This is a genomic window from Micromonospora sp. Utrum1, from assembly GCF_057197805.1.
This window is the reverse complement of sequence record NZ_CM170071.1, coordinates 5,088,057-5,145,727: the sequence shown is the minus strand read 5'-3', so window position 1 is coordinate 5,145,727 and position 57,671 is coordinate 5,088,057. Positions and strand designations below refer to the sequence as shown.

Below are 57,671 nucleotides of genomic sequence, written 5' to 3'. Positions count from 1 at the left end.
CAGCGTTCTATATCGGGTATGAACGCGCCTACCACGAAGGCTGCAGCCTCGGGTCGCTCGCCAGCGAGATCATCAAGACCGACCTCGACGTTCACGATGAGCTTGCGGATGCGTTCGCCCAGTGGCGAGAGATCTTCCGCGACGCGCTCCTCCGCCTGCAGCGGCAGGGCCGTCTGAGCAACGAGGCCGACCCCGAGCAGCTCGCGAGCCTGCTCCTCGCCGCGTTTCAGGGCGGTATGCTCCTCGCACAAGTCGCCCGGGAGATCTCCCCCCTCAGGGACGCCCTGGAAGCCGCTCTCGACTACATCGAGACCTTCGCGATCCCACACGGCACGTAGGCAGTTGGAACCGAATCCGCCGCTCGAGTTCCCTAGATCGGCCGTCCATCATCGGCGCATCCCGACACCGATGCCGAGGGCGACGTGCGGCGTCGGCCCCGACGTCGCCGCCCAACTACTCACCACCGCCGGCGCCAACCACGCCCTGCACACCATCGCGCTCTGCCGCCTGCGCTACGACCAACGAACCCGCGCCTACCTGCGACGACGCACCACCGAAGGCCTCAGCAAGCAAGAAATCCTGCGCCGCCTCAAGCGCTACATCGTCCGCGACGTCTACACCGCGGCTGGTCGCCGACTTCACCGCCCTGACCACTTGACCTCCGTTAGGAGTCTCCGATGCCTCTGTCGTGACGCCCGTGCCGTGCGTGAAAATCTGGGGTGGTCGCCCGCCGACGTCGTTGATGCTTGGCATCTTGATGCCGTATAGGAGTCTGACGCTGGAAGCGTGATCTAGGGGCCCTGCATTGTTGCTTTGAGCACGCGAGTCCGCCTCTGTCCTTCCCCGCAATGCTTCCGCGGGTGACCGCCTGGTGGATGCCCGGCAACGAAGGGTGGTGCCCGTGGAGGAGATCACTGAAGAACCGGTCCAGGTCGTGGCGCGGGTCTGCGCGATCGACATCGGCAAGGCGGGTCTGGTGGCGTGTGTGCGGGTGCCGCATGACACCAGGCCGGATCGACGGGTGCAGGAGATACGCGAGTACGCGACGGTGATGCCGGCGTTGCTGGAGTTAGCGGACTGGCTGCGGGTCGAGCGGGTCGAGCTGGTCGCGATGGAGGCCACGTCGGACTACTGGAAGCCGGTGTTCTACCTGCTCGAGGCAGAAGGCTTCGAGTGCTGGCTGCTCAACGCCAAACACGTCAAGAACGTGCCCGGTCGGCCGAAGACCGATCGGCTCGACGCGGTGTGGCTGGCCAAGGTCGTCGAACGCGGGATGTGCCGGCCCAGCCTGGTGCACCCCAAGCCGATCCGGCAGCTGCGGGACGTGACCCGCTACCGGCGCAGTCTGGTACGCGAGCAGACCAGGGAAAAGCAACGTCTGGAGAAGACCCTCGAAGACGCGCAGATCAAGCTGGACTCCGTCATCAGCGACCTGCACGGGGTTTCTGGTCGGCAGATGCTGCAGGCAATGATCGACGGCCAACGGGACCCGAAGGTCCTCGCGGAGATGGCCCACGGTTCGATGCGCCGCAAGATCCCTCAGCTGCGGGAGGCGTTGACCGGCCACTTCGACGAGCATCACGCGTTCATCTGCGCCACCATGCTGCGCCGCATCGATGCCCTCGCGGCCGACATCGCCGACCTGGACGCCCGGATCGAGGCGATGATCGCCCCTTTCGCAGCGGTGGTGGAGAAGCTGGATGAGGTCACCGGCATCGGCGTGCAATCCGCCCAGGAGATCATCGCCGAGATCGGCGTGGACATGACCGTCTTCCCCACCGCCGCGCATCTGGTGTCCTGGGCGAAGTTCAGCCCCATCGACGCCCAGTCCGCCGGCCGCAAGAAGGCCAACTCCACCGGCAAGGGCAACCCCTGGCTGGCCGCCACCCTCGGCGAGGTCGTCGCCGGGCTGTCCCGCACCAGCACCTTCCTCGGCGAACGCTACCGTCGCCTGGCCCGCCGACGAGGCAAGAAACGGGCGATCGTCGCAGCCGGCAACTCAGTACTGACCATCGTCTGGCACCTGCTCACCGACCCCGACGCCCGTTACCAGGACCTGGGCCCCGGCTTCCACGAGTCGAGGATCAGCAAGCAGCGCCGTCAACGTGATCTCATCCGTCAGCTCGAACAGCTCACCGGCCAGAAAGTCGATCTCCAGCCCCCACCGCAACCAGCCATCGCCTAATCAGAAGCCCTCAACCCGACCCGGCTCCGCTGCGCTCCGCCGGGTGCTGCCGCCTGCCCACCCACTCACCGATTTTCGAGTCAGCATCGGGATGGCGAGTCGTGGTGCCGCGAGCAGGTGGCCGCCCATGGCGGCGCTGTGGACGTGGTCAACCTCGGCGCCGTCGACCACACCGGCCGCCGATGATCCGCATCTGGTTCCTTCAGCTGAAATCCGATCGATAGCACCACCATGGCGGTACCGCCGTCGTACGCGAGCCGCCGGAGCCGCCAGCACCAGATGGGATTCCGTCGTCTCCCGGAGAATTCAGGCGCACAGGTCCAAAATCTCGACCAATGAAGCGCAGTGGTATTACCCAACCGGCGGCCCGTTCACCTGAGGCTTGAGGTGGAAACCGAATCTTCCGTGATACGGGTAGTTCCACCACGCGCCACGTGTTCAGGCGGGCTGTCGCACCATCGTCCCAAGAGCATTGTCGATCAGGTACCGCCAGCGTCCATCCGCGCCGCGGCGCACGACATCACTTGCCGAGCCTTCGAGGTGTACGTGCTCGCCGTCGGGACCTGTGCCATCAATTGACCAGTCCAACACGATCTGGGCGATATCGCCGGCAACGAACACATGACGCGCCTTGGCCTTCAGCGGCAGTCCGAGACTGATATCGCGCTCGAGTTGGGCAGCGATCTCAGTGGGATCAGTGATGGGTCGCCCGTCCCTAGCGACGAACACGACCCCCGGCTCGAACTGGGCCATCATTGCGCTGACCTTGCCGGAGTTAAATCGCTCAATCAGCGACGCGACGACGCCTTCGGGTTCAGTGGCGAGTGGATAGGATTCAGACATTTCGGCCCCCTGTTCCTGTTGGTGGAACGGTCCGGCCACAACTGGACGGCCTCGTCCAGTGGGCTGAACCTTCTTCGCGGTCGGCGCGCATTCAGACGCGACGACGCGTGCTCAACGCCCATGCCCGGCTGTATGCGACCGAGGGAATGCCGGGTCTAGAACGTCGGCATATTCCGGATGAGCATTGACGAATGCTGCCGCGAACGGACACGTGACGGTGGCGGTCTTTCCTTGCATGCGCAGCTCGTCGAGGACGCCGCCGATGAGCCTGGCCGCTACTCCCTTCCCCCGGAACTCGGGGAACACGGATGTCGCCATCAGTACGACGCGGCTCCCGGCCTTACTGTAGACGAGCCCAGCGGCCGTCCGGCCCCCAATCGCGGCCTCGTAGATGCCGAGCTCACTGTTATCGGTGATGACGAGGTCTTCCCCGTCGGGCGCGAGGGCTCCCGACAGGTTCGAGCCTCCCAAATCTTGCTCGGCACTGGTCAACGTGATCATGTCCTCGGCGTTGCCCGCCATGTTGTCTCCTGAATCTCGCGTCTGGTCAGCGACCTGGGAGTGCCCAGTCAGGTCGGATGAAGTGGCAGGAATATCGCGTCTCGGACTATTGCTGACCGATGTCGGACACGTTGGCATCATCCGGGTTCGCCACGATTGACCGGATTCTTTGCGCTTCACATCACCAGGAAGTCGTCCGTGCGGTACTGGCCGGGCGGGAGGTGGTTGTCGTCGCGTCTGCGGCCGTCGAAGTCGCGTGTGATCACTGCCATGCCCCCTCCCCATGTGGCCGGGCGGCCGCGATCCCGCTGCCACCCGTGCTTCCACTCAGCCCGTGGATTCGATGTGGTACCCGCCCATGACGTCATCGTCAGCGAGTGCCCCGGTGATGAGATTCTCCGCGGTGAGGACGTGGTCGCTGCGATCCGGGATATATCAACCGGACCATCACGTCCATAGTAGGCAGGCGTGGCACCGGTCGACAAGTCGAGCTGACCATCGGTGGTTTGGAGCACCAGCAGCGCGCCAGACGGCTGTGGCGGTGCGTCCCTATCCGGCGGATGCCTCCCCCGCGGAAGTATAATGGACGATATAGTCCATAAAGCGCGGCTAGAGATTATTCCGAGTTGGTTGTTCGACATGTCGTAGCCGCTGCGAGATGGCGGCGGCCAGCGTCTTGCACGATGTCAGTAGAGTTCGGTGGACGTTGTTCCCTCCGGTGGGGAACGTTGTCGATGGCCAGCCGGTCGATCCGTTGGACATGATCGCCGCCCTGACCGCTGCACAGCTTGTGTTCCAAGACGGTGTAACTCAGTCATTCACGGCGGGTGGTCGAACGACCTACGTCGACAGGGGCACACCGTCAGAGGCGGAAGCCATGCTGCGGGACATGGGTGACTAAGAGGTCCTAAGAGGGCATCTCGTGTGGATCTGATCTGATACACGCTGGTTGCTGCCTTGCTGGAGTCGAGGATCTTGCGCCCTGATGATCGATGGATGACGACCCCTCGCCGTCCGTATCGCACCGATCTGTCTGATGCCAGGTGGGCGTTGATCGAACCGACCATGACCGCCTGGCGGGCGGCTCAAGGCGGCCTGGGCCTGAAGAAACCGGTGCATGACCTGCGGGAGATCGTGAATGCGATCCTGTACGTCAACCGGACCGGCATTGCGTGGGAGTACCTGCCCCATGACTTCCCGCCGTACAAGACCGTGCACTCGTACTTCACTCGCTGGGCCGCTGACGGCACCACCGAGACGATCCACAACCTGCTGCGCGGCAAGGTCCGGCAGGCAGCCGGCCGTGACCCGGAGCCCAGCGCGGCGATCATCGACTCGCAGAGCGTCAAGACCAGCAGCAACGTGCCCGAAGCCAGCCAGGGCATCGACGCCGGCAAGAGGATCAAGGGCCGCAAGCGGCACCTGGCCACCGACGTCCTCGGTCTGCTGCTGGTGGTGATCGTCACCGCCGCCAGCGTCTCCGACACCGCCGCCGGCCGTGACGTCATCGACCGCCTCGCCGCGACCCACCGTCACATCAGCACAGTGTGGGTTGACGCCGGCTACCGCGCCACTGCCATCGCCCGCGGCGCCGCCCACGGCATCGACGTGCAAGTCGTGCCGAAAACACCAGGCCAGAAGGGCTTCCAACCCTTGCCCAAGCGGTGGGCCATCGAACGCACCAACGGCTGGATCATGCTCCACCGACGACTCGTCCGCGATTACGAGACGTCACCAGAGCACTCCCGAGCCCACATCCACTGGGCCATGATCGACAACATGAGCCGGCGATTGACCCACGAGACGACTCCATCCTGGCGCGACGACCACCCCGAGACGGACACACCGCTACACATCTAAACGGGATGCCCTCTAACAAAGTCGTGCGACGTGTCGGTACGTGATGATGCAGGTGGCGAGGCCGAGGAAGGCTTCGTGGATGTCGTCGCGGCGTTCCCAGCGGATGCGTAGCCGTCGCATGCCGTGGTACCAGGCAATCGTCCGCTCGACCACCCACCGGAACACGCCCAGGCCGGAGCCGTGGGGCTGGCCCCGTCGGGCGATGCGCGGGCGGATGCCCTTGCCGCGTACCGCCTTGCGGTACTTGTCGTGGTCGTAGGCGCGGTCGCCGAAGAGCTGGTCGGGACGCTGGCGTGGGCGTCCGCGCCGATTGGGGACGGGCGGGATCTTGTCGATCAGCGGGAGCAGTTGAGTGACGTCGTGGCGGTTGCCGCCGGTCAGCGACACCGCGAGGGGGATGCCGGCGCCCTCGGTCAGGACGTGGTGCTTCGAGCCCGGGCGGGCGCGGTCGACCGGGCTCGGCCCGCTAATGGGAGTCGAACCGGCCCGTTGTGATAGATGGGTTAGGTCCGAGCCGCCAGGGGTCGAGCACTGGTGTCCGCAGGCCTTCGAGGTCTACCAAAAGATCGTGCCGCCTCTGGTTGGTGAGGGGGCGAGACGACTGGTGGGATGGCGTGCCGTCGGGTCTTGATCGAGCACTGATCCATTAGCGCGTGCGGCATGGGCTCCTGCCGGGCAAACTCCGGGCCGCCGGTCAACTGGACATGTCCCGGGCGGTGATCGACGGCTCCCACATCCGGGCACTCAAAGGCGGCCCAAAACCGGTCCGAGCCCGGTCGACCGCCGCCGCTCGGGCTCGAAACACCACATCATCACCGACGCGGGCGGCATCCCCCTCGCCGCGACCCTGACCGGCGGCAACCGCCATGACGTCACCCAACTCATGCCCCTGGTCGACGAGATCCCCCGGATCAAGGGCATCCGTGGCCGGCCCCGGCAGCGACACGAGCGGATCTACGCAGACCGGGGCTACGACTTCGACATCTACCGCCGCCAACTGCGCGACAGGGGCATCACCCCGGTCATCGCGGCAGCCGCTTCAGCAGTCCAGACGCCGACCGGCTCGAGGTCATCTCGCGTCACGAGGGCGGATCGGCGAAATCGGCCGGATTGAGATTGAGCGTCGCGAGTATGCCTGAGTGCTGGGCGGTGTCGATGCGGCCCGGCAGCTCTCGGTCGACCCAATCGGCCCGGCTGTGTTGGCCCCGGTGGCGCAGGGTCTCAACGACCTTACCCTTATCAATCTTCATCGTCTGTATCGGCTCTCTTCGCGCAGAAATGAATCTGCATGCTGTCGGACTCGTCCATGGCCGCCCAGAGGCGAGCCGTCGGCCGGACGCCTTGCTGAGCGGCACCGGCTGGAGACATGCTGAACGGTCAGTGCGGTGCGCCTATTTCGTCGGCTGTAGAGGGCCGGCGGGACGAAACTCGATCGTCACGATCGGTCTTCGGGGCGTCAGCCACAACATACCCACTGGCCTCCCCGTGCACCTTCTGTAGAGCGGGGCCAGGAGAGTTGTCCCGGCGCGTCACGCCCGCAGCTGCGTGGCCGGGCCCCGCCGGTCGTCCACCTGGTCGCGTCGTGGCTTGAGCACGCTCGTTAGGTGAAGCTGCGCGTCTTCCGGAGCGCTACTCACCGGCACCCTGTAGGTCGCCACCCGCTCCAGCCAGTCATGGGGCACGTGGCCCCGGTCCGGATCGCCGACAACGACCCGACCGCCTCTCGCCGCGACGCGGGCGAGGAACGGCAGCATCCGGGCCGCCACAGACGGTTGGTAGAGGGCGTCACCGGTCAACACCACATCCACGCCGTCACCGTCGCCGTCAAGCAGGTCACTCGACGACAAGGTTAGGTCGACGCCGTTGGCCTGGGCGTTGGCACTGATTGCCGCGATCGAGTACGGGTCAATGTCGTTGGCGGTGACACCGGCGGCGCCCGCCATAGCCGCGGCGATGGCGACCAGTCCGGAGCCGGAGGCGACGTCGAGGACATGACGACCGGCCACCGTGTCCGGGTGATCCAGGATGTAACGCGCGAGAGCCTGTCCGCCGGTCCAGGCCGAGGCCCAGAACGGCGGCGGGAGGGCGTGCCCCGCCTCGGCTTCGAGCCGGGCCCAGAGGACGATCGCGTCCTCGGCCATGACCAGCCGCACCTCTGGCACCAGCGGCACCGGCGCCAGCCGGAGCCGATCGATGCTGGCTGTCCCGGTCACGCGCTCGGGAGCGGACAGCGCGTACAACACCAGCGGTTCGAGGCCGGGCACCGTGGCGTCGGAACGGACCATTATTGGCCGGTTCGTGGTCTCAGCCGCCGCCGTGACGACGGGCGAGGCCTCGCCGCCACGGCTCCGCGGTGTCAACGTCAGACCAGACGGATGTTAGCGGCCTGAAGCCCCTTCTGGCCCTGCTCGACGTCGAACTCGACCCGCTGATTCTCGTCCAGGCTGCGGAACCCGCTCGACGAGATGGCGGAGAAGTGGGCGAAGACGTCAGCGCCGCCGTCATCCTGCGTGATGAAGCCAAAACCCTTGTCCGCGTTGAACCACTTGACTGTACCGAATGCCATGTCTTCTCCTTGAGTACTGGTAGAGCCACTTACGGCCCCGGTTGTCGCCGCCGCTCGTCCGGAAGAAACGCAGAACAAAAAGCGCCTCGCGGGTTGGATACCCACCAGGCGCTGGCAAAGTATGCGACAAACCAAAGCATGCAACTCGCTCACGCTAGCACGGCGCGCCGCCGGCGGTGTCTTGGCGGTCAGCACTGACTGCGCCGGCTACCAACCCCCGTGCCGGAAAAGAACGCCGCCGCTCCCTGTGGCAAGGGACGTGGTTCCAAGGCACTCGTTCGGCGCCACGGCACGCGTCACGAGGCGGGGCGGCGCGGTGCCGTAAAGCTTCCAACGTGGGAGCCGGCCCAAGCCGTACACCGTGGTCATTTCGGGTTAGGATTCGGCGGGCAGGCCGAGCGAAACGGGTCCGACGCTGCCCCGGCGATCGGTCGGATCCGCCCGGATCATCTTCCGCACCCGACCTGTGAGCGGGTGAGTCGCGCGTTAACGCGCAAAAATTTGGAGCAGCTGTTGACTGAGGTAAGTACGCGTGACTCAAGTCCCTTCCGTGAAGCACTGGGAGCAAATGCGCCTTTCGACCACGCACCTGCGGTCGACGTGAGTTCGGCTGCGATGACTCGGCTGCGCACCCCGTTCGATGCCGAGAGTGACGCCGACCGGCAGACGGCGTCCCCGCCCTTCGCTGCTCGGTAGACGGTATGAGCAGCCCGGTTGACCGGGCCGGGGCCTCACTCGCAAGTTGACGTGGATTGCCGGCGAGGGTGGGCCTCGCTGGTAGTGCCGACATTTGCGGGAGGCGCCGGTGTTCATTGAGCGTACGAGTGTCGGGTTGGACGTTGCATGCGCGTTCGATCGTGGGGTGCGGGCTGGACACGGTGACCGGGCAGGTGTCGCAACGGCGGCTGGTGCCGGCGGCGGAGGCGGTGCTGGATTGGCTGCGGCAGCTGCCGGGGCCGGTGGCGGTGGCGTATGAGGCCGGTCCGACCGGGTTCGGCCTGGCCCGGCAGCTTAGGGCGGCTGGGGTGCGTTGTGTGGTGGCGGCGCCGTCAGAGCTGCAGCGTCCGGCCGGGGACCGGGTCAAGACCGACGCTCGGGACGCGTTGCACCTGGCGCGGCTGTTGCGGATGGATCAGGTCGTTGAGGTGAGGGTGCCCAGCGAGAGCCAGGAGGCCGCCCGGGACCTGGTGCGGGCTCGTGAGGACACGCGAAGTGATCTGATGCGCTGTCGCCACCGGTTGTCGAAGCTGTTGCTGCGCCACGGCATCGTCTATTCGAATGGACAGGCCTGGACCGGGGTCCACGAGACGTGGCTACGCGCCCAACGCTTCGCCCACCGCGCCATCCAGCTCACGTTCGAGGCCGAACTGGAAGCCATGCTGCTGGCCCGGGACCGGCGTGATCGACTCGACAAGACGATCACCGAAATGGCTGTCGCCGGCGAGTACGCGGCCGTGGTCCGGACGCCGCTTCCGCTTGCCACTTGACAGGAACCACCTACATACCAGGTGTACTGCCCAGGGAGGTTGGCTGAGGTCGTGTGACGGCACGACGTAGATAGACGTGATGACGAAGGCCTCCGGTTGGAGTGGAGCTCTAGGACCGCTCCGGCAACCAGGAGGCCTTGGTGTCCCACACTAACGCCGCTTTGACTCCTCGTGCGCGTATTCGCCTGGCGCGTCTGGTCGTGGATCAGGGGTGGCCGGTCGCCCGCGCGGCGGAACGTTATGACGTGTCCTGGTCGACGGCGAAACGGTGGCGGTCCGGTATGCCGAGCTCGGCGAGGTCGGGATGGTTGTTCGGTCATCACGGCCTCGCCGTAGCCCGAACCGCACGCCGCAGCCGGTGGTACGCAAGGTCGTGCGCGTGCCGTAACAGCCGCGGCGGCCGGTTGCCGGCGGTGTCGATGAGGACTCTTACCGGGCTGCGCCCGCATGCGGACTCGGCGGTCCGCGCGGCTGATCGATGCCGAGAGGCTCACCGGCTTATCGTCGGTCTCGTCCGCGCTGTGCGCGGGGACTGCCTCGGCGTACACCGGAGGCGGGTGTCTTCGAAAAGATTTTGGCTTGCTTGTCGATTGGGGTTGGTCCTTTTCGTCGTCCTGGTGAGAGCCCGGTACCGAGCCGGTCCATACACCCACTGGAGGGCATGATGACCACCACTGTGAACGCGACCCACGCCACCACTTCGACCTTCGGTGCGATGATCCGGACCGGTGTCATCGCCGCGGTTGCCGCGAGCGCCGCCACCATGGCCGTCGCCGCGGCCGGCCACGCGGCAGGGGTCAGCCTCGATATGGGCGGCGCCCCGATCCCGGTGGCGGGGTTCGGCGTGCTGACCGCTTCGTTTTCGCTGGTCGGCGTGGTCATCGCCGCGCTACTGTCCCGTTTCGCCCGGCGTCCGCGGCGGACGTTTGTCCGCACGACGTTGTTGCTGACGGTCCTGTCGCTGGTGCCGGACGTGATCGCCGAAGCCGGGGTGGCCACCAAGGTGCTGCTGATGCTCACCCACCTGGTCGCGGCTGCGATCGTGATCCCCGCTGTCGCGCGTCGGCTGACCGCCTGACCTGTCACCATCCCACCGTCGAGTTACCGGAGGATCGCGTCATGAAGCAGTACCTGCTGTCTGTGCATTTCGTGGAGGGTGCGCTGGCGCCGTCCGACGCGGAGATGCAGACGATGTTCAGGGAGACCGATCGGATCAACGACGAACTGCAGGCCGCGGGTGCCTGGGTCTTCGCCGGAGGGCTCCTGTCGCCGGACAGCGCCACCGTCGTCCGGATCGAGAACGGCACCACCACCATGAGCGATGGGCCGTTCGCCGAGACGAAGGAGCACATCGCCGGATTCTGGATCATCAAATGCGCGGACCTGGACCAGGCGCTGGCCTGGGCTGAGAAGTGCGCGGCGGCTTGCGGCCCGGTCGAGGTGCGCCCCTTCGACGACCTGTCCCAAGCCTGAACAGGAGCCGGTCACCCGACATGGACCTGGCGAGCATCTACCGCGCGGAGTACGGCCGTTGCGTCGCCACCCTGGCCCGCCTCCTGGGTGACATCAACCTCGCCGAGGAGGCGGTCCAAGACGCCTTCACCACGGCGCTGCAGAAATGGCAGACCCCGCCGGCGAACCCGGGCGCCTGGATCGTGACCACCGCACGCAACCGGGCCGTCGACCGGCTCCGCCGGGAGTCGACCCGCGAAGCCCGGCACGCCCAGGCCCTGCTGCTGCACCAACCCGACGAGCCCCAGGAGGTGGGACCGGTGAAAGACGACCAGCTGCGACTCATCTTCACCTGCTGCCACCCGGCCCTCGCTCCTGACGCGCGTACGGCCCTCACGCTCCGCCTGCTCGGCGGCCTCGAAGTACCGGAGATCGCACGGGCCTACCTGATTCAGGAGGCGACCGTCGCCCAACGGATCGTGCGAGCCAAGAAGAAGATCCGCGACGCCGGCATCCCTTACCGGGTTCCCGCCGAACATGAGCTGCCGGACCGGCTGCCGCCCGTGCTCACCGTGCTCTACCTGATGTTCAACGAGGGCTACACGTCCACCGCCGGACCGCTGATCAGAACGGACCTGTGCACCGAGGCGATCCGGCTCGCCCGCGAGCTCGCCGCGTTGATGCCCGACGAACCGGAGGTCCTCGGCCTGCTCGCCCTGCTGCTGCTGACCGAGGCGCGCCGCCCGGCCCGACTCGACCCGACCGGCGAACTGGTCCTACTGACCGACCAGGACCGGTCATTGTGGAACCCGACACTCATCGCCGAGGGCCACGACCTGGTCCGCCGTTGCCTGCGGCGTAACCGGCCAGGTCCGTACCAGATCCAGGCCGCGATCAGCGCGGTGCACACCGACGGCGCCGCCACCGACTGGCCGCAGGTCCTGGCACTTTACGACCAGCTCCTCGCGCTCGCGCCGACCCCGATCGTCGCGCTCAACCGTGCGGTCGCCGTCGCCGAGGTGCACGGGCCGGCGGTGGCCCTCGCCGCGTTGGAGGACGTCGATATCCCGGGCTACCACCGGCTGCCCGCCACCCGGGCCGAACTGCTGGCCCGGCTCGGACGCGACGCGGAGGCCCGAGCCGCATACGACCAGGCCATGGCGCTGGCCACCAACGAGACCGAGCGTTCCTACCTGCAGACCCGTCGTACGGAACTCACACCCCCAAGGGGAGCATCATGACCGCTACCTACACCTTCGACGTCTTTTCCAGCCTAGATGGCTTCGGCACCAACAGCGGCAACTGGGGCGGCTACTGGGGTAAGCAGGGCCCCGAGTTGCTCGAGCACCGCCTCGCCTTGTACAGCGAGGAGCAGCGCATGGTCTTCGGGGCCGGCACGTACCGGGTGTTCGCGCGGATGCTGGCCGCGAGCACCGAGCAGTCCGAGGTCCGTGACGCCTGGGTCACGCGGATGATGAGCCTCCCGGCGACGGTGGTGTCGAGCACGCTGCAAGGGCCCCTTGACTGGCCGGACGCGACCCTCGTGGGCGGTGACGCCGTCGACGTCGTCGCCCGGCTCAAGGAGGAGTCCGAGGTGCCCTTGCGCTCGCACGGCAGCCTGTCGTTGAACCGGGCGCTGATGGCCGCCGGTCTGGTCGACCGCGTCCAGGTGACGCTCTTCCCGGTGATCAGCGGTCAGACCGGGACGGAACCCGTTTTCCAGGGGGCGGCCGACTTCGACCTGGAGCTGATGGAGAGCCGGACACTCGACGGTCGCACCCAGGAACTCATCTACCGGCCCGCCCTGCACGTGTGAATCCCACCGTGCACCCCTATCCGTCACGCGGCCGCCCGGTGGACTGACACGCCGGGCTCGGGCGAGCCACGGGTCGAGTTGTTCGAGGATGTGGTGGGTCCGACACTCGGGCCGTTGAGTGAACGGCCTCGGCGAGGGCAGCACGATCACCGTCGAGCTCGCGGTAGGTCCGGCCCTGTCCGCGGGCTCGGCCCGGAACATTGATCATGTTCCAGATTGGGCTTGTGCGTCCACCGCACGGGTCGCGGCCCGGATTGTGCGGCAACGCCCCACCTGCTGCTCCGGACGTGGTACGAATCTTGGGCAGGATTGTCCGGAGAAGCGGGGGCGGTGGCGCGGGCGCGGTCGGGGTGGATTCTGCGTGGCCAGGAGATTCCCCGCCAGATCTCCTACCTGGAGCTCCTCTTCGACCTGGGCCTCATCGTCGCACTCATGCGGCTGACCGACCGCCTGACCGGCAACCTCGGCTGGAATCACGCGCTGGAAACCCTGGTCCTGCTCGCCGCGATCTGGTGGGTCTGGACGGTCACCGCGTACACCACCGACTGGTACGACCCCAGACTGCCGATAGTCCAGGTGATCGTCCTCGCCGTGCTGTTCGGCGGACTGCTGATGTCGCTGGCCATCGGCAGCGCATTCGAGGGGGTCAACGGGATCGCCTTCGCCGGGGCGTACGTGGGCCTGCACCTCTGTCGCGGGCTCATCCTCATCACCGCCCTGCGCGGTCACGCCCTGCAGAGGCGGCCCCTGCGGGTGCTCATCTGGTTCTGCCTGACCGGCGTGCTCTGGCTGGTCGGTGCGTTCCTGCCCAGCCCGATCCGGCTGGTGCTCTGGGCGGTGGCGATCACGACGGACTTCGCGGTCGGCCTCCTCGGTTATCCGCTGCCCCGGCTCGGCCGTTCGAACGCCGAGGAACTCCGGGTGGGCGGCGAGCACCTCGCGGAACGCTACCGGCAGATGTTCATCGTGACCCTGGGCGAGATCATCCTGGTCGGGGTGAGGCAATATGGTGACCCCCCGTTCGTGTCCCTGCGGACGGCGGGGGTGATCCTGCTCTTCGTCCTGACCGTGACGATGTGGCGGATCTATACCGTCTACGTCGCCGACTATCTGGCTGCCGGGATCGACAAGGCCAAGAGTCCCGGCCGGATCGCGCTGGTCGCGGCGTACGCGCATCTGGTCATGGTCGCCGGTGTGGTGTTGGTCGCCGCCGGTGGTGACCTGGTCGCCAGGGACCCCGTCGGCGAGATCAACCCCACCGAGCTGGCCATCGTGACCGCCGGTCCGCTGGTGTTCCTCGCCGGCCGCAGCGTGTATGCGCTGGTGGTGTTCCGGGCGATGCTGTGGCGGCTGCCCATCGGCGTGGCCGTCCTGTCGCTGGCGGCGCCGATGATGCGAGGGCTGCCACCGCTCGCGGTCGCGACCGTCATGACCGTGGGAATGATGGCGATCGCCTTCATCCCACACTGGGGGCAACCGGTGTACCGGACCCGCTGGCACATCCGTACCCGCTGGTGATCCGACCGCTCGCGGCCCCGCCGCCCTACGCGGGCTTCCTGCCGCCCGGCTCCCGATGACGAGCGGGTGATCGGCGGCCCGAAGTAGCGGTGGGGGATGCTGGGTCGGTGCACATCACGATCCTCGGCCCGCTCGCCGTCGACGGCCGGCCGGTTCGGGGCGACCGGCTCGCGACGGTGATCCGCGTGCTCGTCGACGCCCGTGGGCGGGCGGTCTCCACCACGCTGCTGGTCGACGCCGTGTGGGGCGGCACGCCGCCCGACGACGCGACCGGCGCCGTCCAGGCGCTCGTGTCCCGGGTACGCCGGCTCGGGCTGCCGGTGATCGCAGGTGCGGGGGGCTATCGCCTGCCCGCCGAGGAGATCACCGTCGACGCTGTCGAAGCGCGGGCGCTCGCCGAGCGGGGACGTGCCGCGCTCCGGACCGGTGACGTCCCTGCCGCCCGCAGCTGGGCCGACCAGGCCCGGGCCCTGTTACCCGAGGTCCCCGAGCTCGTCACCGCCGAGGAGACGCGCCTGTTCGCGGACGTCACCGCGCTCCGGGCAGAGGCGGCACTCACCGGTGCGGGGCCCCTCGACGAGGCTGACCTGCGCCGGCTCGTCGCACGTACGCCCCCGGACGAGCCGTCGGCCGCCCTGCTCGTTCGCGTGCTCGCCGCCGAGGGCCGCGACGCCGAGGCGCTGGAGGTGATCGACGGGCTTCGTGCCGAACTGGCCGACCGGTACGGCACCGACCCGTCGTCCGTGATCACACAGGTCCACCTGGCGCTGCTGCGCGGCGAACTCACCACCCCGGCTGTCGCGACGCCGCCCCGGCAGCCAACGCGGATCGCTCTGCCCGCCGCATGGCGCCGACCGGTGACCGCCCTCGTCGGTCGGGAGCGGGACGTCGAGACCGTGGGCGAGGCGCTCACCGAGGCGGCTCTGGTGACGATCGTGGCAACCGGCGGCGCCGGCAAGACCCGGCTGGCCGCCGAGGTGGCGCGCCGCGCGGCGACGGCCGGGCAGACGGTCCGCGTGATCGAACTCGCCGGTCTGCGCTCACCCGACGAGGTGCTGCCCACGGTGCTCGCGGCGCTCGGCGGAGGGGACACCTCGACGACCGGAGGCAACCTGGGCCTCGAACGGCGGGTCCTCAGCCCTGAGGAACGGTTACGCGCCGTAGCGCCGGACCTCGACGGGCTCGTTGTGCTGGACAACTGCGAGCACGTTCTCGACACGGTGGCCACCGTCGTCGCGGACCTGGTCGCGGTGACCTCGCCGGAGGTCACGGTGCTCGCGACGAGCCGGGCCCCGTTGGGCCTGGCCGGTGAGCGGGTCCACCGGCTGACCGCGTTGCCGGACGCCGACGCGCTCGGGCTGCTCGAATCCCGGGCGCGGGCCGGCGGCGCGGTGCCGACCTGGGACACCGCACGAGCGCTCGCGCTGTGTCACCGGCTCGACAACCTCCCGCTGGCGCTCGAACTGGCCGCCGCTCGACTGCGGCACATGCCGATCGACGACGTACTGGCCGGGCTGACAGACCGGTTCGCGCTCCTCGACGATGCGCTGCGGGGCCTGCCGGATCGGCACGCGAGCCTGTGGGCGATGGTCGACTGGAGCCGGGAACTGCTCGCGCCCGGCGACCGCGAGTTGCTCCAGCGGGTCGCGGTGATCCCCGCGCCGTTCACCGCGGACCTCGCCGCCGCGGTCGCGCAGACCCCGGACGTACGACGCGGTCTGGCGACGCTCGTCGAACAGTCCCTGCTGACCCTGGTCGAGGGAGACGGCCGGCCCCGCTACCGGATGCTCGAGACCGTCCGCGAGTACGGCGAAGCCCGCCTGGGCGCGGCCGGCGACCGAGATCCGGCCATGGCGGGCCTGGTCGGTTGGGCCCGGGAGCAGGCAGTCACCCTCGCCGACCGGTTCATCGGGCCCGGCCAGATCGAGGCGTTCGCCCGCTGTGCCGCCGAGCAGGACAACCTGCTCGCGGGCCTGCGCTGGGCGTTCGGGCTCGACGACGAGCCGGCCACGGTCGACCTCGCCACCGCGTTGTTCCACCTCTGGTCGGTGCGCGGCCTGCACCTCGAGGTCACCGGTTGGGCGCGAAGTCTGCTGCACGTCGAGGACCCGGACCGACGGCGAGCATCGGCGATCCTGCGCGGCCGGGCCGCCCGCCGGCCACTGCCCGACGCCGACCGGCTCGCCTGGACCTGCCTGTTGATCGGCGTCAACGCCGGCATCAGCGGCGAGGTCCGGCTCGCCGTGCTCGCCCGACGGGCGCTACGGACGCTCCTCGCCGAGCGGCCCACCGAGGTGTCGCCCCGGCAGACCGTGCTCGCGTCGGCGGTGCCCGCGTTCGACGCGTCGGACCTGGACGGGAGCATGAAGGGCGCCGCCGAGATGATCGCGCATCCGGACCCGTACGTGCAGGGACTCGGCCTGTTCGCCCGCGCCGCCATACGGGAGAACGGCGGCATGCCCGAGGCGTCGATCGTCGACGCCGAGCAGGCGTATCGCCAGTTCGAGGCCGCCGGTGACCACTGGGGCATGGCGATGGCGGCGGGCGCCGTCGGTCAGTTCTTCATCCCGGGCGGGGACACTCGCTCGGCCGACTGGCTGGCGCGCAGCGTCCACCACATGGATCTGATCGGCGCGACGCAGGACGCCCGCTCGATCCGTGTGCGGTTGGACGTGCAACGTGCCCTGGCCGGCGACCCGGAAGCGGAGCGGCGGCTGGGCGAGACGGCGACCGCGGACCAGGCCGAGGAAGTGGAAGTCGCGCAGGCGCGCCTCGGGCTGGCCCACCTGGCCTGGCAGCGCGAGCGATACGACGACGTACTCGCTCACGCCGACGGGGTGACCCGGACCCTGGCCGGGTGGGCCGGGCCGCCGCCGCAACCGCGCGTCATCCTCCGGGTCGCGGTGGCGGTCCTCCACCTGCGGGTGGCCGAGGTGCGGCGGGCGTCGGGAGACGATGCCGACGCCCACGCGGCCGCGTTGCTGAGGCTCGCCCGGGACGAGGCGCTGTCCTCGAGGGACCTGCCGGTGATCGGGGCGTTGGCGGTGGGCGGTGCCGAACTCGCGGCGTACCGGGGTGACGTCGGAGCCGCCCGCGAACTGTCCGCGCTCGGGATCCGGATCGGGGCCCACGACATGACCTTCTTCCCACCCGGAGACGGCGAACGGCTCGACGCCGCCCTCGGTGACGAGGAGCAGCGTGAGCCGTTGCTGGCCGCGTGGCGTGAGCGGCCCGTCGCCGCGACCACAGCCCGGATCCGCGAGCTGATGGACGACCTGCTCGGCTGAATTCAGATCTTCCGGCGATACGCGCGCAACGCCAGCGGCATGAACACCGCCACGAAGCCGGCACACCAGGCGAGCGTCCACCACACGTGCGAGCCAACCGGGGTGCCGAGGAACAGCCCGCGCACCGCTGCCACCAGGTGGGTCATCGGGTTGACGTCCACGAAGGCCTGCATCCAGCCCGGCAGCGTGTCGGCGCTGACGAACACGTTGGACGCGAAGCTCATCGGCATGATCAGCGCGAACATCAGGCCCTGCACGGCGCCCGCGGTACGCACCTTCATCGCCACGAGGACCGGCAGCCAACTCAGGCAGAGGGCGAACAGCACCGCGAGCAGGCAGCCGGCGAGCGCCCGGAGCGGGTCGGTGTCGATCCGGAAACCGAGCACGTAGCCGATCGCGAGGGTCGAGATCGTGACGATCACGTACCGTACGACGTCGCCCAGGACCGCGCCGACCAGCGGCGCGGAGCGGGGGACCGGCAGCGACCGGAACCGGTCGAAAATGCCCTTGGCGATGTCGGTGTTGAGGTTGACGCCGATCGCTATGGCGCCGGTGGCGATGGTCTGCGCCAGAATTCCGGGCAACAGGAACTGCAGGTAGTCGTGCGTGGATCCGGCGACCGCGCCGCCGAAGATGTAGACGAAGATGATGAGGAACAGCACCGGCTGCAGGGTGACGTCGATGAGTGCCTCGGGCGTACGCCAGGTCTTGATGAGGCTGCGCTTGGCGAGCGCCAACGAGTGCCGGGCGAGCCGGAAGGGTCGTGGTTTCGCCGCGATCGCCGACAGCGGGGAGTTCGTCTTGGGTGGTGCGTCGGCCAGGGTGCTCATGCCGCGACCTCCATGCGGTGGGTGGTCTCGTCGTCGGATGCCGTACGCCCGGTGAGGGTGAAGAACACCTCGTCGAGGCTCGGCAGGTGCAGGGAGAGTTCGGTGACCGCGATGCCGGCGGCGGCGAACCGCGCGACGCTCTCGGTCAGGGCCGCGTCGTCGGCGACCGGCACCGCGAGTACGCCCTTGCGGATCTCGTCGGCCTGCGCACCGGAGCCGACCTCGGTCAGGATCGCCGCGATCCGGGACAGCTGCGCGGGATCGGACGGCCGGACCTCGAGGGTCTGGCCGCCGACCACCCGCTTGAGCCCATCGGGTGTGTCGTGCGCGATGACCCGCCCGTGGTCGATCACCGTGATCGCGTCCGCGAGCGCGTCGGCCTCCTCCAGGTACTGCGTGGTGAGCAGCACGGTCGAGCCGTTGGTGACCAGCAACCGCACCACCTCCCACATGTCCTCACGTTTGGCCGGGTCGAGCCCGGTCGTCGGCTCGTCCAGGAAGATCACGTCGGGCGAGCCGACAAGGCTGGCGGCCAGATCCAGCCGTCGCCGCATGCCGCCGGAGTAGGTCTTGGCCTGCCGGTCAGCGGCGGCGGTCAGGTCGAACCAGTCGAGCAGTTCGGCGGCCCGCCGCCGCGAGCCGGTGCGCCCCAGCTCCAGCAGGGTGCCGAACAGCTCCAGGTTCTGCCGCCCGGTCAGGTCCTCGTCGACCGAGGCGTACTGGCCGGTGAGTCCGATGCTCTGCCGGACCCGCTCGGCATCGCGGACGACGTCGAAGCCGCTGATCCGGGCGGTGCCGCCGTCCGGGGTCAGGAGCGTGGAGAGGATGCGTACGGCGGTGGTCTTGCCGGCGCCGTTGGGGCCGAGCACCCCAAGCACCGTCCCCCGGGGCACCGCGAGGTCCACGCCCTGCAGCGCCCTCGTCTTCCCGAAGGTCTTGACGAGGCCCTCGGCCTCGATCACCAGGTCATCTGTCATGCCTCACAGCGTGCGCCGGCCGCCTGACACGGCACCGACACGGCACCGACACGCCCACCGAGGGCGGGATCGGGCGGGTCGGGCCGCCTCGGTCGCGTGACGGTCGTCCAGGGCGCACCGGCCCAGCCGGTCCATTCCCCGGCCAGTCAGGTGCAGTGCGGTGCCTGATCAGGACGCGGAGCACCGCCGACAGCGGCACTCCGTCGTCCCGGTAGTGCAGGTGCCAGCGTGTTCAGTACTGGAAGGCTGAACGAACTGAGCCGCCCACAATCGCGCACCACGTGTCCACGTCGACCTTCCCATTGGGTACCAGGCCGTGGAGGCGCTGCATGTCCTGGACCGCCTTCATGGTGCTGTGGTCGAATTCGCCGCTCATCGTGACGTCGTCGTACCCCTTGCGGCCGAGCAGGTACTGCAGCGCGTTGACGGGAAGACCGTTGGCGTCCTTGTCGAGGACCGGCACAAGCGCTTCCCAGGTGGCCGCGTCGAAGGTCGCGTCCGGGTCGACCCGGATCCCGTGGTTGGCTTGGAAGTCGGCCACGACGGCATTCATGTCGTAGCCGAATTCGCCGTTCGGGGTCAGCGGGTACCCGAGATCCGCGAGCAGGTACTGCGCGACCGCCACAACCGGGCCGTCGACGAAGCGCCAGATGTCGGGCCACCGGCGTGCGGGGATGTCCGGCTGTTGTGTTGCGAGTGCTGCCGCGACACGCGAGCGCACCATCGGGAACAGCCGGTAGAAGGTGGTGCCCGGGCACTCGGTGGTGTAGAAGTCCCCGTGGCCGAAGATGTCCCAGGGCTGCAGCCGGAACTGCTGGCACACCGCGGCGCACAGCGTCACCAGCGAGTCGAGCAGTGCGTCAGGCGGCGTCTCGGTGATGTACGTGCCCTCGTTCTCGATCCCGATCGCGTTCCCGTTCTCGCCCGGGCAGTGTGCGGAGATGACCTGGTGCGCGCCGGTGTCGAGCGTCTGCAGGCTGCGGTGGCGACCCTCCAGCACGTAGCCGCCACGGCTGACCGTGAAATGCTGTCCGGTGTCCGCCCAGCCGTTGACGTCCATGTGCAGGTTCTGACAGTCCCGCGCCAGTCGTATCGCCTGGTCGCGCGAGTAGTCCGTGACGTTCGGGAACGCCATGTGGTGCAGGATGATCTTGTTGGTGACGTTGCCGGTGATCTGAATCGCTCCCCGTGGCGGGCGCGCACCCCATGTGTCGCAATCGATGATCCAGGGGAACATGGCGCTGGGCGCGGCACCCGCTGGTGCCGCGGCGAACAGTTCAGTGCCGACGACCGCCGCGATCCCGGTACCCAGACCTGCCTTGAACAAGGTGCGCCGACCGACCTCGTGCCGATGAGTTGACATGCGCTGCCTCCATGAGGGGTGCGGAACAACAACGACAACTGTTGTGGGTCGGCGGATGATATCGATCTATGTCAGTGAAGGCTGAATGTGAGCCGGACGTCCGTCGTTCAGATCCACGCCGGGCGAGTGGGCGGACTGACATGATGCCACCTTCATCCGCGAGGATCGGTGGTGAAACATTTCAACCATTCCACCGCAACGCTTGGCAATTTTCAACAGCCAAACGTCAACGGCCGGCTGCGGTGGTGGAACACCGCGGCCCGGGTGGACCCGTTCGCCCGTACCGGTCAGATGTGCTCGGCACGACCGGGGTGTCCACATCCTGGGGAAACCTCACTGGACGGTCATTGGAGACGGGCCCGCAAATCGGCGATCCGATCCGCTGCGGTGATGAAGCCGGGGGAGTCGAGCTGGCCCCCGGTCTGGGCGTTGACCAGGGCGGCGGTGGCGGCTTCGCCCTGGCTGACGTCGCGGGCGGAGCACAGGATGAGGTCCATGCCGGCGGCCGCGGCGGCGACCGCGCGCTGGCCGGTGCTGCCGTAGTGAGCCAGCGCACCGGCTTCCAAAGCGTCGGTGACGGTCACCCCGGTGAACCCGATGCGGCCGCGCAGTTCCTGCCGGACCACGGTTGGCGACAGGCCGGCCGGGCGGTTCGGGTCCAGCGCCGGGTAGATGGCCCAGGACACCATGACGAGGTCGACGCCGCTGGCGACGGCGGCTGAGTACGGGAACTCGTCGGTGCCGCGCAACGTGGCCAGCGACTGGGACAGGGTGATCGGCCGGCTGTCGGTGTTCTGGTCCGTTGCCGCCTGTCCCAGTCCCGGGAAGTGCTTGGCGGTGGCGGCCACGCCGGTGCGCTGCTGGGCGGTGATGAACGCCCGCCCCAGGGGCGCGACGGTGCCGGGGTTCGCGCTGTAGGAGCGCTGGTACTGGTCGATGAAGTTGCCCGCAGTGGAGTAGACGTCGAGAACCGGGGCGAGGTTGACGTTCATGCCCACCGCGGCGAGGGTGCGGCCGGCTCCGGTGCCCGCCGCGGCCGCCGCGGCCATTGGATCGGCGGACTGGCCGATCCGCTTCTCCGACAGCGCGGGCGCCCCCGACAGCCGCCGGATCAGGCCACCCTCCTGGTCGACCATGAGCAGCAGCGGCACGTGGACCGGGCTTTGCGCCTGGGCTCGTCGCAACTGGGCGATCACCGAGCTGATCTGGGCGGTTCCGGCGATGTTCTCCCCGAAGAAGATCACTCCGGCGGCCTCACCGGCGCGGATGATCCTCAACAGGCTCGCCGGTGGTGTCAACCCGGGATAGGAGTAGATGATCCGCTGCCCGGCCAGTTGCCACCTGGTCAGGCCCGCCGACCTGCTCGGCGCCGGCACGGACGGTACCGGCGCGGTCGATGTGGACGGCGGTGCCACTCGTCCGCTACCCGACCCACCGGGCGCGGACCGGATTGAGCGTGCCCCATCAGGGGCGGACGGCCCGGGCGCGGGGGCGTGCGACGACTGGCAGGCGACCATGGCAAGGCCGAGCGTCCCGGCCGCCAGCAAGGTGCGAACCTTCGCCGCTGGGTACATGACCACCTCCGCGTAGCCCGCACCGGTCCCGGTGTGCCTGAACGGACCCGACGATCGGTCGACGGTGACCGGTCTGCGGTGTTCCGATCTCATCCGCCGGCGGCGATGAACGATGCATCCGCTCCGGCGCTGATCGCCGGCGCTGCACTAGACGTGCGTGATCACGTTCTTGCCGTACGCCGTGAGGGTCTTCTCCTTGTCGTCATGCATGAGGTAGAGGGCGAAGTTCTGGACCCCGATCTCCTTGAGCTCCTGCAGCCGGTCGACGTGGGCCGACTCGGGACCGAGCAGGCAGAAGCGGTCGACGATGGCGTCGGGCACGAAGTCGGTGGACGGATTGCCGGCGCGGCCGTGGTGTGAGTAGTCGTAGCCCTCGCGGCCGGTGATGTAGTCGGTCAGCGCCTTCGGCACCACACCGGAGTCGCCGTAGCGGGCGACCAGGTCGGCCACGTGGTTGCCGACCATGCCGCCGAACCAGCGCAGCTGATCCCGTTGGTGTACGACGTTCGTACCCACATAGGCGGGGGCGGCGACGCACATCGTGATCGAGTCCGGATCCCGGCCGGCGGCGCTGGCCGCGTCGCGTACCGTGCCGATCGTCCAGCGGGCGATGTCCGGGTCGGCGGTCTGCAGGATGAAGCCGTCGGCCTGCTCGCCGACCAGCCGCAGCGCCTTCGGGCCGTAGGCGGCCATCCAGATCTCCAGCTTGCCGTCACGCACCCACGGGATGCGCACCGGCGTGCCGTGGTGTTCGACGGCGCGTCCCTCGGCCAGTTCCTTGATCACACGCATGGCGCTTCTGAGGGTGGCCAGGCTCGCCGGCGGTTGGCCGATGACTCGGCGGGCCGAGTCGCCCCGGCCGATTCCGCAGACGGTTCGGTTGCCGAACATGTCATTGAGAGTGGCGAAGAGTGACGCGGTGACCGACCAGTCGCGGGTGCTCGGGTTGGTCACCATCGGTCCGATGATCAGGTGCTTGGTCGCGGCGAGGACCTGCGAGTAAATGACGAACGGTTCCTGCCACAGCACGCAGGAGTCGAACGTCCACCCGTAGCGGAACCCGTTGTCCTCGGCGGCGGCAAGGCCCGCCACCACGTCGCGAGCGGGCGGGTCGGTCTGCAGTACGACACCGAAGTCCACGGTCAACTCCTCGTCAGACCAGGTACTGGCTGAGGTCGCGCTTCAGGAACCTGCCGTGCCCGGCGGCGCCGTGGAAGGCGTTGTCATCGACGACGATCCGGCCGCGGGACAACACGGTGGAGACCTTCCCGGTCAGCCGCATGCCCTCGTACGCGGAATAGTCCACGTTCATGTGGTGGCTGCCGACGGAGATGGTCTGCTCGGCCGTCGGGTCGTACACCGTGATGTCCGCGTCCGCGCCCGGGGCGATGACGCCCTTGCGTGGGTAGAGACCGAACATCCGGGCGGGTGTGGTCGAGCTGATCTCGACCCAGCGCGGCAGGGTGATCTCGCCCTTCACGACGCCCTGGTAGAGCAGGTCCATCCGGTGCTCGACGCCCGGCATCCCGTTGGGGATCTTCGAGAAGTCTGCCCGGCCCAGCTCCTTCTGGTCCTTGAAGCAGAAGGGGCAGTGGTCGGTGGACACCAGCGACAGGTCGTTGGTGCGCAGGCCGCGCCACAGTTCCGCCTGGTGCTCCTTGGGCCGCAGCGGGGGAGAGGCGACGTACTTCGCGCCCTCGAAGTCAGGCCTGGCCAGGTCGTCCAGCGACAGGAACAGGTACTGCGGGCAGGTCTCGGCGAACACGTTCTGCCCGGTGTCGCGGGCCCGGGTGACCGCGTCGAGGGCCTGCGCGGCGGACAGGTGCACGATGTACAGCGGTGCGCCGGTGACCTTCGCCAGGGTGATCGCCCGGGAGGTTGCCTCGCCTTCCAGCTCGGGAGGCCGGGTCAGCCCGTGCTGTACCGGGTCGGTCCGCCCACTCGCCAATGCCTGCGCGACGAGCTGGTCGATGGCGATGCCGTTCTCGGCGTGCATCATGATCATTGATCCGGTGTCCCGCGCCTTCTGCATCGCCCGCAGGATCTCTCCGTCCGTGGCGTAGAAGACACCCGGGTAGGCCATGAACATCTTGAAGGTGTTCACGCCCGCGTCGATGCAGGCCTCCATCTCTTTGAGCGACGTGTCGTTGACGTCCGAGACGATCATGTGGAACCCGTAGTCGATCGCGCAGTTGCCGTCGGCCTTGCTGTGCCACTTGTCCAGCGCGGACAGCAGCGACGTTCCCTTGCCCTGCACGGCGAAGTCGATGATCGTGGTGGTGCCGCCCCAAGCCGCCGCGGTCGTGCCGCTCTCGAAGGTGTCGGCCGAGAAGGTGCCCCCGAACGGCATCTCCATGTGGGTGTGCCCGTCGATGCCGCCCGGCACCACGTACTTCCCGGCGGCGTCGATCACCCGCTCGGCGCCGGACGCCCACTGTTGGGCCAGACCCGAGTCCGGCGCGGCGAGTGCGGCGATCCGCTCGCCCTCCACCAGCACGTCCGCCGGGTACTCCCCGGTGGCGTTGACGACTGTTCCGTTGCGGATGACGATGCTCACGGCGTCACCAGCGATTCGTAGGTCTCCGGCCGGCGGTCGCGGTAGAACGCCCACAGGTCGCGCACCTCGGCCAGCCGGTCCATGTCGAGATCGCGGATGACGACCTCTTCCTCGGTGTCCGACGCGGCGTCGCCGACCAGTTGCCCCCGAGGGTCCACGAAGTAGGACTGGCCGTAGAAGTCGTTGTCGCCCAACGGTTCCACGCCGACGCGGTTGATCGTGCCGACGTAGTATTCGTTGGCGACCGCGGCGGCCGGCTGCTCGAGGCGCCAGAGGTACTCCGACAGGCCCCGGCTCGTGGCGGAGGGGTTGAAGACAATCTTCGCGCCGGCCAGCCCCAGCGCCCGCCAGCCTTCGGGGAAGTGCCGTTCGTAGCAGATGTAGACGCCGATGCGGCCCACCGCGGTGTCGAACACCGGATAGCCGAGGTTTCCCGGCCGGAAGTAGAACTTCTCCCAGAACCCTTTCACCTGAGGGATGTGGTTCTTGCGGTGCTTGCCGAGGTAGGTGCCGTCGGCGTCGATCACCGCCGCCGTGTTGTAGTAGACGCCTGGCTGTTCCTGCTCGTACATCGGCACGATCAGCACCACACCGTGCTGCTCGGCGATCTCACGCATCAGCGCGGTCGTCGGCCCGTCGGGGATCGCCTCGGTGTACGAGTAGTAGTCGGCGTCCTGGACCTGGCAGAAGTACGGGCCGTAGAACAACTCCTGCAGGCAGACGACCTGTGCGCCCTGCGACGCGGCGCTGCGGATCGCCTCCACCGCGTTCGCGATCATCGACTCCTTGTCGCCGGTCCACTTCTGTTGCACCAGCCCGGCTCGGATGATGGTGCTCATCGGTCTTCCTCCTTGGCGTGAGCGGTGCGCGGCAGCGACAGCGCCAGGTAGGCGACGAACGCGCCGACCAGACCGGCGACCCAGCTGTAGTCGTAGAGCGGCTTGAGCCACGGGATGAACCCGTCCTCGGGGAACGGCCCCTTACCTGGTGCGGAGTAGGCGCCACCCACCGCGAGGACCGCGCCGACGACGGTGGCGACGATGGCCGCCCAGTTCCAGCCGCCGGAGAACCAGTACCGGCCCTCGGGACGGTAGAGGGCGGGCAACTGGAGGCGCGTGCGGCTGCGAACCCAGTAGCCGGCGATGAGCACTCCGGCGACGGCGCCGAGCAGGCCGCCGTAGAACCCGAGCCACACGAAGATGTAGATGTTGGGGTCCTGCACCAGCCGCCACGGCTGGATCAGGATGCCGAGCACGCCGGTGATCAGCCCTCCGGTCCGGAAGTTGACCAGTCGGGGTGCGGCGTTGGAGAAGTCGTACGCCGGGCTGACCGTGTTCGCAGCGACGTTCACCGACAGCGTCGCGACCACGACCGTGAACAGGCCCAGTGCGACGACCAGCGGGTTCTCGAACTTGGCGGCGAGCTGGATGGGGTCCCAGATCGCCTCGCCGTAGATCACGGCCGTGCCTGAGGTGATCATGATCGACAGGAGGGCGAAGAACGACATCGTGGTGGGTAGGCCGAGGACCTGGCCATACGCCTGCTGCCGCTGGCTGCCGCCGAACCGGGTGAAGTCGGGGATGTTCAGCGACAGGGTCGCCCAGAACGCGATCATCGCCATCAGGGATGGAGCGAACAGCTTCCAGAAGTCGGCGCCCCAGCCCAGCTTCGACGGCTCGGACAGGATCGGGCCGAGCCCGCCGGCCTCGACCATGACCCAGATCAGCAGGGCCACGGCCACCACGATGACGAAGGGCGCTGCCCAGTTCTCGAAGCGTCGCAGGGTGTCCATGCCCCGCCAGATGATCGCCATCTCGATCGCCCAGAACAGGAAGAAGGAGGCCCACAGCGTCCACGGGTAGTCCATGATCCGCGCCGCGTCGACCCACCAGGAGCCCAGCAGTTTCCCGGCGATCGCGTAGATCGCCTCACCGCCGATCCAGGTCTGGATGCCGAACCAGCCGCACGCGATGAACGCGCGCAGCAGAGCCGCGAGGTTGGCGCCGCGAACTCCGTAGAACGCGCGGGCGAAGACCGGGAACGGAATTCCATACTTGGTGCCCGCGTGACTGTTCAACAGCATCGGGATCAGGACGAGCAGGTTGCCCAGCGTGATCGTGAGGAACGCCTGCACCCAGTTCATACCGAGCTGGATGAGCCCGGCGGCGAGCAGGTAGGTGGGGATGTTGTGCGCCATGCCGATCCACAGCGCCGCGAAGTTGTACGTGGTCCAGGTGCGCTTCTCGATCGGTACCGGGGCGAGCTCCTCGTTGAAGTAGCGGCTGTCGGCGATCGTGGAGAAGTCGCGCAACTCGACTCGGCCGTCCGGATGGGTGATCTGCGTGCCGGGTTCGACCGCGGTGGTTTCGGCCGGGGGCAGGGGCTCGACGGTCATCGGTCACCTCCTGTTACGGTGCCGCAACACTGGCCGACCAACCCGGCTCACGCGCTCCTGGTGGGCGGTTCAGCGCGATCTTTATCTGGGAATGGTGGGTGTCGCGAGCCCGCCACGGGCAGCGCCAAAGTGTCCACGCTTGCCATGATCGGGGCACACTCTGTCCACGGCATGCCCGCACCGACCTGTCAATCAGCACGGTGGGTGGATTAGCGCTGCGAGCGGTCCTACGCGTCGAGTTCGTGCACCAGGAGCGCGACGTACAGCGACAGCACCGACTCCGGGTCCTCCAGCGACACCCCGAGCACCTGCGCGATCCGCGACAGCTGCTGGTAGTAGGCCGTACGCGACAGGTGCGCCGCAGCGGCCGCCGCCGACTTGTTCCCGCCCTGCTCGCAGTAGCAGCGCAGCAGCTCCACCAGCCGGCTGCGCTGGTGGGCGTCCCGCGCCAGCAGCGGGCCCAACTCCCGGTCTGCGAACGCCTGGACCCGCTCGTCCTCCCGCAACAGGTGCAACAGGCCGCGCAGGCGCACGTTGTCCAGCTTGTGGTAGAGCTGCGCACCGGGGGTGCGGAGGGCCGCCCCCGCGACGTGGGCGGCCTCGCCGAGGCTGCGGCGCACCTCCGCGGCGTGTGACACGGTGGTGCCGACCGCCACCAGCACCGGGCCGGTTGTCGAGCGGTGTACCTCCTCGGCCAGCCGACGTAGCACCGCGTCGACCCTGGCGTGGGCGGGCAGCGACAACAGCGCCCGCACGCTCGTGTCGTCCACGACGCCCACCAGGGCGGGCACTGACACCCGCCGCGCGGCCGACGCGGTCACCTCGGCGAGATCGCGCAGCACCTCCTGAGTGGCCAGCGCAGGCGCTCGTGGCGTCATGTGCCCGGGCCGGATCGCCACCCCGACGAGCTGACGCCGTTCGAGGCCGACGCCCAGCGCGGCCGCCCGGGCGGCCAGATCCGGCGGCGGTACCGCCTGACCGAGCAGTTGCGCGAGCAACATCCGATGCGTCTGCCGTTCCAGGCTCTCCCGATCACGTGTCACGAGGCGATGCACCGCCAGCGCCGACGCGGCCCGCTCCGCGACCACCATGTGGCGGTGCGGCGGAGGGTCCGGCGAGAGCAGCACCAGGCGTCCCCAGTCGGCGCCCTGCGCGCCGACCACCGTGACCAACCAGCCGGCCTCCTCGTCGTAGGCCGTTCGCTCGGGCACGGCCACGGACCGGGACCGCTGACGCCAGTCCGCGAGCAGCTCGGTCGGATCCTGCCCAGCCGCGTCGTACGCGAGCACCTCGTGCCCCAGCGTCTCCAGCACGACGGGCAGCGCGGAGATCCTCGCCACCTCGCGCAGCACCTCCGCCGGCTCGGCCCCGGCCACGGTGAGCGAGGTGAACGTCTCGTGCACCTGCTCGGCGGCCCGCAGCTCGGCGAGCTGGGCGTCGACGATCAGCGCCACCACCGCCTCGGTGACGGACACGAACCGCGTCTCTTCCGCGAGCGTGATCAGGGGCAGTCGGTGCCGGTCCGCGGCTGTCACGAGCGCCTCGGGTACGTGATCGTTCCACCGGCGGACCAACTCGATGACCAGCCCCGCCGCGTGGACCGCGGCCAGGTCCTCCACGTAGCCCGTGAGCGCCGCCGGCTCCTCCGGCAGCGCGATACCGGTGGTCAGTACCAGTTCCCCACCGCGGAGCAGGTGCGCGATGTCGGCGACCTCCGCCACGTGGACCCAGCGGACCCGGCCCTGCATCCCGGCCGACCCGGCCACCACCTGCGGCCTCGCGCGCCGGATCACCGGCAGCGCGACGGCGTCTGCGACGGAGGGATACATCGCGACCTCCCTAATACCGGGATTGCACACAACGTAATGCCCACGGCCGCGAAGCGGTACAGGTTGCACATAGCGGTTGGACAACGAATGCCGCCACACTCGGCCTACCGGCGGAGATACGGAGGACGCGATGGCGCACCGCGAGCTGCTGACCAGACACCGGTCCGTGATGCCGAAGTGGCTGGCGCTGTACTACGAACAGCCGATCGAGTTCGCCAGCGCGTCCGGTCGCCGGGTGACCGACCGGGAGGGACGCACCTACCTCGACTTCTTCGCCGGCATCCTCACCAACGCGATCGGCTACGACGTGGCCGAGATCAGCGATGCGGTCCGGTCGCAGATCGACACCGGCGTGCTGCACTCCTCCACGCTCTACCTGATCCAGTCGCAGGTCGAGCTCGCGGAGAAGATCGCGGAGCTCTCCGGGATCCCGGACGCCAAGGTGTTCTTCACCAACTCGGGCACCGAGGCGAACGAGACCGCGCTGATGCTCGCCACCCAGCGCCGGCGCAGCGAGCAGGTGCTCGCCCTGCGCAACTCCTACCACGGCCGCGCGTTCGCCACCGTCGGCATCACCGGCATCCGCGGCTGGTCGGCCAGCGCGCTCAGCCCCGTCAAGGTGAGCTGGGTGCACGGCGGCTACCGCTACCGCAGCCCCTTCCGGGACCTGTCCGACGCGGACTACATCCGCGCCTGCGTCGCCGACCTGCGCGAGATCATCGAGACGACGACCGCGGGTGACGTCGCGTGCATGATCGTCGAACCGATCCAGGGCGTCGGCGGCTTCGCCGCCCCACCGGACGGGCTGTTCGGCGAGTTCAAGAAAGTGCTCGACGAGTACGGGATCCTCCTCGTCTCCGACGAGGTGCAGACCGGCTGGGGCCGCACCGGCGAGCACTTCTGGGGCATCCAGGCGCACGGCGTCGTACCCGACGCGATCACCTTCGCCAAAGGCCTGGGCAACGGCCTGGCGATCGGCGGCGTCATCGCCCGGGCGGACCTCATGGACTGCCTCGGCGCCAACTCGATCTCCACCTTCGGCGGCAACCCGCTCGCCACCACCGGCGCTCTGGCCTCGCTCAACTATCTCCTGGAACACGACCTCCAGGCCAACGCCGCACACCTGGGTGCCCGGCTGCTCGACGGCCTCCGTGCGGTCGCGCAGGCGCATCCCGTGGTCGGCGACGTCCGCGGCAAGGGCCTGATGATCGCGCTGGAACTCGTCGGACCCGACGGCGCGCCTCACCCGGCGGCCGCCGCCGCACTGCTCGAGGAATCCCGGGAACGTGGACTGCTCGTCGGCAAGGGCGGCCTGTACGGCAACGTCATCCGCCTGGCACCACCGATGACGCTGACCCGGGCCGAGGCGGACGAGGCGCTTGAGATCCTCACCCAGTCGATCGAGGCCGTGGCCAAGGAGGTGCAGCAGCGATGAGGACCACCCATTGGATCGGCGGCAAGCCGTGGATCGGCGTCGCCGAACGCGCCGGCGACATCTACGACCCCGCCACCGGACAGATCGCAGGGCACGTCGACTTCGCGACCGCCGCGGTCGTCGACCAGGCCGTCGCCGCCGCCGGCGAGGCCTTCACCCGCTGGCGTACGGCTTCTCTCGCCCAGCGGTCAAACGTGATGTTCACCTTCCGGGAACTGCTGAACGCCCGCCGGCCCGAACTGGCCAAGATCATCACCGCCGAACACGGCAAGGTGCTGTCCGACGCCACGGGGGAGATCCAACGCGGGCTGGAGAACGTGGAATTCGCCTGCGGCATCCCGCAGATACTCAAGGGCGGGTTCAGCGAAAACGCCTCCACCCAGGTCGACGTGTACTCCATCCGGCAGCCGCTCGGCGTGGTCGGCGTGATCACCCCGTTCAACTTCCCCGCCATGGTGCCGCTGTGGTTCGCGCCGAACGCGATCGCGTGCGGCAACAGCGTGGTCCTCAAGCCGAGCGAGAAGGACCCGTCCGCAGCGAACTTCCTCGCCGAACTGTTCGCCGAGGCCGGGCTACCGGACGGCGTGTTCAACGTCGTGCACGGCGACAAAGAGGCAGTCGACCGTATTCTCGAACACCCTGCGGTGAAGGCGATCTCCTTCGTCGGCTCCACCCCGATCGCCCGCTACGTCTACGAGACCGGCACCCGCAACGGCAAGCGGGTGCAGGCGCTCGGCGGCGCGAAGAACCACATGGTCGTACTGCCCGACGCCGACCTCGACCTCGCCGCCGACGCCGCCGTCTCGGCCGGCTTCGGCTCGGCCGGCGAACGCTGCATGGCCATCTCCGTCGTCGTGGCCGTCGACCCGGTCGGCGACGCGCTGGTCGCCAAGATCAGCGAGCGGATCGCCGCGCTCCAAGTCGGCGACGGCCGTCGGCCGGGCTGCGAGATGGGACCGCTGGTCACCGGTGCCCACCGCGACCGGGTGCTGTCGTACCTGGACGCTGGACGGGCCGCGGGTGCACAGCTGGTGGTCGACGGGCGAAGCCACCCGATCGACGGTGAGCGAGGCGGCTTCTGGCTCGGGCCGACCCTCTTCGATCACGTCGACACCGACATGTCCATCTACACCGACGAAATCTTCGGACCGGTGCTCTCGGTGCTACGCGTGCCCAGCTACGACGACGCCGTCGAGGTGGTCAACACCAACCGCTACGGCAACGGCACCGCCATCTTCACCAACGACGGCGGCGCAGCCCGGCGCTACCAGAACGAGATCGAAATCGGCATGGTCGGAGTGAACGTCCCAATCCCGGTCCCGGTTTCCTACTACTCCTTCGGCGGATGGAAGGACTCCCTGTTCGGTGACACACACGGGTACGGGCCGGAAGGCGTCAACTTCTTCGTCAGATCCAAGGTCGTCACCAGCCGGTGGCTCGACCCCTCCCACGGCGGAGTGAACCTCGGCTTCCCACAGAACAGCTGAGCCGGTAGCGGACGTTGATCCCCTTGCTGACCTCGTCCCTGATAGGCGTCAAGACGGCGCGGCACCTGAACACCGACGAGCACACCCGCCGCACCTGCCCGGGGCAGACCGGCGACCGCGCTGCGAGGCGATGGCGGGGTGATCACTTTCCAGGCGGCCGCGCAGCGCCACCACAGGGGCGGCACTTGACCTCGGGTTGCTCCTGCCGTCTCAGTTGGTCCTGCCGTCCAGGAGGCGGCGTAGGGTCTGCCCGGTGGTGGGGAACGCGAGTCGCAGTGTGTGGCCGGTGAGCCGGACTGCCCAGCAGGTGAGGGCGACGAGGTATCCGACGATGAGTGCGCCGTTGGTGTCGTTGGTGAAGACGATGGCGTAGCCGATTCCCAGGCCGGGTGCGGTGACGGTGCGGATGGTGCGGCTTCGGCTGGCGGTCAGGGCGGTGGCGACGCCGAGGAGCGCGGCTCCGGCGCTGCCGACGAGGCCGGGCAGGCCGGTCAGGTCGACGGGTGGGGTGATCGTGAGTGCTGCCCGCATGAGGTAGATGCCGGTGGTGGCGCTGGTGGCGTGCAGGATCGCCGGCCGGGTGCGCGCGAGCCAGGCGGGAAGGGCGTTGGCGGGGATTCGGGGTGCGGTCGCGGCGATGACGGCGGCGCATACGGCGAGGGGCAGCGCCGAGGTGAGGGTCCATTTCAGGTATGGGCTGTAGTCGTATCGGACGGAGGTGCCGGTCGCGAGGCCGTAGAGCACGGCGGCGACTGCGCCGCCGACGGCGGCGGCGAGGTATCCGCGCCGGATGAGGCTCCCAGTGGCGGGCTCGGGCGCAGACGCACTGTCTGCCCCGGCGAGCCAGGTGGTGGGAGCGAGGTGCGCCACGGCGAGCGCGGTGAGCATGGCGAGCGCGCCAGCGGCGCCCAGTTGCGGTAGGGAGGTGCGCACACCGACGGCCCGCAGGAATGTGGTGGTGATGTCCGCGGTGAGGACGGCTTGAAGAAGCAGGGTGAGAGAGCAGGCGCCGAGCAGGAGCGCGCTGGTCAAATCCCGCACGCGGAGCCGGACCCGCGGTAGGTGGGTGTTGGCGGCGGTGGGTGCGTGGTGGTGTGGTGCCGTGAGCGTCAGGGCGCCGTCGGCGAGGGCATGGGACTGGTCGGCGACACTCGCCGGTGTGATGCCGGTGGCTGCGGCGAGCCGGTCCTGCAGGCCGGGTACTGCTTCGGCTTCGCGGAGGATGACGCCGCTGAGGTGTTGGCCGTCGATGTCGGCCGCTTCGAGAGTGTCCCGGACCGCATCGTGGACCCTGTCCAGGAGGGGTTGCGCCGCGATGGCTACATCGTCGGGCGTGATGACCGCGGGCTTGCGGGGTGCGGGGAGCAGCACCGGCGCGCGGTCCTGCGCCGTCAGGAGCTGTCTGGCCTGGCGGACGGATTCCAGCGGCAATTCTACTTTGGGGTCCCTGTCCGGAGAACCCGTGGCACCTCAGATGCCATTTGGTGAGCCTTCTTGGCCTTGCCCGGCATGGTGTCCGGTCCGCGGCGACCAGGAGCCGCGTCTTCTTGGTGACGTTGTCGCCCACGTGCAGGCCTGCCGCTCTTGCTTCCTCCTCCCACTAAGCCGGCTCCATGGCGCCGGTGAAGACGACTATGTCGCCGGGCTGAAGTTGCCACGCGTCGGGCCGACGCTGCCGTGGAATGTCGGTAGCTGCGGCGGTCGACGTCGGATCGCCGGAAGCCGAGCAGCCCGGCCACCTGGTCCAGGTCGCTGCGCTCAGATGGGGTCACGACGCCATCTTCGAGCGCGACCCCAGCCAGGCTCGCCAAGTAGGTCCGGTGCAGGTGCTCGATGTCGACGCGGGCGAGCTCGAACGCCCCCGCCGTGGCGACGAGGGCGTGGGCCTCGGTGGCAGAGATATGCCGGTCAAGGAGCGCCTGGTCGAGCAGGTTCAGGTAGGCGTCGGCCTGCGGCTCGTGCAGCCGTGGCAGCCGGTCGACCAGCCGGGCCAGGAAGTGCTGATCCCGCTGGCTTCCGGCACGTCGTTGAACGCCGACCACCGGGTGTGGCAAGCGGTGGCCATGAGAGCCCGACGGCCGCCGTTACTGCGGCTGCCCACGGGGGTGGGTGGACTGCCGGCTGTCGTGAGGTAGTAGCTAAGCAGTTGGGCGGCGTCGCGACCGTCATGCAGCGCCGAGTGCGCCTATTACGGCGGCAGCGCGGCCGCCCGACAGCAGTCACGCAGGCAGCGACCGCGCCGACGGCAGGAAATGCGACGGGAGCCGCGTCGTGCACAGGCCGGCAACCTGGTCGATCGGCGCCGGATCCCCACGCGTTTGGTACTCGGTATGCAGGAACGAGGCATCGAAGGCCAGGTTGTGTGCTACCAGGGCCCTTGGATGCGCCCTAGTGCGACAGCCTCCTCGGACAGGGCCATGCCCGTCATATGCCTGATCGACGGCAAGCAGCGGTCAACATGAGATCAGGCAGTAGGGCAACGGGCGGCCCAACGTCTGGCAACCCTCATGCAACTGCAGGTCATGCATGCGATCAAGACTATCCCAAGCTGAGCGTCGTGACCTGGCGCCGAAGTGAGAACGTGGGGCAGGATGACTGGATGACCGACGGCGAAGGGGAGACGCCTGCCTTCCTCATCAGGGGATTGCGGTGAGCCCTCGACCAGGTGGTGAGGCAGACAAGCTCGGGAACCGTTACGAGGGTGCCTGGACTGTGCGCCACCTGCTCTACGTCCTGGCTGGTTACGGCGAGTCCATCACGGTCGAGGACGTCGGCGACCTAGCCGAAGGCGTCGAGTTCACCTATCGCCGGCCCGGTGGGGTGGAAGTACACCAGTTGAAGCGGCAGCACGGAACGGCCAACAACTGGTCGGTAGCGTCTCTGCACAAGCTGGATATTTGGAAGATCGCTCGCCACCACGTCGGGGCCGGGCGGAAATTCCACTTCGTCTCTACGGTGCCGGCCCGCGTGCCCCAGGAGTTGAGCGACTTTGCCCGCCGGTCAACAAGTCTGCAGGACCTCATTGATAACTGGTTACCCAACAAGCCGCTTCGAGAGGCGTTCGACGAACTCTCCTCACCCCAGATCCTAGCCTCCCCAGAGACGGCGTGGAAGGTGTTGCGCGGCACCTGGATCGAGTGGCCAGACGAGCGTGATGTCATTCAGGTCAACGCTGCGCTTTCGGGGCTCCTGCTTGAGGGAGCTTCGGGCTTGCTCGCAGCCGTCGGACTCGGCGACCTTGTGGTCCATAACCTCGGCGTTGAACTGACAGCCGCTACCATCAAGGACAGACTTGAGCGTTATGGGCTTCGGCAAGCAACCGCGGTGCGAGCCATTGCAGCAGCTGACCAGGTCAACGCCACCACCGCCGGCTGGTCAGCATCCATCGAACGCGAATTGCTTAATCCGGCCATCCCCCGCGACGAAGCTGCCAAGCTGGCGGGGCTCATCACCGGCGCGGAGGACGGCTTGCTCTTCCTTGTTGGTGCCGCAGGTGGGGGCAAAAGCGCGGTGTTACACCAGGCGCTTAAGACTGTTCCGGTCGGAGGGTTGCCCATCTTGGCCTTTCGCCTTGACCGTTTGGAGCCGTTCTCGTCGACTGCTGAGCTCGGAACTCGACTCGGGCTGGATGTATCGCCGGTAGCCGCACTCGCAGCAGCGGCTGGTGACCAAGCCTCGCTGCTGGTTATAGATCAGTTGGATGCTGTCAGTCTCGCCTCTGGACGCATGCCCGGGAACTTTGACGTCATAGCTGACGTGATCCGCGAAGCGACGGCTTTCAAGCAGATGCGGGTGGTACTTGCTTGCCGAAGGTTCGATGTTGATAACGACGAGCGTATTCGCGGTCTCGCGGCGCGGTCAGACTCCCTGACGGTGACCATTGGCCCCCTTTCCGACGGCCAGGTGGACGCTGCCGTGAATGCCATGGGTCTCAATGCCGGCGGCCTTACGGGCCATCAACGGGCGCTTTTGCGGTCGCCCCTGCATCTGGTCTTGCTCGCAACCGTAGCGACCGAGCCGGACGCCTTGCACTTCCAGACCACCGGTCATCTGTTTGACGCCTACTGGGATCGGAAGCGTCGGGAAGTGTTGTCTCGGCGCTCCGGAACTCGATTTGGTCCGGTTGTGTCGGTCGTGGCCGAAGCAATCAGTAGGCGCCAGCGACTGTCGGTTCCGGTGACGGTGCTTGATCAGGATGACCTTGCTAACGATGCAGACGTACTCGTGTCCGAGCATGTCTTGGTGCGGGACGGCCGCGAAGTGGCCTTCTTTCACGAGTCCTTCTTCGACTACGCCTTTGCGCGACACTGGATTAGCCGTAACGAGTCCCTTGTCCGATTCCTGACGCACGGCGAACAGGAACTCTTCCGTCGAGCGCAGGTCCGTCAGATCATGACCCACCTCAGGAACTTTGACCCGGAGCGCTTTGTCGATGAGGTCAGGGAATTGCTGTCGAGCAACGACATTCGATTCCACATCAAGGAGGCAGCGTTAGCAGTCCTCGGTGATATTGTCGATCCGACCACTCCCGAGGCGAACATGCTGCTCGAGGTCGCGAATGCCCATCCGCCGTATGAGGCGAGGATCTGGAATTACCTGCGCACCCCCGCCTGGTTCGCACGGCTAGACAGCGACGGCCATATCGCTGGCTGGCTCCAAGATGGGGAGGATCAACTGAGCCGGGCGCAGACCTTGATGGCTGGGGCGGCGCGGGCGTGGCCGGATCGGTTGGCCGAACTACTGGCTGCCCATCGTGAAACCCCGACGTATGGGTCGCACCTCCGCTGGGTAGTGCGTTTCGCGGACCTCAAGGCAAGCCGTCGCCTATTCGACCTTCATGTGGACGCCATCAAAGGCGGCCTGTACGCGGGCTTTGAAAACGAACTTTGGCTGGCAGTTCATGACCTTGGTGAAGAAAAACCGGATTGGGCTGTGGAAGTCCTTGCGGCCTTTCTTGTTGACGGCCCCTACAGTCTCGATCTTAACGAGGGTGGGAGGATCGCCGCGCTCGGGGTACATGACCAAACGGTTGCCGAATTAGCCCGGAAGGCTGCTGAAGGCGCGCCTCGACAGTTCTGCGACGCCCTCTTGCCGTACCTCTTGCAAGTCATGGAGGTGACTGCCTACGAGCACGATGGCGAGGGACTGAAGCCGGACCCTCACTTCTCTCATCGGCATCCCGACCTTGAGTCGGATTCGCACTTAGATGATGCGCTCCTTGCCGGCGTGACCTCAGCCATCCGATCCCTCGTGGCGGACAACCCTGAGTTGATGCGGGCGACACTTGAGCGACTGGCGGCCAACCCCCACGAGAGCGCCCAATGGCTGCTGTATCAAGGGCTACTGGTGGGCGGAGCGGCATATGCGGAATGGGCCGCCGACCTTCTGCTGGAGGGTAGGCACAGGCTGCTCTCCGGCTACGCATCGAACGGAGTCTGGACCACGCGTCAAGTTTTGCAAGCAATCAGCCCTATCGTCAGCAACGAGCTGTTCAGCCGCCTTGAGACCCAGGTCCGTGATCTGCGCTTTCCCTGGGAGAGGCGCAGACCGGGCTGGTACGCCTTCAACCTCTTGTCCGCCTTAGACGAGGGCCGGCTCTCCGAGGTCAGCCGCCGCCGCCTGGGCGAGCTGCGTCGCGCCATTGGCATGGAACAGCCGCCCGAGCCAGAAGGGGTCGTTGGCGGATGGATTGGCCCGCCGATACCAAGCGAAGCCGCTAAGCACATGAACGACGACAACTGGCTGCAAGCGATGGTTAAGCATGCGGAGCAGCGAGAGGACTTCGCGACGCTGACCGGTGGGGCGCGCGAGTTGTCTCACGTCTTGCGGGAGCAGGTGAAGCAGGACCCAAACCGGTTCGCCCATTTGGCGCTTCAGCTAACGTCGGATATCAACCCGGCCTATGGCGACGCCATCCTCATGGGGCTAGGTGAGGCGCAGCCAGTGGAAGACGGAGATTTGGTCTTCGCCGCTATCCGGCACATCGCTTCACTCGGGCAAGCTGACAACGATCGCTGGCTGGGTTGGAGTCTGCGGCCGTACCTGAAGACAGCACCTCTGGACATCGTTGAGCTCATCAGGGACCGCGCCATCGCGGCCACCGATCCGAGCGACAACGGCACCCGCGTCTGGAGTGAGGACGGAAACGGTCGCCGCACGACGGACATCAGGATGTCGGGCATCAATACCGCCCGGGGCAGCCTGGCCGAAGCTTTGGCCGACCTCCTGGTATATGACGCCGACGGATCACGCACCGCGCTCGCGACCCCTGTCTTGAACCGCCTTGCCCAGGACCCATCCGTACCCGTTCGCTCGTGCGCGGCCCGGCTTCTCGGGGCGGCGATGAGGCATGCCCGCCCAGAGGCTACCGAAGCCTTCTGGCGGTTGATCGAGACAGACGATCGACTCCTCGCGACGGAGCCGGTGATCCGCCTAGTCATTCACCTCGGAAACGAGGAGCCCGCCATAGTTCGGACGATCGTAGAGCGGATGCTGGCCTCTTCGGAGGCTGGGGTGCGGGAAGCCGGAGGGCACTTGGCGGGCTTCGCCGCCATGGAGTGGGGCGTCGACGATCTCCTAGCGGCTCTACTTGATGGAAAGGACCCAGCCGCACGGAAGGGCGCGGCCGACATCTGCGCACATCGCCTAGCCCATACGTCCAACTCACAGGTCGCCACTACAACGCTCAACGTCTTGGTGAATGACCCTAATGACGAGGTGCGTAAGGAAACTGCCCAAATGGCCGGCGCACTGCGGGGCCATGCGCTTCGACCGTTTCAGGACGGCGTAAAGGCCCTACTGGTATCGCCTGCGTTTCGCTTCGCCTTGCCGCAACTCCTCATCACGCTGGAGCGAGCCCCGGACCGGGTCGACGACCTCGCCTTATTGTGCGCCCAACGGTTCGTTGAGGACTTCCGCGAGGAGACAGGAGACATCCGGACGGGCGCTGCGGGAGAGGCGCGTGAGGTGGGCCAACTGATCATCCGAGGGCTGGCGCAGAGTCGCAGGCGCGACGAGCGAGCGGCGCTGCTCGATGTGCTCGATGATCTGCTCCTCGTCGGAGCGTATGGAATTGACGACGTGATCAGTGCATCGGAGCGATGAACAAGGGCCTGACCCCCTGCCTGACCCCAACCGGATGGTGGGAGAGCACAAGCAGCCAAGCCAACAGGACGCCGCTGCCGAGGCGCCTGCCCGACCTGGACGACTGGCTGATTACGATCTTGACCGGCGGACTTACGGTCGGGGGGGTGGGGTTCTCCATCAAGCTGGCACCCGGGATACCTGTCCGCGCCTCGCCGCGCGGGATCCGCACGAGTCTGTGCCCGCTGGCTGCCAGGGTCCATATCGGGGACGGCCGCACCGGAATCTGCACCGGTGCCAGCTCGGTCGGCTTCTACACCTTCCTCGGCGGAGGCCACAGCCGTAGCCGGTCCGGTGGGCGCGGTACTGCAGCGGTGGCCTTCATCTACTCATCGCCCACATCTGCCCGCGGGTGCCTTAGCTCGGCTTCGGCCGTCTCTCCCCGCTGCTCGAGGAGCGCGCCGAGCATGGCCATTGCGTTGCTGTCGCCGGCGTCGGCAACACGCTGGTACCACTGCTGGGCTTCCGCCGCGTCGCCCCGCCGCTCAGGGAACAGGCCGAGCATGGCCATGGCATACCCGTCGCCGGCATCGGCGGCCCGTCGCCACCACCGCTCGGCTTCCGCCTCCTGACCTCGTTGATCGAGGAGCGCGCCGAGCATGAGTATGGCTGTGCTGTTGCCCGCGTCGGTGGCCGACTGATACCACCGCTCGGCCTCGGCCGCCGCGCCCCGCTGGTCGAGGAGAACGTCCAACTTCGCCATGGCCTGGCTGTCGCCGACGTCGGCTGCACGCTGGTACCACTGCTCTGCTTTGGCCGCCTCGCCTCGGCGTTCAAGAAGCTCGCCGAGCATGGCCACAGCGTTACTGTTGCCAGCGGGATCGGGGTGGTGGTCCTCGGAATGTGCTCGGTGAGTCCTGGGCAGGTCCGGGTAGGCCCCTTCACGATTGGGTGGCGGTGGGTGTCGGGCGTTGCTGGGCGATGATCGAATGCTCGGCGTGTGCTCGAACGGTCGGAGCGACGGCGGCTGACAGCGGTGGGCGCAGGCGGGTACTCCTGGGCACTCGTGGGTATCCGCTGGCAGGTACGCTAGGCCCTCGCGCCCTCGTAGCTCAGGGGATAGAGCATCGGTTTCCTAAACCGACGTTCATCGATCGCTTGCAGGTGCGTGACCTGCCGATCCGCCTCCTCGCGTGCCGATTTCTGGGTCGCATTCGTGTGCCCGCTGCTCGCTGCGTCGGCCATCAGTCGGGTATCGATTTGCTCACTTCGACCTTGCAGAGCTCTGGCCTCTCGGCGAGGTGCACTGTCCGGGCGGGCGCCCTGGCCAGACCCAGACACGGGCGCCACCGGCGGTACTGGACCGAGGTACACACCGTGGCGAAGGGCGACCTGCCGCAGCGGGCCCCGGAACTGTTGGGGCAGCAGCGCCCGCACCGGATCGTGCTGGTCACCTGCGGTGGCCGCCGGCGGGTCACTCGGCTACGACGCGAACCGGATCGTCGTGGCCCGCCCGGACTGACCGGACGTCGGCGTCGTACGAGCCGGATCAGTCCTTGCGCAACGCGTTGCTGAGCCCGCCGGCGATGGCGGTTCCGACGACCCGCCAAGTACGACCATGACCCAGGTATTGATCAACACCGTCGATCTCCATTCCTTGGCAACGTTGGGTGTTCACTTGTGGACGACCATGCCTGGCAGAGTCGCGAGGTGCCCGGCTTCCGTACGCTTGGGCTACTCGCCCTGCTCGGGTGTGAAGGCTCCGCCGGTCTCTTTGCTTGATGCCTCCCACGGGTTCGTGGTGATGTGCCAGTTGTCGCCGAACGCCCACTGCTCGGTGGGGCCGCGGCCGTAGGCGCCTTGCTTGAAGTCAAGCTTCACGTTCCGGCCGACGAGCTGGATGGTGCCGTCTTCGTAGACGCGGGCGTACACCTCGATGTTGTCGCCTTCGTCGAGCCGCAGGGGAACCTTGCGAAACTTGCCGTGTGGACCTGCCATGTCTGTGTGGTCTCCTCGGATCAGGGGGCGAGGCGTTTGCCCTTATCGGTGGATGGGTCGTAGGTGCCTTCGAGGTACCGGAAGAAGCGATCCAGGTGAAACTCGCGTAGATCCTTCGATCGGGGCTCGTGGCCGCCGTCGTCGTGCGCGGTTTTAAACTCGGCAGCGAACTGCCGCAGGTCGGCAAGCAGTCCAGGGGGCAGTTTCGGCGTAGCGATGATGTTCTCCTTCGATGACGTACCGCGCCAGAGTAGGACCCGGTGTCGAGTGACCCAGGGCAGCGTACTGGTGACGTTGACGTACGTCTCGTCGACGAAACACCTGTCACCAGGGGCACGGCGGGAATCGGGCGACGTCGGCCAGCAGCGGGGTGAACTGCGGTATGCAGAGGGTGACTGGATAGGTCGTTGGGCGCAAGAGGTGTCCATGGTGGAGGCTGGTAGGTTGGCGGATCGTGTCCGCCGAGTCGCCGCTGCCGCCGTCGTATGACGAGTTGCTGGCGTTGAACGCGGTGTTGGCGGCCCGGTTGGAGCAGGCCCTCGATCGGATCGCCGAGTTGGAGGCCCGGCTGGGCATGTCGTCGAGGAACTCGTCGAAGCCGCCCTCGTCGGATGGCCTGGTCAAACCCGCGCCGCAGTCGCTGCGGAAGAAGACCGGCCGGGGACCGGGACGCCCGCCGGGGCAGCCCGGGTCGACCTTGGGACGCGTCGCCGTGCCGGACGTCACGGTGCGGCATGTCCCGGCTGCGTGTGCCGGTTGCGGTGCCGGTCTGGGTGACGACGCGACGCAGGTGGGGGCACTGATCCGGCAGGTGTTCGACATTCCCGAGCCGAGACTGGTCGTGACCCGGCACGAGATCATCACCGTTGCCTGCTCATGTGGGCACCACACCCAGGCCGGCGTACCTGCGCAGGCGAGCGCGCCGGTGGCGTACGGGCCGCGGATCGCCGCCTTGTGGGTATACCTGCTGCACGGGCAGTTCCTGTCGATCGGGCGCACCGCGCAGACCCTGGCCGAGGTGTTCGCCGCGCCGGTCAGCGCGGGCACCGTCGGTCGCGTTCCATCAGGTCACGGGCCCGGCGCAGGTCAGGGTCGGTGCGCGGGACGTTGCTCGGGGTCTCATGGTGCGCCGATGTCCGCGTCGCTCACCTCCGTTCGGGCGAATGTCGGCTGGCCCGCGCCTACCGCATCCGCTGGGTGCGCATGCCTGGCACCACTGGCAGCCGGTCAACGACCTGCCGGACAGGCCCGGCGATGGACTGCTCCCGGACAGCGGCGGACATGAGCGCGTCGTCGCAGACGGTTGCGACGTCGAAGCGCGGGCCGAGGATGATCAGGTCCCGGAACGCGCGGCGCAGGTAGATGTACAGCTGCTGGGGCAGCGTCTTGAGGTGCGTGTCCGGCGGCACGTCGCCATGGGCCACCTTCGACCGGATGCCGTACGCGTGGGTGATGGCGCGACGGATCTCTAGTCGCTCGTCGTCGTCGGTGCCGATGAGGACTGCGGTGCGCTGGGACACCTTGCGGCTGAGTTCGTCCGAGCTGTCGGTGATCATGAGATCTTCGAGGGCTGACGTGTACCAGAAGATGATCTCGGCGCGGTCGCGTTCGTACAGCACGTCGCCGTTGCTGCGAAGCGTGGGCCGAGGGCGAGGAACCGGTGGGCGCTGCGCTGAAGCCGCTCGCTGGCCTTTTTTATGGCCTTCCGCTGGGGCGGGTTGGCGACGTCGTTCCACGTCTGCCACTGCAGCAGAAGGGGCGACATGATGTCGGTGAACGTCAGCACGTCAGCCAGTTCCTGCTCGTCGAGCCGACAGGGGCCCCAGCCCGGCTCCTCCCATTCGTCGATCCCGTCGGATGTGGCGGGCACCAGGTCCAGGCCGGTGCCTCGGACGCGTTCCACCATGCGGCCCGGCTCGATCTCGTACTCGGCGGCGACGATCACGCGTTCGGCTTGGGCGAGGTTGAGCAGCAGCAGCGGCTCCCACGCTGGGATCACGAGTTCTGGTTCGAACAGGCTCCGCAGAATGGCGGTGCCCCACACCGACGGATTGCGCGCCTCGAGGTCGTCGCTGGCCCGGCGAAGGACGCAGCAGCCACCGAGTCGCAAGGCCGAATCCCACGGGTCGGCGGCGAACTGGCTGCTCGACGGCAGGGGAGTCACTGCATCGAGGTCGGCGGCGGTGGGCTGCGTCAGCTGCCAGCCACAGATCCCGTGGGATCCCTGCAGGGGCAGACCGGCGTCGATGACCACCAGACGTTCCGACGGGGTCGGCGGACCAGCGAGATAGGCGGCCAGGTCGGCAGGGAACCCGTCGGGCATCTCCGGTCGGCGTAGCACATCAAGGACGCCCAGAGTGCGCAGGTTGTTGCGAGTGAGCGACGTCCCCAGTGGTCGTCGACACCGTCGTCGTAGTGCAGGTATCTGCGGATCCGGGCAGCGACGCTGGCGGCGGCGTTCACCGCCCGGGTCTCCGGCCAGGCGGCGACCAGCTCGGCCAACTCAGCGTCGCCCGCAGCGGCGAGCTGGTCACGCATTTTTACAGCGCGTTCGAGGAAGGCGGCGATAGCCGGCATGAGGGCGAGCTCGGCTGAAGAGTTGGTCACCATCACATCGTGCACCAGAGCCCCTGGGCGGGGCGACGCGTGTTTTTGGCACCGCGCAGGCGCAGCTCTTCGACCGCTTCCTCGGCTGGGCTGTCGTCCGTCGCTCAAGCTGATGTGCGCGCTGCAGCTCTCATGACGCCTTGTCGGATTTGCTTTGGCGTTTCGCTCTGACGAGGGCAGCAGCAATGCTGAGAACCAGGGCAACGCCGCCAGAGACGGCAAGCCATATCGGCCAAGCGCTGCCATCGGCAGCCCCGTAGCCACACGCGGCCAGAGCAAGCGCCCCAAGGCCGCCGACCCCCAGACAACCCGAGGCGGACGGTTCGGGCTGCCCGGACACGGCGGTCGACTGATGCGTCGGCGGGCCGCCCTGCTCGTCGACCGCTGACGGATCCGGCGGTTCGGGGACCGCCCCCACTCGCGCGTCCCGCTTCTGTCGCATACGCCGGAGCATCTCGCCTATCTGATCGTGAGTGAGGCGATGCTCAGAAGAGACATACTCGGCGGCGGGCGGCGACGGGTTGTTCGACGCTCTTCGCTGCTGCCGGGCCGCAGCCGAATACCCTCTGGACCGGCCGCCGGGATGGCTTCCCGGATTGGCGCCCGTCGCCGCCGACGGCCCGGTGGTCCGACTCCTTTGCCGCTGCTGTGGCGGCTCTGTCGGACTTGCCGCGGGACGGGAACGCCGCTCGCCCATGCGGCTGCCGTCTACGGCGGACTGGAAGGTCCGCCGAGCAGCGCTACTGACAGGCGCGATCATTCCGTCTGCCGGGGAGTAGACGAAGGCAGCCATGCCCACCTCCTCGGCGTAGGCCAACGCGGCCGGTGTGTAGCGGTTGTTCACGAAGAAGTAGAGCGTGCCCGGACGGTTGGCTCGCGCGCCCGCGAGCTCGCGGAGCGGCCGTGGACCGACCGGCTTTCCATACCACTTGACCTGCGCAAACGCGCCCATCGCGATGACGTCGATGCCTCCGTCGGCACCCGGCTTCGTCGGACGGGCGTCACGGTGGCCGAGCCACTTCATCCACGCCACGGCGTTCGCCTCGGCAGCGGCCCAGTCCTCGACCTGTCGCGGCGGCGGCGCGCCCTCCGGTCGGCCCTGCATCCCCCGCCCTTCCCCTGTGCCAGTGGCGGAACGGTAGCAGGACGCCGATGATTCCGGCCGCCCTCCTCGGTCCGCCATCGTCTGCGGGCCGCCGGCAAATCGCCCCAACACGTCGGCGACGACCGGCCAGGACAGGCCATGGTAACGGGCGGCCTGCACGATCGCGCGACCCGCGTCGGCGACGGCCGCCCCGGCCGCCTCACGTAGCCGGCTGGTCAGCCGGGACCGGGCCGGGACCTGGGCGACCTGTTCGGTGAACGACTTGCGTGGGCAGCCGGCCGTCGGGCAGTACCAGCGCCGTTTGCGCCAGCGCAGCCGTACCGGCCGGCCACCGACCGGCAGGTCCCGCGGCCGGGTTGTGGTCCACTGGGCCTGACCCGCTTTGACGGACATCCGAGATCAGGAGCCGGTGGGCTCCGGGAGGATGTCCAGCATCATGGAGAGCATGGGTAAGAAGCGGCCTCGGCCTCGCCGGTCGTTCACGTCGGAGTTCAAGGCCGAGATCGTGGAGTTGTGTCAGCGTGGCGATCGCACGGTCGGGCAGGTCGCGAAGGATTTCGATCTGACCGAGACCGCGGTGCGGGAGTGGGTCAGGCAGGCCGAGCTCGACGCGGGTGCCCGCTCGGACGGGTTGACCAGCGAGGAGCGGGCCGAGCTGGCGCAACTACGGCGGGAAAACCGCCGGCTGCGTGGGGATGTCGAGATTCTCAAGCGGGCAACGGCTTTCTTCGCGAAGGAGACCCGGTGAACGTGTACCCGTTCATCGAGGCGGAGCAAGCCGGCAAGCACAACACCAAGCGTGCGTGCGAGCTGATGGAGGTCTCCCGGTCCGCCTACTACCAGCACGCCCGCGGCCGCCAGTCGCAGCGGGAGCGCGTCGACCAAGTGCTCACCGAGAAGATCACCGTGGTGCACGAGCAGTCGAGGGGCACCTACGGGGCGCCGCGCGTGCACGCGGAACTATCCGACGCCGGGTTGCGGCACAGCCGCAAGCGGGTGGCCCGGCTGATGCGTGCTGCGGGGATCCGCGGCAAGTCTCCCCGCCGGTGGCGCACGACCACGATTCCCGACCCGGCCGCCGTGCTGCGCCCGGACTTGATCCGACGTGACTTCACCACCGACCCGGCCGCGGTCGACACCCGCTGGTGCGGCGACATCACCTACGTCAACACCTGGGAAGGTTGGCTATATCTGGCCACCGTCATCGACCTGGCCTCCCGCCGCGTCGTCGGCTGGGCCGTCGCCGATCACCTCCGCACCGACCTCGTCGACGACGCCCTGACCGACGCCATCGTGCGGCGCCGGCCAGCACCGGACCTGGTGTTTCATTCCGACCGCGGCGGCCAGTACGTCAGCGCCCAGCACGCCGTCTGGCCAAGCGACACAAGGTCCGGCTATCGGTCGGCCGACGCGGACAATGCTGGGACAACGCGGTCGCCGAATCGTTCTTCGCCACGATCAAGACCGAACTGCTGCACCGGCAGCCCTGGCCCACCCGCACCGCCGCCCGCCGGGCGATCTTCGAATACATCGAGGGCTGGTACAACACCCGCCGCCGACACTCCAGCCTCGGCTACCTCAGCCCCGCCGCGTACGAAACCACTGCAACTGCTACCTCGCCGATCAGCAAGGTAGCGTGAGATCAACGCATCGACCCTGTCCGTCGAAACGGGTCAAGCCCAGTGTCCATGCGGGGGGCGCAGGTTGCGGCCTGGGTTGACTCATCCTGCCTCCATGCGAGTGTGGGTGCCCGGGCGGGTTTCCGCCGTGGGGTGGGGATCGCCGCCCGGGCTGGGAAGGCAGTTGCCCCAGCCTCGCAACATCATCGGCGATGGGCCCCGTATCGCCGTTACATTGGTCTGCCTCGTCGCGGTACGTCGAGTGAGGCGCTACAAGCAGCCCCGCCCGGTGAGGTGGCTGAAGGCGTTACGGTCAATGCGCCATCCGTACAAACCGTCCGCGTCGTGGCCGAGTGTCAGAGAGCGAACCCGCGCACCGGATGACGCGACTGGTCAGGCAGGCAGATCTCTGCCGATACAGCCGCCCAGCCGATTGCGGCCATCCATGCTTCCCGAGCAGGACCGTAGCCGAGCAGGTTGACATCGGGACCGTCCCCGAACACGACGGAGCGCTCGAACGGGACATGGCGCTCGCCGCCGGGCTCCCTCACGTCGATGTGCCACCCGGTGCAGTCACTGTCGTCGCTGTCGTCGACGATCAGGTGGCGCACGCCATCGACATCGCTTGCGAAGTGATACGCCGGAAGTGATTGCGTCGGCTCATTCACGGCCTCAGTCTGGCTGAGGGGTAAAGGATCATGCTGCGGGACCCCCAGCGATGGCGGGAGCGATCGCCCGTATTGGTCGAGCGCCGCCGCCGCCCAGTGCAGGGCATCACGGTGCCGAACATGCCGATCATCGCGCCGCTGCGCTGCTCTTTCAGAACTGGAACACCCACTCGGCTGACGCGTCATTCGTACCAATCTTCGGAGCCACGGCCGTACGGCTGAGCCAGCGTTGCCGAGCGCGGTTCTGCTGTCCGCCGACGGGACGATGCTGACTGGCCATCAGGCGTGGCAGGCCGCTGCCGGCCAGCCGGAGCGGTTCATCCCCGCCCCGCGGCAGTCCCCCGAGCAGCGGCTCACGGTCGCCGGCGCGGACGTCGACGCGATGGACCTGGTCGTGGCGACGCTGCGCCGCGTGGCCGGGGAGGCACCGCGGGTCGCTGGGTGCGTGGTGAAGGATGTGCGGCTGGTGGTGCCGGCTGGTTGGGGTCCGCGGCGGCGCACCTGGATGCGCCACGCCGCTCACCGGGCAGGCCTGCCCCAACCGCGGTTGATCGAAGCCCCGGTGGCGGTAGCTGGGCACCTGCTTGCTGCCGGGGTGCAGCTACCGGTGGGGTCATTCATCGTGGTCTGCGATGTCGGTGGCGGCGCGGAGGTCAGCGTCCTGCGGCGCGGTCCGGCCGGCTTCGAGGTCCTTGCCACCCTGGCGGACCCGGCCGCTGGTGGGACCGCCATCGACGAGGCGCTCGCCGCCATGCTCGTCGCAGCGAACACCGGCCCGGCGGGTGGTGAGGGACAGCGGTGGGCGTTGACCGCCAGCATCCACACCGCGAAGCACGCCCTGGCCGACCGTGCCGCGGTGACGGTGCCGCTGCCGCACGGGACCGCCGTCGTGCTCAACAACGGCCTGCTGGAACAAGCCGCCCGCCCGGTCCTGCTGCGCGCCGCGCAGCTGACGACGGAGGCGATCGCCGCGGCAGAGGTGAGCCTCGACAACCTTGCCGGTGTCTACTGCGTCGGCGGTGTCGCGCGGATGCCCCTGATCGAGAAGGTGCTCGCCGAGACCGTCGGTGTCACCCCGATTGTCGTCGCGGACCCTGCTCTGGTGGCGGTGCGTGGGGCCGCCGACGCGGGCGCCGCTGACGCGACCGCCGCTGAACCGCCGGTCGAGGTGCCTGTGCCTCCGGTGCGGCGGGCGGCGGCGATCGCGGTGCCGGGCTTCGCGTCGCTGGGCCTGATCTCCCGGTTCTTGCTCACCCCCAAGTGGAACGGCGGGCTGCTGTACAAGTGGGCTCTGCTCAACTGGGGTGAACTGGCGATGGCCGCCGTCTTCGCCGTCATCGCCTGCCTCGGCGCGGGCACGGTCATCGCCTCCGCGATCGCGACCCGCACCACCAGCGGCGCCAGGAACCCTGGCGCGCAGACGGGCACCGGCATCCTGGCCTCGGCGTCTCTCGGCGTCGCCGTGGCCGGCATGTACGCCGTGGTCGCCAGCCTCTACATCGGCGACCCCGCCGGCGGGTTCCTACGGTGGGCGCTCCTGCCCGTCGCACCGACCGTAGCCGCCGCCGCGGTGATGGCCCTGGTCGCCGCCCGGCAATGGCGCATCCCACACGGCGGCTGGTCGAAGCTGCTCGCGTTCCCGACCGGCTCCGTGATCACCGCCGGCGTGGGCATGGCCCTCGTGCAGTACTCGCTGACCGCGGACCGGTGGCCTGACATGGTCCTGTGGATCGACATCGCCGGCCGCGTCGGTGGCCTGCTCCTCGGCGTCGGGACGGTCATGGCCGTGGTGTCGCAACCGATCCTCAGGTTGATCCTCGGCGCGCCCCTGGCCGTGATCACCGCCGCGTTGGTCAGCTGGCCGGCCTCGGCGATCCTCGGGGTGATCTATGCGATCGCCGTGGCCGTGTGGTGGCTGCGGCAGCTGTGGACCCGCCTCCTGCGCCCCGCCCCACAACCACACCGAGCGATATGAACGGCTGGCCGACGCGCAGACGACCCAGCCCGGGCAGGTTTCGGTTCCTCGGATGGGGGTGGGTGGGTTGAGGTCGCCGCGACGGGTGGTCTCACTCGCCGTCGTTGTGCTCCTGGTGGCCGCTCCACCGTGGCTGTAGGCCACCGTCGTCGGCTCGCCGCTGCACGGCTGGCCGAGTCTGCGCGAGGTACGTCTCTGGGTTGCGCAGCCCCTGACCGCGCACACCTTGACCGCGGGGCTGACGGTCCTCGCGTGGCTCCTCTGGCTGCTCCTGGCCTACGCCGTCACCGTCACCATGACGCGACGCGTCCGAGCTGGTGCCCGCTGGCTGCGACGCCTGCCGCTGCCGACACCCCTGCAGGCCACCGCCACCGGAATGGCCGGCGCCGCTGTTTTTACCGCTCCCGCCAACGCCACCGCGACAGCCCCACCGGCCCAGCGTTCCGCTGTCTCGGCCGGCACCCTCGAACACCCCGAGCCCGCCGCAGACCCCGAGGATCCGGCGCCCATCGCTGAGGCCGGTGAGGGTGTCACCGTCCCGGGCGGCTGGCTCCCTCGTGACACGGCAGGGCAGGTGGCCGCTGCGGCGACTCTTGTCTGGTTGCGGCGCCGCCGCGGCTACCAGCCCGGCCATCGGAAGGTGCCGGAGCAGGATGCCCTGGGGCTGGCGCCGCTGCCCGCCACTGTCGCCGCCGTCCAAGCAGCCCTCGTCACCGACCCGACCCGCAAGGACGCCGCCGCCGAACGGCCGCCCACCGAGCAAGGCTGGCCCGCAATCCCGGCGTCGATCGCCGCATTGCCGACGACGGGCGTCACCTTCACCGGCCCCGGCGCAGGGGACGCCGCGCGAGGCATGCTCGTCACCGCGCTCCTCGCGGCACTGCGAGATCCGCCCGACGCGGTTCGCCTGGTCATCACCCGCTCCGCCCTGACCACCCTCCTCGCGGCGCCAGCCGTCACTGAGGTCTGCGACGGCATCCCGGCACTACGGGTGACCGGGACCGTGGACCAAGCCGTCGAACTCATTGACTCCCAGCTCGCATCGCCAGCAACACAGCCCGCTGCCCAGCCGGTACCAGGCGCAGATGGCAGCGTTCCGCGGCTGGTGCTGATCAGCGACTCGCCACCGGCGGCCGCTACCAACCGGCTGACGGCCCTGCTCAGCACCGGCAGGGTGACCGCCGTCGTTCTCGGCGCCTGGGCTCAGGGCGCCACCTGGAGCGTGGACCAGCACGGCCGCACCTACGACGTCCGGGATCCGGGGCAGGCAGGGCCGAGGGTTTGCGTCCTCGACCCGGCCGCCGCGATGGACCTGCTCACCGTCATGGCCCACACCAGCCTCGCACCAGTCCCGGCGCCGCAACCAGCCACCGACACGCAGACAACGGTCCTGCATGAGCAGCCACGGCAGTCCGTAGTCAGCCACGTGCGGATTCCCCGCCAAGCCGCCGGGGACCGAGCACCACTGCACACCCCGGCGGCCGCTGCCGAGCCTCGCGTCGAGCTACTGGTGCTGGGTAAGCCCAGGCTGCTCGTCGACGGGCACGCCGTCACGATCCGCCGCAGCGCTGCCATGCAGGTCCTCGTCTTCCTCGCCGTCCACCGCCACGGCGCCACCAGCACGCAGATGGTCCAGGCCATCTGGCCCGGCCTGCCGTCCACACCGTCACCGGCCGCCTCTACACGACCCTCAGCGAGCTACGCGGCACCATTCGCGCCGCGTGCGGGCTGACCATCATCGACCACACCGACGACCGCTACCGCCTCCTCGGCGAGCACCTCGACACCGACCTGTGGCGCCTGCACACCGCCGCCCACCACGCCGCCACCACCCTCACCGACCCCACCGCCGCCTGGCAGTCGGTCATCGACGCCTACACCGGCAACCTCGCCGCCGACCACACCTGGCCGTGGATCGACCCGCCCCGCGAGGCCACCCGCCGGCTCGTCATCAACGCCTACGCCGCCGCCGCGTCAGTTCAACCCGACCCTCACCGTGCCCTGGAGTTCCGTCAGGCCGGGATCCGCGTCGACCCCTACAACGAGAACCTCCACCAGTGGGCCATCGACATCCTCACCGCACTGGATCACAATGCCGCCGCGGCCGGGCTGCTCGACACCTATCGCCGCCGGCTCAGCATCGCCGGGCTTCGCCCCAGCAACATGCTCCATCAGATCGACCGCAGCAACGCGCCTCGCTAAGCCATTAGGCCGTGCTTCGTAGGTGGGTTGGGCCCTCCACACCATTGGCCAAGGTGCCGATGGACGACTACAGCATTGCCCTCGCGGTCAGCCTGGGCGGCGTTTCTACAAGGTACGAGAATTAGGGTGTTCCCGTTCGCCGGCGCCTTGCTGATCGCCGTGCCGCAACGTAGCTGGGCTCAGTAACCGCGGGCCAACACGCCGATTGCATCGACGTCCGGCGTGTGCTCCTCACCGGCGCCGGGTGACCTGCCGGCGATCGTGATCGTGAACTTCGGATCGTCTGTTCTCAATTCAGGAAGTCTGAACAGCAGGAACGAGACCACTTGGTCGCTGCTCGTGATTTCGAAGTAGTTCTTGAAGTCTGATCCGTGGATGCTGCCGTTCGCGATGATGTGGGGATCGCGGTCGACACCGGCGCGTCCGTCCCAACCTACGGAGACGGTCGTGACGCCGTCAGTAAAGGTCCAGTCGCAGCTCTCCCAGCCACCGCCATCCACCGGCATGATTCCGTTGTGCTCGAAGGCGACAACATCGGCGTGAAAAAGGTCCTCCCGGCTCACGGAATCTCCTTCGGGCATCACTGTGTCAGCGCCTAGCAGCTCAATGAGGTCCGGATAGTGCCTGCCGTGAAACTCTCCAAATATCGCCTGTGAGCCTGGTTGGACAACGTACCTCGTCTCGTTGGGTTCGCCGAGCGCGTTCTCTGGAATGTCTTCGCCAATCGAGCTGATCAGTCGGCGCGGCCACCGGATCTCGGACAGGAGCGACTGAGTCGCTCTGGCGACGTTGAGGTTTTCGTCTCCTTCACCTGCCCAGCCGAGCCACAGGCGACCCGCATGCGAGGCGAGGGCCGGGCCGTAGGGGCTCGTATCGGCGAAGACCCTCTTACCGCGGAATGTCGCGCCGTTGTCATCTGAGAACATGAGGTTCAGTTGCGGGTTGCTCGATCCCTTCCAGGCCAAGAACAGCCGCCCACCGTGCGACGCCAACGCCGGCGTCGCCCCGCTGCTGTCTCCCAAAACGACCTTGTCCTCAAGGCCCTCGATACCGACTCCCCCTGCGGTATTAGCCATCAGGCTTACCTTGGCGACGTTGAGGTTTTCGTCTCCTTCACCTGCCCAGCCGAGCCACAGGCGACCCGCATGCGAGGCGAGGGCCGGGCCGTAGGGGCTCGTATCGGCGAAGACCCTCTTACCGCGGAATGTCGCGCCGTTGTCATCTGAGAACATGAGGTTCAGTTGCGGGTTGCTCGATCCCTTCCAGGCCAAGAACAGCCGCCCACCGTGCGACGCCAACGCCGGCGTCGCCCCGCTGCTGTCTCCCAAAACGACCTTGTCCTCAAGGCCCTCGATACCGACTCCCCCTGCGGTATTAGCCATCAGGCTTACCTTGGCGACGTTGAGGTTTTCGTCTCCTTCACCTGCCCAGCCGAGCCACAGGCGACCCGCATGCGAGGCGAGGGCCGGACCGTAGGGGCTCGTATCGGCGAAGACCCTCTTACCGCGGAATGTCGCGCCGTTGTCATCTGAGAACATGAGGTTCAGTTGCGGGTTGCTCGATCCCTTCCAGGCCAAGAACAGCCGCCCACCGTGCGACGCCAACGCCGGCGTCGCCCCGCTGCTGTCCGCCAGCACGGACTTGTCCGCAAGCTCCGGCAGCAGAGACCTCTTGCCGCCTACCCGCACGAACGTCGCATACTGGCACGGTCGCCCCTCTTTGTCCACGAGGAAAAGCATGTACTCGCCTGGAGGTGCGACTGCCCCGTCGGGAGGTGCTGTTGCAAGCAACCGGTCCCCAGACTCCATGGTAAACGACAGGAAGACGCACCGCTGATCTGGATTGAACGCATGCGTTGACGAGCCGCAGCGCAACAATGTCACCGAGCGGATCTGCGCGGCCCCAGGTGATTCGATCGGGAATTTGTGGCCGTAGGCAATGGCCCTTGGGCATTTTGTGATGCTCGGCCGGCTACCAGCCGGGTACGGAGGGTCGAAAATCTCTATTCTCTTCTGCTCCTCCAAGGGCGGGGAACCAAAGGGCTGGGTCGGCTCGTCCTCCTTATTCCCGCCGCCTGTCCAAACACGACCGTCGGGCATGAGTAGCGCTGTCGAGTGATAATTGCGGACGACGGTCGCCGGCTCGGGGAGTGTTCTCCAGCTTCCTGGACCGCCCACGTACGATGGGGCGCCGACGGCGTGATCAAGCGGCGTCGAGTACAGTTCAGGCTCCATCACCCCTACCCCGCCCAGAGAACCACCGTTCATGAGTACGTCACCGGTCGGGAGTATCGTCGCGCAGGCCGTGGGTCGCGCGCGTGCAGCTGTCGAACCATGGCGGGGAACTGGGGCCCACTCTGGCGACTCGTCGCCGAGGTCGGCGATCTGGGAGGTGAGCCCACCGCAGAGCAGGACGCGCGGCCGATAATTGTCCCGTGGTGTCAGCGGAAGGAGCACTGATGGGCTGTCGAAGCGGTGGTATGCGTCATCAGGCAGGTCACACACCTCGCGTCGATGGCTGGTCCAGGGATTCATGACGACGCAGCCCGAATTACCCTGCAGCTTTGATGATACGAACACCGTTCCATCGCGAAGGACGTGCAGGCGCGGATAGTTATCCGGCTCGTCATCGTCCGCTGCTCCCGTTTCGGCGAGAAGGACCCAGCGATCGACCAGTGGCTGGTAACGCTCCGGTCGATTATTGGTGTGACGCGCGTCATCGCCTCTGGGATGACCGCCGACGGCGAGCACCTCACCAGTCATGAGCGTGCACAACGTCGGATACCAGCGCCCTCCCCCGAAGGTTTTGCCAGGCTGGAATCCCATGCTGGCGACCTCGGTGAAAGCTTTCGTCGCGGCGATGTAGACAGAGGCCTGCCGGTCTCCCGAAAAGTGTCCGTGTGCGGCGTGAGGCGGTGGTGAGTCTACGCCAAACGACGTTGTGCCACCGGCCGTGAGTAGACGCCCGTCGCCGATGAACGCGTGGCCGCAGCAAAAAACGTCCGCGGGTGGCGACATGACGGAGCCAAGGGGTAGCGTCGGGTTGCGACAGCTGAAGCGCGCAGCATGGTGAATGTCGCCATCCAACTGTCCCTGGTGATAATGGTTGTCGCCACCGAATAGAACGATCTCGCCATCGCCATTGGGCGTTGAGACAAGCGCAGCATGTATTGCCACGACGTCTCCCGACGAGATCACCGCAGACCAGGGCATGGAGACCTCCTGAAGTCTTCGCACAATATTCATGACTGGTGCTCGGGCCGCCTCACGCCCCCGCCACCGTGTCGCCGATGGCGGGGCGGCTGGCTGCATGAGTGCCTACAGGGGCAGATGCGTCATTGACAGCGGGGATGGGTGCTGCCGCCGACAGCCCGCCCTCTCGTGGAACTTACGAGAACGGGCCCTTCCAGTGCAGTAGGTCATATTCGCATTCGATCTAGGGGGAGGGGTGGGAAGCGCGGAACGAGGACAAAGCTGACAAGCATGAGCTAGCATGCGCGGTTTCTAAACCCGTTCGGGATTGAAGATCATCATTGATCGACACAGTGGGCCGTAGGCGGCCCCGACCTGCAGCAAGAGCGTCCTGGCGGAGTCGGCACACGAGCTGGCCGGATCGCGCGCTGGGGCGCTCCCATGGCGGGGTGGGAGGAAGGCTGCACCTGGCCTGTGAGCAGGGCGCCAGGCCATTGTCGATGGTGCTGACCGCCGGGCATCGCGGCTACAGCCCGCGTTCGCGCCGGTACCGGCGGGTGTCCATGCTCCTCGCCGCGCACGCCGCCCGCACAGCCGCCCCAACCAGGTAATCGTCGACCGGGCCTACACCCCCCCAGCCAACCGTGCTCACCCGCTGGGGCGGGATCAAGGCCACCACCGAGCAAGCGACCAGGACGCCAAGCAGACCGCAGGAGGTGAAGCACCGACGTGCCTTGCCATGGCTGTTGGTCCTGAAAGCGAGCGAAAGAGCCGCAGCGCCCGTGGCCTGCGGTTGTAAGGGCGTGTGAGTCCGTGTGAGGGCTTGTTAGCCGTCGCCCCAGTCCGTGAAGGACGCTGCGGCCGTAGCGTCAACGCATCCCAGCCGATAGCCATCCTCCAGGCCCTCGCGGCCCGGAGTGCGCTCGTCGCTGCCGGTCCTGACCGGCGGTAATGGCAGCCAGCAAGGTCAGGAGCTCCTGTGCCGTCCAGATCAGCCAGCATCGCCGCGCTCACTACCTCCATCGTGTCCACGGCCGCCTGTTCCGCCTGTCTCGCCGCCGTCGGTTTGTGTAGGCCTCGGCCGCCCTCCGTGGCCATGGTGCGGCAGTGGATTCACCAACCGTTGACCACGGATTTCGTCATCGCCCTCGCCTACATGGGGGCGATACCGCTGTGGCTGCTCTTGGCAACCGCCGCCCTTACTCGCGCCTACACGACGCTGGCTCGCCGCCTGCGCCGGCTGCCCGCACTCCACCTGCCCGGCCCCGTCCAAGGCATGACGGCGGCACTGCCCGGCGCCACCGCCGTCACCACGGCCACCGCCGGCACCCCCGCCCACGCCGCCCCGGCAGCCGGAGCCACCCCCGACAACGACCAACCAGCGGCCCAAGCAAGGTCGGCCGCCCAGATCACCCGCCCGGCGAGCAGCAGCCAAGAGCTGACCCTCGTGGCGGGCGGCCGCACCTACACCCACACCGTCAAGCGCGGCGACACCCTCTCCAAGATAGCCGCACAGTGGCTGGGCGACCCGGACCGCTGGCCCGAAATCTTCGCCCTCAACCGCGGCACCCACTTCACCCACGCCGGCGGGACGCTGCGCAACCCGAACATCATCTACCCCGGCTGGACGCTCACACTGCCCGACGACGCCGCCCCACCAGCCGCACACCAACCCCGACCCGCCCCGCCACCGGCAGCCCCCGACGACCCGGACACCCCCGCGCCGACACCTCCACCGACCATCGATCTGCCGCCCCCGGCACCCACGCCCGCCACGGCCGGGGCAATCACAACCACGCCGGCCGAGCCAACGCACACACCGACACCCACCACCGGCGGCACCTGCGCCCTGTCAAGCCCCGGGTTTGATGGAGAGTTGGTTAGCTGGTTTTCAGGGGTGCGGTGACCGGCTGGGTCATCGCGTGTAGTGCCTCGTGTTCGGCGGGCGGGATGTGCCCGAGCTCGCCGTGCAGCCTGCGGTTGTTGTACCAGTCGATGTACTCGACGGTGGCCATCTCCAGGTCGTCGAGCCCGCGCCACGGGCCGGTGTTGCGGACGAGTTCGGCCTTGTAGAGGGAGTTGAACGCCTCGGCCATCGCGTTGTCGTACGAGTCGCCCTTGGAGCCGACCGAGGCGACGGCGCCGGCCTCGGCGAGTCGTTGGGTGTAGCGGATCGCTCGATACTGGACTCCCCGGTCCGAGTGGTGGACCAGTTTGCGCAGGTCAGCGCCCTGGCTCTCGCGGCGCCAGATCGCCATCTTCAGCGCGTCGAGAGCCAGGTCGGTGTAGAGGCTGGTGGCGACCTGCCAGCCGACGATCATGCGGGAGTGCACGTCGAGAATGAACGCGGCGTACACCCAGCCCACACTCGTGCGCACGTAGGTCAGGTCGGCGACCCACAGCTGGTTCGGATGTTCCGCGGTGAAGTCCCGTTTGACCAGGTCACCGGGGCGGCCGGTCTCGGCTGCGGGCCGGGTCGTGCGTGGTGACTTGTCGCGCAGCAGCCCGCGCAGCCCGGACTCACGCATCAGCCGCTCCACGGTGCACCGGGCCACCGGCACGCCCTGGCGGCGCAGCTCGTGCCACACCTTGCGAGCGCCGTAGACACCGTAGTTCTCCGCATGGATCCGCTCGATCATCGCGGTCAGCTCCTCATCGCGCCGCGACCGGGCCGAGGCCGGGCGGGTCTTGGCGGCGTAGTAGGTCGACGGTGCGATCTGTGCCGGCGTGTCTTCGAGCGCCTGCAGGACCGGCTGGACACCGTGTTCGACCCGCTGGGAGTCGACGAAGTCGACCTTCATCGCGACGGACGGTCCAACTCCGCCGCGAAGAAAGACGCCGCGGACTTCAAAATCTGATTCGCCCGCCGCAGCTCACGATTCTCCCGTTCCAACACGGCGAGGCGTTCCGCGTCGCTGCTGGTGATGCCCGACCGCTCACCGGCGTAGGTCTCGGCCTTCTTCACCCACGTCCGCAACGCCTCCGGATGAACCCCGAGCTGACCGGCGATCCGCCGGATCGCTCCAACCGCGGACGCCGGATCCCGGCGAGCCTCGACCGCCAACCGCGTCGCACGCTCACGCAGCTCATCGTTGTACTTCTTGGGTGCGGGCATCGCTGGTGTTCCTCCCAGGTTTCGATGTCTCCATCAAACCCGGTGCGGGACACCCCCAGCAGCAGCGACAACACAGGCGACACGGCCACCACCGGCCCGACCGAGCCCAGGCCTTTGCGTCGGCGGGTGGCCCGCTGGCTTGGGGT

Annotated in this window: 44 protein-coding genes and 5 pseudogenes (1 of these 49 only partly in view); 25 read left to right on the top strand and 24 right to left on the bottom strand. The window is 68.0% G+C overall.

Annotated features, from left to right (window positions below):
* The 3 genes from AC0OLQ_RS24170 to AC0OLQ_RS24160 all read left to right on the top strand — a co-directional run.
* Positions 1-338: the 3' portion of a TetR/AcrR family transcriptional regulator gene (locus AC0OLQ_RS24170; protein WP_484528176.1), read on the top strand. The gene continues 298 nt to the left of window position 1, outside the view; 338 of the gene's 636 nt are visible here — the last part of the coding sequence; the start codon falls outside the window, past its left edge; its stop codon occupies positions 336-338.
* A 70-nt stretch (positions 339-408) separates the two neighbouring features.
* Positions 409-768, top strand: coding sequence for a hypothetical protein (locus tag AC0OLQ_RS24165; RefSeq protein WP_484528175.1), 360 nt, complete (start codon positions 409-411; stop codon positions 766-768).
* Between the two features lie 133 nt (positions 769-901).
* Complete coding sequence (locus AC0OLQ_RS24160; protein WP_484527112.1) at positions 902-2,185, top strand: IS110 family RNA-guided transposase; 1,284 nt, start codon at positions 902-904, stop codon at positions 2,183-2,185.
* Between the two features lie 438 nt (positions 2,186-2,623).
* Here the strand turns inward: AC0OLQ_RS24160 and AC0OLQ_RS24155 are convergent, their stop codons facing one another.
* Together AC0OLQ_RS24155 and AC0OLQ_RS24150 are read right to left on the bottom strand one after the other, a co-directional pair.
* Positions 2,624-3,028: a YybH family protein gene (locus AC0OLQ_RS24155; RefSeq protein ID WP_357344510.1), complete on the bottom strand. Its 405-nt coding sequence runs from the start codon at positions 3,026-3,028 to the stop codon at positions 2,624-2,626.
* A gap of 111 nt (positions 3,029-3,139) precedes the next feature.
* Entirely contained in the window at positions 3,140-3,550 is a 411-nt protein-coding gene (locus AC0OLQ_RS24150) for a GNAT family N-acetyltransferase (protein WP_484528174.1), read from the bottom strand.
* Between the two features lie 975 nt (positions 3,551-4,525).
* On the opposite strand from AC0OLQ_RS24150, the gene AC0OLQ_RS24145 reads away from it, so the two are divergent.
* Positions 4,526-5,389, top strand: coding sequence for an IS5 family transposase (locus AC0OLQ_RS24145; protein ID WP_484528173.1), 864 nt, complete (start codon positions 4,526-4,528; stop codon positions 5,387-5,389).
* A 12-nt stretch (positions 5,390-5,401) separates the two neighbouring features.
* On the opposite strand, the pseudogene AC0OLQ_RS24140 reads toward AC0OLQ_RS24145, so the two are convergent.
* Positions 5,402-5,854, bottom strand: a pseudogene (locus tag AC0OLQ_RS24140) (IS5 family transposase); the annotation flags it as partial.
* Positions 5,855-6,048: 194 nt separating this feature from the next.
* Here AC0OLQ_RS24140 and AC0OLQ_RS24135 point away from each other — a divergent pair.
* Positions 6,049-6,419, top strand: a pseudogene (locus AC0OLQ_RS24135) (transposase); the annotation flags it as partial.
* Positions 6,420-6,468: 49 nt separating this feature from the next.
* Here AC0OLQ_RS24135 and AC0OLQ_RS24130 read toward each other — a convergent pair.
* The 3 genes from AC0OLQ_RS24130 to AC0OLQ_RS24120 all read right to left on the bottom strand — a co-directional run bounded on the left by AC0OLQ_RS24130 (position 6,469) and on the right by AC0OLQ_RS24120 (position 7,955).
* Complete coding sequence (locus AC0OLQ_RS24130) at positions 6,469-6,639, bottom strand: hypothetical protein (RefSeq protein WP_484528172.1); 171 nt, start codon at positions 6,637-6,639, stop codon at positions 6,469-6,471.
* A gap of 279 nt (positions 6,640-6,918) precedes the next feature.
* Positions 6,919-7,674 carry a class I SAM-dependent methyltransferase gene (locus tag AC0OLQ_RS24125; protein ID WP_484528171.1) on the bottom strand — a complete coding sequence of 252 codons (756 nt, stop codon included), beginning with the start codon at positions 7,672-7,674 and terminating at the stop codon, positions 6,919-6,921.
* Between the two features lie 77 nt (positions 7,675-7,751).
* A complete protein-coding gene (locus tag AC0OLQ_RS24120; RefSeq protein WP_107078210.1) occupies positions 7,752-7,955 on the bottom strand; it encodes a cold-shock protein in 204 nt (67 codons plus the stop codon).
* Positions 7,956-8,833: 878 nt separating this feature from the next.
* Here AC0OLQ_RS24120 and AC0OLQ_RS24115 point away from each other — a divergent pair.
* The 8 genes from AC0OLQ_RS24115 to AC0OLQ_RS24080 all read left to right on the top strand — a co-directional run bounded on the left by AC0OLQ_RS24115 (position 8,834) and on the right by AC0OLQ_RS24080 (position 17,515).
* Positions 8,834-9,442 carry an IS110 family transposase gene (locus AC0OLQ_RS24115; protein WP_484528170.1) on the top strand — a complete coding sequence of 203 codons (609 nt, stop codon included), beginning with the start codon at positions 8,834-8,836 and terminating at the stop codon, positions 9,440-9,442.
* A gap of 140 nt (positions 9,443-9,582) precedes the next feature.
* On the top strand, positions 9,583-10,107 hold the full coding sequence (locus tag AC0OLQ_RS24110) for a helix-turn-helix domain-containing protein (RefSeq protein ID WP_484528169.1): 525 nt from the start codon (positions 9,583-9,585) through the stop codon (positions 10,105-10,107).
* A complete protein-coding gene (locus tag AC0OLQ_RS24105) occupies positions 10,104-10,520 on the top strand; it encodes a DUF6069 family protein (protein ID WP_484528168.1) in 417 nt (138 codons plus the stop codon). The genes AC0OLQ_RS24110 and AC0OLQ_RS24105 overlap by 4 nt, the downstream gene beginning before the upstream one ends.
* A gap of 41 nt (positions 10,521-10,561) precedes the next feature.
* Entirely contained in the window at positions 10,562-10,915 is a 354-nt protein-coding gene (locus AC0OLQ_RS24100) for a YciI family protein (protein WP_484528167.1), read from the top strand.
* 20 nt (positions 10,916-10,935) lie between these two features.
* Complete coding sequence (locus AC0OLQ_RS24095) at positions 10,936-12,135, top strand: RNA polymerase sigma factor (RefSeq protein WP_484528166.1); 1,200 nt, start codon at positions 10,936-10,938, stop codon at positions 12,133-12,135.
* Positions 12,132-12,710: a dihydrofolate reductase family protein gene (locus AC0OLQ_RS24090; RefSeq protein WP_484528165.1), complete on the top strand. Its 579-nt coding sequence runs from the start codon at positions 12,132-12,134 to the stop codon at positions 12,708-12,710. Before AC0OLQ_RS24095 ends, AC0OLQ_RS24090 begins: the two co-directional genes overlap by 4 nt.
* 330 nt (positions 12,711-13,040) lie before the next feature.
* Positions 13,041-14,228, top strand: a complete 1,188-nt coding sequence (locus AC0OLQ_RS24085) for a low temperature requirement protein A (RefSeq protein ID WP_484528164.1) — start codon at positions 13,041-13,043, stop codon at positions 14,226-14,228.
* 107 nt (positions 14,229-14,335) lie between these two features.
* Positions 14,336-17,515 (top strand): ATP-binding protein, encoded by a 3,180-nt coding sequence (locus tag AC0OLQ_RS24080; protein ID WP_484528163.1) that lies wholly within the window; start codon positions 14,336-14,338, stop codon positions 17,513-17,515.
* Positions 17,516-17,517: 2 nt separating this feature from the next.
* Here the strand turns inward: AC0OLQ_RS24080 and AC0OLQ_RS24075 are convergent, their stop codons facing one another.
* The 9 genes from AC0OLQ_RS24075 to AC0OLQ_RS24035 form a co-directional block, all read right to left on the bottom strand.
* Complete coding sequence (locus AC0OLQ_RS24075) at positions 17,518-18,345, bottom strand: ABC transporter permease (protein WP_484528162.1); 828 nt, start codon at positions 18,343-18,345, stop codon at positions 17,518-17,520.
* Positions 18,342-19,322: an ATP-binding cassette domain-containing protein gene (locus AC0OLQ_RS24070; RefSeq protein ID WP_484528161.1), complete on the bottom strand. Its 981-nt coding sequence runs from the start codon at positions 19,320-19,322 to the stop codon at positions 18,342-18,344. The genes AC0OLQ_RS24075 and AC0OLQ_RS24070 overlap by 4 nt, the downstream gene beginning before the upstream one ends.
* Before the next feature lie 232 nt (positions 19,323-19,554).
* Positions 19,555-20,685 carry a peptidoglycan recognition protein family protein gene (locus AC0OLQ_RS24065; protein WP_484528160.1) on the bottom strand — a complete coding sequence of 377 codons (1,131 nt, stop codon included), beginning with the start codon at positions 20,683-20,685 and terminating at the stop codon, positions 19,555-19,557.
* Between the two features lie 344 nt (positions 20,686-21,029).
* Positions 21,030-22,061, bottom strand: a complete 1,032-nt coding sequence (locus AC0OLQ_RS24060) for a glycoside hydrolase family 3 N-terminal domain-containing protein (RefSeq protein ID WP_484528159.1) — start codon at positions 22,059-22,061, stop codon at positions 21,030-21,032.
* Between the two features lie 345 nt (positions 22,062-22,406).
* Entirely contained in the window at positions 22,407-23,399 is a 993-nt protein-coding gene (locus AC0OLQ_RS24055; protein WP_484528158.1) for a TIGR03842 family LLM class F420-dependent oxidoreductase, read from the bottom strand.
* A 13-nt stretch (positions 23,400-23,412) separates the two neighbouring features.
* Positions 23,413-24,816 carry a dihydropyrimidinase gene (hydA, locus tag AC0OLQ_RS24050; protein WP_484528157.1) on the bottom strand — a complete coding sequence of 468 codons (1,404 nt, stop codon included), beginning with the start codon at positions 24,814-24,816 and terminating at the stop codon, positions 23,413-23,415.
* Positions 24,813-25,655, bottom strand: a complete 843-nt coding sequence (locus AC0OLQ_RS24045) for a nitrilase-related carbon-nitrogen hydrolase (protein ID WP_357336431.1) — start codon at positions 25,653-25,655, stop codon at positions 24,813-24,815. Before AC0OLQ_RS24045 ends, hydA begins: the two co-directional genes overlap by 4 nt.
* On the bottom strand, positions 25,652-27,211 hold the full coding sequence (locus AC0OLQ_RS24040; protein WP_357336429.1) for an NCS1 family nucleobase:cation symporter-1: 1,560 nt from the start codon (positions 27,209-27,211) through the stop codon (positions 25,652-25,654). Before AC0OLQ_RS24040 ends, AC0OLQ_RS24045 begins: the two co-directional genes overlap by 4 nt.
* 227 nt (positions 27,212-27,438) lie before the next feature.
* Positions 27,439-29,040, bottom strand: coding sequence for a PucR family transcriptional regulator (locus AC0OLQ_RS24035; protein ID WP_484528156.1), 1,602 nt, complete (start codon positions 29,038-29,040; stop codon positions 27,439-27,441).
* A gap of 130 nt (positions 29,041-29,170) precedes the next feature.
* Between AC0OLQ_RS24035 and AC0OLQ_RS24030 the strand changes: the two genes are divergently transcribed.
* Positions 29,171-30,475: an aspartate aminotransferase family protein gene (locus tag AC0OLQ_RS24030; RefSeq protein ID WP_484528155.1), complete on the top strand. Its 1,305-nt coding sequence runs from the start codon at positions 29,171-29,173 to the stop codon at positions 30,473-30,475.
* Positions 30,472-31,962, top strand: a complete 1,491-nt coding sequence (locus AC0OLQ_RS24025) for a CoA-acylating methylmalonate-semialdehyde dehydrogenase (RefSeq protein WP_484528154.1) — start codon at positions 30,472-30,474, stop codon at positions 31,960-31,962. The genes AC0OLQ_RS24030 and AC0OLQ_RS24025 overlap by 4 nt, the downstream gene beginning before the upstream one ends.
* Positions 31,963-32,172: 210 nt before the next feature.
* Here AC0OLQ_RS24025 and AC0OLQ_RS24020 read toward each other — a convergent pair whose 3' ends face one another.
* Entirely contained in the window at positions 32,173-33,393 is a 1,221-nt protein-coding gene (locus AC0OLQ_RS24020) for a hypothetical protein (protein ID WP_484528153.1), read from the bottom strand.
* Positions 33,394-33,644: 251 nt separating this feature from the next.
* On the opposite strand from AC0OLQ_RS24020, the gene AC0OLQ_RS24015 reads away from it, so the two are divergent.
* Positions 33,645-34,097: a hypothetical protein gene (locus tag AC0OLQ_RS24015; RefSeq protein WP_484528152.1), complete on the top strand. Its 453-nt coding sequence runs from the start codon at positions 33,645-33,647 to the stop codon at positions 34,095-34,097.
* 577 nt (positions 34,098-34,674) lie between these two features.
* Entirely contained in the window at positions 34,675-39,066 is a 4,392-nt protein-coding gene (locus tag AC0OLQ_RS24010; RefSeq protein ID WP_484528151.1) for a hypothetical protein, read from the top strand.
* Positions 39,067-39,430: 364 nt separating this feature from the next.
* Here the strand turns inward: AC0OLQ_RS24010 and AC0OLQ_RS24005 are convergent, their stop codons facing one another.
* Both AC0OLQ_RS24005 and AC0OLQ_RS24000 read right to left on the bottom strand, forming a co-directional pair.
* Entirely contained in the window at positions 39,431-39,898 is a 468-nt protein-coding gene (locus tag AC0OLQ_RS24005; protein WP_484528150.1) for a tetratricopeptide repeat protein, read from the bottom strand.
* Between the two features lie 881 nt (positions 39,899-40,779).
* Positions 40,780-41,043: a hypothetical protein gene (locus AC0OLQ_RS24000; protein WP_484528149.1), complete on the bottom strand. Its 264-nt coding sequence runs from the start codon at positions 41,041-41,043 to the stop codon at positions 40,780-40,782.
* Between the two features lie 454 nt (positions 41,044-41,497).
* On the opposite strand from AC0OLQ_RS24000, the gene AC0OLQ_RS23995 reads away from it, so the two are divergent.
* Entirely contained in the window at positions 41,498-42,328 is an 831-nt protein-coding gene (locus AC0OLQ_RS23995) for a DUF6444 domain-containing protein (protein ID WP_484528148.1), read from the top strand.
* Here AC0OLQ_RS23995 and AC0OLQ_RS23990 read toward each other — a convergent pair.
* A complete protein-coding gene (locus AC0OLQ_RS23990) occupies positions 42,225-42,599 on the bottom strand; it encodes a hypothetical protein (RefSeq protein WP_484528147.1) in 375 nt (124 codons plus the stop codon). The genes AC0OLQ_RS23995 and AC0OLQ_RS23990 overlap by 104 nt on opposite strands.
* Entirely contained in the window at positions 42,596-43,366 is a 771-nt protein-coding gene (locus AC0OLQ_RS23985; protein ID WP_484528146.1) for a hypothetical protein, read from the bottom strand. Before AC0OLQ_RS23985 ends, AC0OLQ_RS23990 begins: the two co-directional genes overlap by 4 nt.
* Before the next feature lie 68 nt (positions 43,367-43,434).
* Here AC0OLQ_RS23985 and AC0OLQ_RS23980 point away from each other — a divergent pair, with 68 nt between their 5' ends.
* On the top strand, positions 43,435-43,638 hold the full coding sequence (locus tag AC0OLQ_RS23980; RefSeq protein WP_484528145.1) for a hypothetical protein: 204 nt from the start codon (positions 43,435-43,437) through the stop codon (positions 43,636-43,638).
* An 823-nt stretch (positions 43,639-44,461) separates the two neighbouring features.
* Here the strand turns inward: AC0OLQ_RS23980 and AC0OLQ_RS23975 are convergent.
* Positions 44,462-45,124, bottom strand: a pseudogene (locus AC0OLQ_RS23975) (transposase family protein); the annotation flags it as partial.
* Between the two features lie 76 nt (positions 45,125-45,200).
* On the opposite strand from AC0OLQ_RS23975, the gene AC0OLQ_RS23970 reads away from it, so the two are divergent.
* The 3 genes and pseudogenes from AC0OLQ_RS23970 (at position 45,201) to AC0OLQ_RS23960 (ending at position 46,395) form a co-directional block, all read left to right on the top strand.
* Positions 45,201-45,503, top strand: coding sequence for a transposase (locus AC0OLQ_RS23970; protein WP_484528144.1), 303 nt, complete (start codon positions 45,201-45,203; stop codon positions 45,501-45,503).
* Positions 45,500-46,117 (top strand): annotated as a pseudogene (locus AC0OLQ_RS23965) (IS3 family transposase); the annotation flags it as partial. The gene AC0OLQ_RS23970 and the pseudogene AC0OLQ_RS23965, both read left to right, overlap by 4 nt.
* An 8-nt stretch (positions 46,118-46,125) precedes the next feature.
* Positions 46,126-46,395 (top strand): integrase core domain-containing protein, encoded by a 270-nt coding sequence (locus AC0OLQ_RS23960; RefSeq protein WP_484532414.1) that lies wholly within the window; start codon positions 46,126-46,128, stop codon positions 46,393-46,395.
* A 335-nt stretch (positions 46,396-46,730) separates the two neighbouring features.
* On the opposite strand, the gene AC0OLQ_RS23955 is transcribed toward AC0OLQ_RS23960, so the two are convergent.
* Complete coding sequence (locus AC0OLQ_RS23955; RefSeq protein ID WP_484528143.1) at positions 46,731-47,042, bottom strand: hypothetical protein; 312 nt, start codon at positions 47,040-47,042, stop codon at positions 46,731-46,733.
* Between the two features lie 265 nt (positions 47,043-47,307).
* On the opposite strand from AC0OLQ_RS23955, the gene AC0OLQ_RS23950 reads away from it, so the two are divergent.
* Entirely contained in the window at positions 47,308-49,017 is a 1,710-nt protein-coding gene (locus AC0OLQ_RS23950) for an Hsp70 family protein (protein ID WP_484528142.1), read from the top strand.
* 226 nt (positions 49,018-49,243) lie between these two features.
* Positions 49,244-50,749 (top strand): hypothetical protein, encoded by a 1,506-nt coding sequence (locus AC0OLQ_RS23945; protein ID WP_484528141.1) that lies wholly within the window; start codon positions 49,244-49,246, stop codon positions 50,747-50,749.
* A 649-nt stretch (positions 50,750-51,398) separates the two neighbouring features.
* Here the strand turns inward: AC0OLQ_RS23945 and AC0OLQ_RS23940 are convergent.
* Positions 51,399-54,431: a galactose oxidase-like domain-containing protein gene (locus AC0OLQ_RS23940; protein ID WP_484528140.1), complete on the bottom strand. Its 3,033-nt coding sequence runs from the start codon at positions 54,429-54,431 to the stop codon at positions 51,399-51,401.
* Positions 54,432-55,533: 1,102 nt separating this feature from the next.
* On the opposite strand from AC0OLQ_RS23940, the gene AC0OLQ_RS23935 reads away from it, so the two are divergent.
* Entirely contained in the window at positions 55,534-56,316 is a 783-nt protein-coding gene (locus AC0OLQ_RS23935; protein ID WP_484528139.1) for a LysM peptidoglycan-binding domain-containing protein, read from the top strand.
* Here the strand turns inward: AC0OLQ_RS23935 and AC0OLQ_RS23930 are convergent.
* Positions 56,291-57,525: pseudogene (locus AC0OLQ_RS23930) on the bottom strand (IS3 family transposase). The gene AC0OLQ_RS23935 and the pseudogene AC0OLQ_RS23930 sit on opposite strands and share 26 nt — an antisense overlap.
* Positions 57,526-57,671 lie beyond the last annotated feature (146 nt).

What these genes read in the sequence shown, in the direction of transcription:
- AC0OLQ_RS24095 (WP_484528166.1), top strand. Translation starts at nt 10,936, where the DNA reads ATGGACCTGGCGAGCATCTACCGCGCGGAGTACGGCCGTTGCGTCGCC.
- AC0OLQ_RS23990 (WP_484528147.1), bottom strand. Translation starts at nt 42,599, where the DNA reads ATGATCACCGACAGCTCGGACGAACTCAGCCGCAAGGTGTCCCAGCGC.
- AC0OLQ_RS24065 (WP_484528160.1), bottom strand. Translation starts at nt 20,685, where the DNA reads ATGTCAACTCATCGGCACGAGGTCGGTCGGCGCACCTTGTTCAAGGCA.
- AC0OLQ_RS24075 (WP_484528162.1), bottom strand. Translation starts at nt 18,345, where the DNA reads ATGAGCACCCTGGCCGACGCACCACCCAAGACGAACTCCCCGCTGTCG.
- AC0OLQ_RS24035 (WP_484528156.1), bottom strand. Translation starts at nt 29,040, where the DNA reads ATGTATCCCTCCGTCGCAGACGCCGTCGCGCTGCCGGTGATCCGGCGC.
- AC0OLQ_RS24145 (WP_484528173.1), top strand. Translation starts at nt 4,526, where the DNA reads ATGACGACCCCTCGCCGTCCGTATCGCACCGATCTGTCTGATGCCAGG.
- AC0OLQ_RS23970 (WP_484528144.1), top strand. Translation starts at nt 45,201, where the DNA reads ATGGGTAAGAAGCGGCCTCGGCCTCGCCGGTCGTTCACGTCGGAGTTC.
- AC0OLQ_RS24150 (WP_484528174.1), bottom strand. Translation starts at nt 3,550, where the DNA reads ATGGCGGGCAACGCCGAGGACATGATCACGTTGACCAGTGCCGAGCAA.
- AC0OLQ_RS24040 (WP_357336429.1), bottom strand. Translation starts at nt 27,211, where the DNA reads ATGACCGTCGAGCCCCTGCCCCCGGCCGAAACCACCGCGGTCGAACCC.
- AC0OLQ_RS24025 (WP_484528154.1), top strand. Translation starts at nt 30,472, where the DNA reads ATGAGGACCACCCATTGGATCGGCGGCAAGCCGTGGATCGGCGTCGCC.
- AC0OLQ_RS24090 (WP_484528165.1), top strand. Translation starts at nt 12,132, where the DNA reads ATGACCGCTACCTACACCTTCGACGTCTTTTCCAGCCTAGATGGCTTC.
- AC0OLQ_RS24100 (WP_484528167.1), top strand. Translation starts at nt 10,562, where the DNA reads ATGAAGCAGTACCTGCTGTCTGTGCATTTCGTGGAGGGTGCGCTGGCG.
- AC0OLQ_RS24155 (WP_357344510.1), bottom strand. Translation starts at nt 3,028, where the DNA reads ATGTCTGAATCCTATCCACTCGCCACTGAACCCGAAGGCGTCGTCGCG.
- AC0OLQ_RS24105 (WP_484528168.1), top strand. Translation starts at nt 10,104, where the DNA reads ATGATGACCACCACTGTGAACGCGACCCACGCCACCACTTCGACCTTC.
- AC0OLQ_RS24165 (WP_484528175.1), top strand. Translation starts at nt 409, where the DNA reads ATGCCGAGGGCGACGTGCGGCGTCGGCCCCGACGTCGCCGCCCAACTA.
- AC0OLQ_RS24005 (WP_484528150.1), bottom strand. Translation starts at nt 39,898, where the DNA reads ATGCTCGGCGAGCTTCTTGAACGCCGAGGCGAGGCGGCCAAAGCAGAG.
- AC0OLQ_RS23985 (WP_484528146.1), bottom strand. Translation starts at nt 43,366, where the DNA reads ATGCCCGACGGGTTCCCTGCCGACCTGGCCGCCTATCTCGCTGGTCCG.
- AC0OLQ_RS23950 (WP_484528142.1), top strand. Translation starts at nt 47,308, where the DNA reads ATGCTGACTGGCCATCAGGCGTGGCAGGCCGCTGCCGGCCAGCCGGAG.
- AC0OLQ_RS23940 (WP_484528140.1), bottom strand. Translation starts at nt 54,431, where the DNA reads ATGCCCTGGTCTGCGGTGATCTCGTCGGGAGACGTCGTGGCAATACAT.
- AC0OLQ_RS24070 (WP_484528161.1), bottom strand. Translation starts at nt 19,322, where the DNA reads ATGACAGATGACCTGGTGATCGAGGCCGAGGGCCTCGTCAAGACCTTC.
- AC0OLQ_RS24015 (WP_484528152.1), top strand. Translation starts at nt 33,645, where the DNA reads ATGTCGGTAGCTGCGGCGGTCGACGTCGGATCGCCGGAAGCCGAGCAG.
- AC0OLQ_RS24030 (WP_484528155.1), top strand. Translation starts at nt 29,171, where the DNA reads ATGGCGCACCGCGAGCTGCTGACCAGACACCGGTCCGTGATGCCGAAG.
- AC0OLQ_RS24130 (WP_484528172.1), bottom strand. Translation starts at nt 6,639, where the DNA reads ATGAAGATTGATAAGGGTAAGGTCGTTGAGACCCTGCGCCACCGGGGC.
- AC0OLQ_RS24125 (WP_484528171.1), bottom strand. Translation starts at nt 7,674, where the DNA reads ATGGTCCGTTCCGACGCCACGGTGCCCGGCCTCGAACCGCTGGTGTTG.
- AC0OLQ_RS24045 (WP_357336431.1), bottom strand. Translation starts at nt 25,655, where the DNA reads ATGAGCACCATCATCCGAGCCGGGCTGGTGCAACAGAAGTGGACCGGC.
- AC0OLQ_RS24120 (WP_107078210.1), bottom strand. Translation starts at nt 7,955, where the DNA reads ATGGCATTCGGTACAGTCAAGTGGTTCAACGCGGACAAGGGTTTTGGC.
- AC0OLQ_RS24000 (WP_484528149.1), bottom strand. Translation starts at nt 41,043, where the DNA reads ATGGCAGGTCCACACGGCAAGTTTCGCAAGGTTCCCCTGCGGCTCGAC.